At 63.3% G+C, this 57,671-nt stretch carries 48 protein-coding genes and 2 pseudogenes (2 of these 50 running past the window's edge); 17 read left to right on the top strand and 33 right to left on the bottom strand.

From position 1 onward, the window contains the following. The 3 genes from KJQ96_RS01885 to KJQ96_RS01895 all read right to left on the bottom strand — a co-directional run. On the bottom strand, nt 1-1,004 hold the 5' portion of the coding sequence (locus KJQ96_RS01885; RefSeq protein WP_213284995.1) for a S1C family serine protease. 22 nt of this gene lie to the left of the window's left edge; the window shows 1,004 of its 1,026 coding nt (coding positions 1-1,004); the start codon lies at nt 1,002-1,004; its stop codon lies beyond the left edge, outside the window. Between the two features lie 83 nt (nt 1,005-1,087). Next, on the bottom strand, nt 1,088-1,537 hold the full coding sequence (locus tag KJQ96_RS01890) for a hypothetical protein (RefSeq protein WP_213284996.1): 450 nt from the start codon (nt 1,535-1,537) through the stop codon (nt 1,088-1,090). Nucleotides 1,538-1,544: 7 nt separating this feature from the next. Then, the gene (locus KJQ96_RS01895; protein WP_213284997.1) at nt 1,545-3,143 is read right to left on the bottom strand and encodes a GMC family oxidoreductase; all 1,599 of its coding nucleotides are present in this window, start codon (nt 3,141-3,143) and stop codon (nt 1,545-1,547) included. 146 nt (nt 3,144-3,289) lie between these two features. Here KJQ96_RS01895 and KJQ96_RS40055 point away from each other — a divergent pair, with 146 nt between their 5' ends. Both KJQ96_RS40055 and KJQ96_RS40060 read left to right on the top strand, forming a co-directional pair. Next, nucleotides 3,290-4,144, top strand: a complete 855-nt coding sequence (locus KJQ96_RS40055) for an NAD(P)/FAD-dependent oxidoreductase (RefSeq protein ID WP_249733599.1) — start codon at nt 3,290-3,292, stop codon at nt 4,142-4,144. A 114-nt stretch (nt 4,145-4,258) separates the two neighbouring features. Continuing rightward, the gene (locus KJQ96_RS40060) at nt 4,259-4,942 is read left to right on the top strand and encodes a hypothetical protein (protein WP_249733600.1); all 684 of its coding nucleotides are present in this window, start codon (nt 4,259-4,261) and stop codon (nt 4,940-4,942) included. A gap of 265 nt (nt 4,943-5,207) precedes the next feature. Here KJQ96_RS40060 and KJQ96_RS01905 read toward each other — a convergent pair whose 3' ends face one another. The 5 genes and pseudogenes from KJQ96_RS01905 to KJQ96_RS01925 form a co-directional block, all read right to left on the bottom strand. After that, a complete protein-coding gene (locus tag KJQ96_RS01905; protein WP_213284998.1) occupies nt 5,208-8,528 on the bottom strand; it encodes a carboxyl transferase domain-containing protein in 3,321 nt (1,106 codons plus the stop codon). A 207-nt stretch (nt 8,529-8,735) separates the two neighbouring features. Then, nucleotides 8,736-10,172, bottom strand: coding sequence for an amidohydrolase family protein (locus KJQ96_RS01910; protein ID WP_249733601.1), 1,437 nt, complete (start codon nt 10,170-10,172; stop codon nt 8,736-8,738). Between the two features lie 70 nt (nt 10,173-10,242). After that, a pseudogene (locus KJQ96_RS01915) lies at nt 10,243-11,267 on the bottom strand (ABC transporter substrate-binding protein). A 44-nt stretch (nt 11,268-11,311) separates the two neighbouring features. Then, nucleotides 11,312-12,088 (bottom strand): ABC transporter permease, encoded by a 777-nt coding sequence (locus KJQ96_RS01920; protein WP_213285000.1) that lies wholly within the window; start codon nt 12,086-12,088, stop codon nt 11,312-11,314. A 1-nt stretch (nt 12,089) separates the two neighbouring features. Then, nucleotides 12,090-12,953 carry an ABC transporter ATP-binding protein gene (locus tag KJQ96_RS01925; RefSeq protein ID WP_213285122.1) on the bottom strand — a complete coding sequence of 288 codons (864 nt, stop codon included), beginning with the start codon at nt 12,951-12,953 and terminating at the stop codon, nt 12,090-12,092. A gap of 192 nt (nt 12,954-13,145) precedes the next feature. Between KJQ96_RS01925 and KJQ96_RS01930 the strand changes: the two genes are divergently transcribed. Then, nucleotides 13,146-13,904 carry a GntR family transcriptional regulator gene (locus KJQ96_RS01930; RefSeq protein WP_213285001.1) on the top strand — a complete coding sequence of 253 codons (759 nt, stop codon included), beginning with the start codon at nt 13,146-13,148 and terminating at the stop codon, nt 13,902-13,904. Between the two features lie 137 nt (nt 13,905-14,041). Here the strand turns inward: KJQ96_RS01930 and KJQ96_RS01935 are convergent, their stop codons facing one another. Continuing rightward, nucleotides 14,042-14,461, bottom strand: a complete 420-nt coding sequence (locus tag KJQ96_RS01935) for a nuclear transport factor 2 family protein (RefSeq protein ID WP_213285002.1) — start codon at nt 14,459-14,461, stop codon at nt 14,042-14,044. Between the two features lie 152 nt (nt 14,462-14,613). On the opposite strand from KJQ96_RS01935, the gene KJQ96_RS01940 reads away from it, so the two are divergent. Beyond that, on the top strand, nt 14,614-15,855 hold the full coding sequence (locus KJQ96_RS01940) for an amidohydrolase family protein (protein ID WP_213285003.1): 1,242 nt from the start codon (nt 14,614-14,616) through the stop codon (nt 15,853-15,855). 129 nt (nt 15,856-15,984) lie between these two features. After that, nucleotides 15,985-17,199, top strand: coding sequence for a mandelate racemase/muconate lactonizing enzyme family protein (locus KJQ96_RS01945; RefSeq protein ID WP_213285004.1), 1,215 nt, complete (start codon nt 15,985-15,987; stop codon nt 17,197-17,199). A 105-nt stretch (nt 17,200-17,304) separates the two neighbouring features. On the opposite strand, the gene KJQ96_RS01950 is transcribed toward KJQ96_RS01945, so the two are convergent. The 5 genes from KJQ96_RS01950 to KJQ96_RS01970 form a co-directional block, all read right to left on the bottom strand. Continuing rightward, on the bottom strand, nt 17,305-18,534 hold the full coding sequence (locus KJQ96_RS01950) for an ABC transporter substrate-binding protein (protein ID WP_213285005.1): 1,230 nt from the start codon (nt 18,532-18,534) through the stop codon (nt 17,305-17,307). A gap of 716 nt (nt 18,535-19,250) precedes the next feature. Continuing rightward, a complete protein-coding gene (locus KJQ96_RS01955; protein WP_249733603.1) occupies nt 19,251-21,296 on the bottom strand; it encodes a hydantoinase/oxoprolinase family protein in 2,046 nt (681 codons plus the stop codon). Beyond that, nucleotides 21,293-22,960, bottom strand: a complete 1,668-nt coding sequence (locus KJQ96_RS01960; protein WP_213285006.1) for a hydantoinase B/oxoprolinase family protein — start codon at nt 22,958-22,960, stop codon at nt 21,293-21,295. The genes KJQ96_RS01955 and KJQ96_RS01960 overlap by 4 nt, the downstream gene beginning before the upstream one ends. 114 nt (nt 22,961-23,074) lie before the next feature. After that, nucleotides 23,075-24,310, bottom strand: coding sequence for an MFS transporter (locus KJQ96_RS01965; protein WP_213285007.1), 1,236 nt, complete (start codon nt 24,308-24,310; stop codon nt 23,075-23,077). 79 nt (nt 24,311-24,389) lie between these two features. Then, complete coding sequence (locus KJQ96_RS01970; protein ID WP_213285008.1) at nt 24,390-25,235, bottom strand: CmcJ/NvfI family oxidoreductase; 846 nt, start codon at nt 25,233-25,235, stop codon at nt 24,390-24,392. A gap of 116 nt (nt 25,236-25,351) precedes the next feature. On the opposite strand from KJQ96_RS01970, the gene KJQ96_RS40065 reads away from it, so the two are divergent. Continuing rightward, complete coding sequence (locus KJQ96_RS40065; RefSeq protein ID WP_213285124.1) at nt 25,352-25,672, top strand: SDR family oxidoreductase; 321 nt, start codon at nt 25,352-25,354, stop codon at nt 25,670-25,672. Between the two features lie 98 nt (nt 25,673-25,770). Here the strand turns inward: KJQ96_RS40065 and KJQ96_RS01980 are convergent, their stop codons facing one another. Next, nucleotides 25,771-26,070: an HU family DNA-binding protein gene (locus KJQ96_RS01980; protein ID WP_028347431.1), complete on the bottom strand. Its 300-nt coding sequence runs from the start codon at nt 26,068-26,070 to the stop codon at nt 25,771-25,773. A gap of 428 nt (nt 26,071-26,498) precedes the next feature. Between KJQ96_RS01980 and KJQ96_RS01985 the strand changes: the two genes are divergently transcribed. From KJQ96_RS01985 to KJQ96_RS02000, 4 genes are read left to right on the top strand one after another with little or no spacing between them, the layout of a single operon-like run. Continuing rightward, on the top strand, nt 26,499-28,115 hold the full coding sequence (locus KJQ96_RS01985; RefSeq protein WP_213285009.1) for an ABC transporter substrate-binding protein: 1,617 nt from the start codon (nt 26,499-26,501) through the stop codon (nt 28,113-28,115). Between the two features lie 24 nt (nt 28,116-28,139). After that, nucleotides 28,140-29,117 carry an ABC transporter permease gene (locus tag KJQ96_RS01990; RefSeq protein ID WP_213285010.1) on the top strand — a complete coding sequence of 326 codons (978 nt, stop codon included), beginning with the start codon at nt 28,140-28,142 and terminating at the stop codon, nt 29,115-29,117. 4 nt (nt 29,118-29,121) lie between these two features. Then, nucleotides 29,122-29,952 (top strand): ABC transporter permease, encoded by an 831-nt coding sequence (locus KJQ96_RS01995; protein ID WP_057843250.1) that lies wholly within the window; start codon nt 29,122-29,124, stop codon nt 29,950-29,952. Further along, nucleotides 29,949-31,580, top strand: coding sequence for an ABC transporter ATP-binding protein (locus KJQ96_RS02000; protein WP_213285011.1), 1,632 nt, complete (start codon nt 29,949-29,951; stop codon nt 31,578-31,580). The genes KJQ96_RS01995 and KJQ96_RS02000 overlap by 4 nt, the downstream gene beginning before the upstream one ends. Nucleotides 31,581-31,745: 165 nt before the next feature. On the opposite strand, the gene KJQ96_RS02005 is transcribed toward KJQ96_RS02000, so the two are convergent. Beyond that, on the bottom strand, nt 31,746-33,050 hold the full coding sequence (locus KJQ96_RS02005) for an FAD-binding oxidoreductase (protein WP_213285125.1): 1,305 nt from the start codon (nt 33,048-33,050) through the stop codon (nt 31,746-31,748). A gap of 73 nt (nt 33,051-33,123) precedes the next feature. Between KJQ96_RS02005 and KJQ96_RS02010 the strand changes: the two genes are divergently transcribed. Together KJQ96_RS02010 and KJQ96_RS02015 are read left to right on the top strand one after the other, a co-directional pair. Continuing rightward, nucleotides 33,124-33,978, top strand: coding sequence for a VOC family protein (locus KJQ96_RS02010; RefSeq protein ID WP_213285012.1), 855 nt, complete (start codon nt 33,124-33,126; stop codon nt 33,976-33,978). 38 nt (nt 33,979-34,016) lie between these two features. Next, a complete protein-coding gene (locus KJQ96_RS02015) occupies nt 34,017-34,628 on the top strand; it encodes a TetR/AcrR family transcriptional regulator (protein WP_213285013.1) in 612 nt (203 codons plus the stop codon). On the opposite strand, the gene KJQ96_RS02020 is transcribed toward KJQ96_RS02015, so the two are convergent. The 13 genes from KJQ96_RS02020 to KJQ96_RS02080 form a co-directional block, all read right to left on the bottom strand. Continuing rightward, a complete protein-coding gene (locus KJQ96_RS02020; protein ID WP_213285014.1) occupies nt 34,615-35,574 on the bottom strand; it encodes a fatty acid desaturase in 960 nt (319 codons plus the stop codon). The genes KJQ96_RS02015 and KJQ96_RS02020 overlap by 14 nt on opposite strands. 25 nt (nt 35,575-35,599) lie before the next feature. After that, the gene (locus tag KJQ96_RS02025; RefSeq protein ID WP_213285015.1) at nt 35,600-36,619 is read right to left on the bottom strand and encodes an alpha/beta fold hydrolase; all 1,020 of its coding nucleotides are present in this window, start codon (nt 36,617-36,619) and stop codon (nt 35,600-35,602) included. 180 nt (nt 36,620-36,799) lie between these two features. Continuing rightward, nucleotides 36,800-38,452: a regulator gene (locus tag KJQ96_RS02030; protein ID WP_213285016.1), complete on the bottom strand. Its 1,653-nt coding sequence runs from the start codon at nt 38,450-38,452 to the stop codon at nt 36,800-36,802. Next, nucleotides 38,449-39,159 (bottom strand): cysteine hydrolase family protein, encoded by a 711-nt coding sequence (locus KJQ96_RS02035; RefSeq protein WP_213285017.1) that lies wholly within the window; start codon nt 39,157-39,159, stop codon nt 38,449-38,451. Before KJQ96_RS02035 ends, KJQ96_RS02030 begins: the two co-directional genes overlap by 4 nt. 260 nt (nt 39,160-39,419) lie before the next feature. Further along, nucleotides 39,420-40,814, bottom strand: a complete 1,395-nt coding sequence (locus KJQ96_RS02040; protein WP_213285018.1) for a hypothetical protein — start codon at nt 40,812-40,814, stop codon at nt 39,420-39,422. Nucleotides 40,815-41,009: 195 nt separating this feature from the next. Beyond that, nucleotides 41,010-42,233, bottom strand: coding sequence for an allantoate amidohydrolase (locus KJQ96_RS02045; protein ID WP_249733604.1), 1,224 nt, complete (start codon nt 42,231-42,233; stop codon nt 41,010-41,012). A gap of 4 nt (nt 42,234-42,237) precedes the next feature. Beyond that, nucleotides 42,238-43,176: an allantoinase PuuE gene (puuE, locus tag KJQ96_RS02050; protein WP_213285020.1), complete on the bottom strand. Its 939-nt coding sequence runs from the start codon at nt 43,174-43,176 to the stop codon at nt 42,238-42,240. 2 nt (nt 43,177-43,178) lie between these two features. Next, nucleotides 43,179-43,592 (bottom strand): DUF3830 family protein, encoded by a 414-nt coding sequence (locus KJQ96_RS02055; protein WP_213285021.1) that lies wholly within the window; start codon nt 43,590-43,592, stop codon nt 43,179-43,181. A gap of 131 nt (nt 43,593-43,723) precedes the next feature. Next, on the bottom strand, nt 43,724-44,866 hold the full coding sequence (locus KJQ96_RS02060; RefSeq protein WP_213285022.1) for a mechanosensitive ion channel family protein: 1,143 nt from the start codon (nt 44,864-44,866) through the stop codon (nt 43,724-43,726). 162 nt (nt 44,867-45,028) lie between these two features. Then, entirely contained in the window at nt 45,029-45,820 is a 792-nt protein-coding gene (locus KJQ96_RS02065; RefSeq protein ID WP_213285023.1) for a shikimate dehydrogenase, read from the bottom strand. Between the two features lie 5 nt (nt 45,821-45,825). Further along, a complete protein-coding gene (locus KJQ96_RS02070; RefSeq protein ID WP_213285024.1) occupies nt 45,826-46,653 on the bottom strand; it encodes a carbohydrate ABC transporter permease in 828 nt (275 codons plus the stop codon). A gap of 8 nt (nt 46,654-46,661) precedes the next feature. After that, the gene (locus KJQ96_RS02075; protein WP_213285025.1) at nt 46,662-47,561 is read right to left on the bottom strand and encodes a carbohydrate ABC transporter permease; all 900 of its coding nucleotides are present in this window, start codon (nt 47,559-47,561) and stop codon (nt 46,662-46,664) included. Continuing rightward, nucleotides 47,558-48,922 (bottom strand): ABC transporter substrate-binding protein, encoded by a 1,365-nt coding sequence (locus KJQ96_RS02080; protein ID WP_213285026.1) that lies wholly within the window; start codon nt 48,920-48,922, stop codon nt 47,558-47,560. Before KJQ96_RS02080 ends, KJQ96_RS02075 begins: the two co-directional genes overlap by 4 nt. A gap of 154 nt (nt 48,923-49,076) precedes the next feature. On the opposite strand from KJQ96_RS02080, the gene KJQ96_RS02085 reads away from it, so the two are divergent. From KJQ96_RS02085 to KJQ96_RS02100, 4 genes are all read left to right on the top strand, one after another. Continuing rightward, nucleotides 49,077-49,835 carry a FadR/GntR family transcriptional regulator gene (locus tag KJQ96_RS02085; protein WP_213285027.1) on the top strand — a complete coding sequence of 253 codons (759 nt, stop codon included), beginning with the start codon at nt 49,077-49,079 and terminating at the stop codon, nt 49,833-49,835. A gap of 80 nt (nt 49,836-49,915) precedes the next feature. After that, the gene (locus tag KJQ96_RS02090) at nt 49,916-50,989 is read left to right on the top strand and encodes an LLM class flavin-dependent oxidoreductase (protein WP_213285028.1); all 1,074 of its coding nucleotides are present in this window, start codon (nt 49,916-49,918) and stop codon (nt 50,987-50,989) included. A gap of 84 nt (nt 50,990-51,073) precedes the next feature. Then, entirely contained in the window at nt 51,074-52,051 is a 978-nt protein-coding gene (locus KJQ96_RS02095; RefSeq protein ID WP_213285029.1) for an NADPH:quinone oxidoreductase family protein, read from the top strand. A gap of 29 nt (nt 52,052-52,080) precedes the next feature. Next, entirely contained in the window at nt 52,081-52,662 is a 582-nt protein-coding gene (locus KJQ96_RS02100) for a DUF2889 domain-containing protein (RefSeq protein ID WP_213285030.1), read from the top strand. A gap of 17 nt (nt 52,663-52,679) precedes the next feature. Here KJQ96_RS02100 and KJQ96_RS02105 read toward each other — a convergent pair. Then, nucleotides 52,680-53,914, bottom strand: a pseudogene (locus KJQ96_RS02105) (SulP family inorganic anion transporter); the annotation flags it as partial. Nucleotides 53,915-54,275: 361 nt separating this feature from the next. Between KJQ96_RS02105 and KJQ96_RS02110 the strand changes: the two are divergent. Then, nucleotides 54,276-54,530 (top strand): hypothetical protein, encoded by a 255-nt coding sequence (locus tag KJQ96_RS02110; RefSeq protein ID WP_213285032.1) that lies wholly within the window; start codon nt 54,276-54,278, stop codon nt 54,528-54,530. Between the two features lie 145 nt (nt 54,531-54,675). Here the strand turns inward: KJQ96_RS02110 and uxuA are convergent, their stop codons facing one another. The 3 genes in view from uxuA to KJQ96_RS02125 are tightly spaced (at most 31 nt apart) and all read right to left on the bottom strand, a layout consistent with a single transcriptional unit that may run on beyond the window. Further along, entirely contained in the window at nt 54,676-55,866 is a 1,191-nt protein-coding gene (uxuA, locus tag KJQ96_RS02115) for a mannonate dehydratase (protein ID WP_213285126.1), read from the bottom strand. A 31-nt stretch (nt 55,867-55,897) separates the two neighbouring features. Beyond that, nucleotides 55,898-56,944: an L-idonate 5-dehydrogenase gene (locus KJQ96_RS02120; protein ID WP_213285033.1), complete on the bottom strand. Its 1,047-nt coding sequence runs from the start codon at nt 56,942-56,944 to the stop codon at nt 55,898-55,900. Next, nucleotides 56,941-57,671: the 3' portion of a TRAP transporter large permease gene (locus KJQ96_RS02125; protein WP_213285034.1), read on the bottom strand. It continues 676 nt past the right edge of the window; only the last 731 of its 1,407 coding nucleotides appear in the window; the start codon falls outside the window, past its right edge; its stop codon occupies nt 56,941-56,943. The genes KJQ96_RS02120 and KJQ96_RS02125 overlap by 4 nt, the downstream gene beginning before the upstream one ends.

A 57,671-nucleotide genomic window follows, 5' to 3' on the forward strand; every position in this document is an offset into this window, starting at 1 on the left:
CGCTCTACCGGATGGATGTCGATCGCCCGCAACCTTCCCATCCGCAATACATGCATCGCGAGCGTCCGCCCGATGCGGTCGCGATCGAGGGCGCGGATCAGATCGTCGACGCCGTTGATCTCGACGCCGTCGAGCTTGATCACGACATCGCCCGGCAACAGTCCCGCCTTCGCGGCCGGGCTGTCCGGCTCGATCTGCGCCAGCAGCGCGCCCATCTTGTTGTCGACGCCGGCGGTCACCGCATGCCGCCGCGGGATCGGCGCGGTCTGGCCGGCGACGCCGATATAGGCGCGGCGGACATAGCCGTGGCGGATGATCTCGGACAGCACGAACTGCGCCGTGTTGCTGGCGACCGCAAAGCAGATGCCCTGCGCGCCGTTGATGATCGCGGTGTTGATGCCGATCACTTCTGCCGCCGACGACACCAGCGGCCCGCCGGAATTGCCGGGATTCAGTGCAGCATCGGTCTGGATCACGTCTTCGATGGTCCGGCCGCTCACCGAGCGGATCGAGCGGCCGAGCGCCGACACCACGCCGGCGGTCACCGTCGATTCGAAGCCGAGCGGATTGCCGATCGCGACCACGAGTTGGCCGCGACGCAGGCTCTTGGAATTGCCCAGCGAGGCATAACGCAGATCGCGCGCGCCGTCGGCCCGCAGCAAGGCAAGGTCAGTGTCTGGATCGACGCCGAGCACGTGAGCGTCGGTGACGAATCCTTCGGTGTCGCGCAGCCTGATCTCCTTCGATGATCCGACAACATGGCTGTTGGTTAGCACGAGACCGTCGGGCGAGATGACGATACCGGACCCAAGTCCGCCGCGCTCACGCGCGCTGCGCACCTTCGGCCCGGTTTCGACGCGCACGACTGCGGGACCGACCCGCTCGGTCACATCGATCACGGCATTGGAATAGGCGTCGAGCAAAACCCGGTCATTGTCCCGGGCAGGCTCGGCGGTTCGCGACGACAGTCGGTCATCGGCGATATCTGAGGTAAAATCCAACATGGCAAGATTCCTTCGGCCTCACCAGATGGTGGTCGGGAACCGCCTGCGCAAGGTGCCCGGGCATCCAGCGCAGGGCAGGCCTGCTACGGCGCCCTTCTGAGCTTCGCCGGCCGCGCCTTGACGGGGTCGAGCAGCGACCAGTCCCCCTCTTCCAGCACGTGGCCCTTCGGGAATGGCGCGCGAAGCTCCAGCCCGAGCGAGCGCAGCACGCGGTCATCGCGATAGTAGCATTGCAGCACGACGCGAACGAGTGTCGCGGCCGGGCCGCCGCCGGTGGCGCGGAATTCTCTTGCGACCTCGTCGCGCCGCGCCGCGTCAAGCTCAGCCACCGGCTTGCCGGCCAGACACGCCAGATGGTCGAGCGCCTGCATGACCTGCGCAGTATCGCGGCCGAGCGTCGCCAGCATGTCGGCCTGGATGACGGGATCGTCGGCGCCGGGCACCTTGTACTCGTCGCTGGCGGGAATGATCATTGCAGCGACGGTGCGGAGATCGTCGCGTTGGGCTGCGGTCAGTTCATTGGCTGCGGACATCGCGGTCTCAATCGAAGAGGTTGGCAAGGCGTTGCTTCATCTGGTCGGCGACGTAGAGCGCGATCGCCTGGATGGTCGAGGTCGGGTTCACGCCGCCTGACGTGACGAACACGCTGCCGTCGACGATGAAGAGGTTTTTCACGTCGTGCGATCGCCCCCATTCGTTGACCACCGAGCGCGCTGGATCGGTGCCCATCCGCGCGGTACCGAGCAGATGCCAGCCGCCCCAGGGAATCGGGTTGTTGATGCAGATGTCGGTGGCGCCGGCGGTTTCGAGAATTTCCCGGCCGCGCGCCAATCCATGCTCCATCACCTTCCGGCTGTTCTCGCTGATCGTGTAGTCGATCTTCGGCGCAGGGATTCCGTGGCTGTCCTTCAGCACGGGATCGAGCGTGACGCGATTGTGCTCCTCGGGCAGATCCTCGCAGATCGCAGATACCGCGAGCCGATGGCCGTTGAGCTTGCGGAACACGCGGTGATGGTCCGCGCCCCATGGCAAAATGCCCTTCTGTTCGCTCGCGACGGCTTCGAACACCGGCCCCGCGCCGCGGCCGAACTGGATGCCGTAGCCGCGCACGAAGCCGCGCGAGAGATCGGTGTCGTAAAACTCCTTGCTCCAGAGGCAGGTCGGCGGCGCGCGGTTAGAGTCGGTCGGCTCCTTCACAAAACCGTAGATCTGCGCATAGGGATGGAACATCAGGTTCTTGCCGACCAGGCCGGATGAATTGGCCAGGCCATTTGGGAAGCGGCCGGAGACCGAATTCAGCAACAGCCGCGGCGTGCCGACGCCGTTGCAGGCGATGATGACGACTTCAACCGGCTGGAACTGCTCGACTCCATCCCTGTCGTAATAGACGACGCCCGAGGCCATGCCATGCTCATTGGTCAGGATCTCGCGGACGCGGCAGTGAGTCTTGAGCTCGACGCCGGCGCGGATCGCCTGCGGCCAATAGGTGATGTCGGTCGAGGCTTTGGCGCCTTGCGCGCAGGCCGGCGTGCAATGGCCGAGATTGATACAGCGCGCCCGGCCCTCGTAATCCATCGTCGCGACCGTGGTGTCCGACGGCCACCAATGCCACCCGAGCTTGTTCATGGCCTTGCCGATCAGCGGGCCGGAAAGTCCGAGCGGCTGCGGCGGCATCGGCGGATGCGTCAGCGGCGACAGCGGATCGCCTGAGAGACCCGAGACGCCCATCATGCGGTCGTTCTCTTCGAAGAACGGCACCAGCGTGTCGTAGTCGATCGGCCAGTCGTCGGCGACGCCGTCGAGCGTCTTCACCTTGAAATCGGAGGGATGCAGCCGCGGCCAGTGCGCGGTGTACATCACCGTCGAGCCGCCGACGCCGTTGAAGTTCACGACCTTGATCGGCGAGTTGTCGTCGTTGATCGGATAGTCCTCGGGCCGGCCGCGGATGTTCGGGCTGGTCGACCAGTCGCCATAAAACTTCGCCTCCCAGTCGCGCCCCGTGCTCGGATATTCCGAGGGCTTCATCCAGCCGCCCTGGTCGAGGCAAAGGATATGCATCTTGGTTTCAGCCAGGCTCCACGCCACCGCCGCGCCGGACGCGCCGGCGCCGATGATCAGGACGTCAACGGGATCGTTCATTGCGGTCGCTTCGCTCCCTGAATTAGCGTCGCCTTGAAGGCGATCTGGGCTCCACGATAGGGGCAGATGCGGCCGGCAGTAAAGCCGAGCGAGGCCGACTTGGCGGGACAAACGCGCAACCCTGCCACGCCATGATACAGGTTTGTTTGCGGACGCGAGACGGGATAGCTTTTGAGCAAACCACACGCACGGAGGCGACGCCGATTCCGGACTACGACGCCATCATTATCGGCGCGGGCATGTCGGGGCTGTACCAGCTCTACCGGCTGCGCGAGCAGGGTTTTCGCGTGCGCGTGTTCGAGGCTGCGACCGATGTCGGCGGCACCTGGTACTGGAACCGTTATCCCGGCGCGCGCTTCGATTCCGAAAGCTATTCCCATGGCTACTCGTTCTCGAAGGAGTTGCTTGAGGAATGGGAATGGTCGGAGCATTTTGCCGGCCAGCCGGAGACGTTGCGCTATCTCAAATACGTCGCCGACAAGTTCGACCTGCGCCGGGATATCCAATTCAGGAGCCGGGTGACGGCGGCTACTTACGAGGAAGATACGCGGAGCTGGACCATTACGCTGGAGGACGGCAGCCGGTTCGACGCGCGCTTCCTGATCACCGCGATCGGGCCGTTGTCGACGCCTACCCTGCCGCGGATCGAGGGTCGCGAGGATTTCAAGGGCGCCTCCTTTCATACCGCGCGATGGCCGAAGGAGCCGGTGGATTTTACCGGCAAGCGCGTCGCCGTGATCGGCACCGGCGCCACCGGCGTGCAGACCATCCAGACCATTGCGGGACAAGTCGGCCATCTCACCGTATTCCAGCGCACGCCGAACTGGTGCGCGCCGCTGCACAACGGCAAGATCGACGCCGAAACCCAGAAGAAGATCAAGGCCGGCTATCCCGAGATCTTCGCCCGTTGCCAGGAAACCTTCGCCTGCTTCCTGCACACGCCGGACCCGCGCGGCGCGTTCGAGGTGTCGGACGAGGAGCGCGAGGCGTTTTATGAATAGCTCTATGGCGAGCGCGGCTTCGGCATCTGGCAGGGCAATTTTCGCGACATACTGATCGACCGCAAGGCAAACGCCACGACCTCCGATTTCGTCGCGCGCAAGATCCGGCAGCGCGTGAAGAATTCGGCGGTCGCGGAAAAGCTGATTCCGAAAAATCACGGCTTCGGTACGCGACGCTTGCCGCTCGAGACCTTCTATTACGAGGTCTACAACCAGGATAATGTCGAGCTGGTCGACATCAACGAGACGCCGATCGAGCGGATCACGCTTGCCGGCATCAGGACAAGCGAACGGGATTACGAGTTCGACATCATCATCTATGCGACCGGTTTCGATGCCATCACCGGCAGTTTCGACAAGATCGATTTTCGCGGGATTGGCGGCGCGCGGTTGAAAGACAAGTGGCGACAAGGCCCGGAGACCTATCTCGGCATTATGGTGCATGAATTTCCGAACATGCTGATGCTGATGGGGCCGCACACCGCGCTCGGCAACATCCCGCGCAGCATCGAATACAGCGTCGACTGGGTCACCGGGCTGCTCCTGTTCGCGATGAAAGAGGGGCTGACGCGGCTGGAGGCAACGCTGGAGGGCGTGAAATCCTGGACCGATCACGTCAAGGCGCTCGGCGAGGGATTGCTGTCCAACGAGGTCAACTCCTGGATGACCGGCATCAATTCCAACGTCGAAGGCAAACAGAGGCGCATCGTCGCCCGCTACAGCGGCAGCGCGCCGGCCTATCGCGCGAGGTGCGATGCGGTAGCGGCGAAGCGATATGATGAGTTGAGGCTGGGGTAAATCGTAGCACATGAGCCTTCCGTACTCCGTGACTGTCATCCCCCGCGCATGCGGGGGATCCAGTACGCTGCGGCTTCTCCGTTGAATCACTGACGTCTCTGGAATACTGGATCCCCGCCTTCGCGGGGATGACGACTGAATGTCGGGCGCCACAGATGCCGTAGGGTGGGCAAAGCGCAAGCGTGCCCACTGTCAAGCAGCGCGATCGTTGATGGAATGGTGGGCACAGCGCTATCGCGCCTTTGCCCACCCTATGGATCTCCCGCTACCACGCATCGATGCACGGCCGCTTCTTTGTCGTGCGCGCTTCCGGCTTTGGCACCGAACGCAGGCCGGACATGATCCAGTGCCGCGTGTCGGCGGGATCGATCACTTCGTCGATCTCGAGCACCGAGGCGATCGAGACCGCTTTGCCGTTGGCGTAGAGCTCGGCGACCTTGGACCTGTAATAGTCCTCGCGCTCGACCGGGTCTTCGATTGCTTCCATCTCCTTGCGGAAACCGAGCCGGACATAGCCTTCCAGCCCCATGCCGCCGAACTCGCCAGTCGGCCAGGCCACGGTGAAGAACGAGGCGTGGAAGCCGCCGCCGATCATCGATTGCGCGCCCAGCCCATAGCCCTTGCGCAGGACGATGCCGAACAGCGGCACGGTGAGGCTCGCGCCGGTCACGAACATGCGCGCGACATGGCGTACGATCGCGGTTTTCTCCGCTTCGGGGCCGACCATGAAGCCCGGCGTATCGCAGAGCGATATAATCGGAAGGTCGAAGGCGTCGCAGAGCTGCATGAAGCGCGCGGCCTTGTCGCCGGCCGGCGCGTCGATCGCGCCGCCGAGATGCTTTGGGTTATTGGCGATCAGGCCGAACGGTTTCCCTTCGATGCGAATGAAGGCGGTGATCATGCCGACGCCGAAATCCCGGCGGATCTCCAGCACCGAGCCTTCGTCGGCCAAGAGATCGATGACGCTGCGGATGTCGTAGACCCGCAGCCGGTTCTCCGGAATGGACCGCCGCAGCAGGCGCTGGTCCGGCGCTTTCCAGTCGGCGACCGCGCCCTGGAAGTAGGACAGATATTTCTGCGCCGCGGATGTCGCCTCCGCTTCATCCTGGACCAGAATGTCGATGACGCCGTTCGGCGACTGGAACGACACCGGACCTACTTCAGCAGGGTGATAGACGCCGAGCCCGCCGCCCTCGATCATCGCCGGTCCGCCCATGCCGATCGAGGCGTTCTTCGTCGCGATGATGACGTCGCAACAGCCGAGCATCGCGGCGTTACCGGCAAAGCAATAGCCGGAGACGACGCCAATCACCGGCACCAGCCCCGAGAGCTTTGCGAACTGCACGAAGGACGGCCCGTCGAGGCCGGTCATGCCGAGCCTGTCCGTATCGCCGGGGCGACCGCCGCCGCCTTCGGCATAAAACACCAGCGGCAGCCGCCATTGCTCGGCCAAGCTCAGCATGCGGTCGATCTTCTTGTGGTTCATGTGACCTTGCGTGCCCGCGAGCACGGTGTAATCGTAGGCGATCACCATGCAGCGGGCGGCGTCCGCGCCGAATTTTTTCGCGTTCACGGTGGCGATGCCGGAGATCAGGCCGTCGGCCGGCGTGTTGCGGATCAGGTCGTCGACCGTGCGCCGCCTTCGCTGGGCGGCGATGGCGAGCGAACCATATTCGACGAAGGAGCCTTCATCGACGAGGTGGGCGATGTTCTCGCGCGCCGTGCGCTGGTTGGTCTTGCGCCGCCGTTCGACCGAGGCCGGCCGATTTTCATCCAGCGTGATGGCGTGGCGTTCGATCAGCTCGGCGAGGTCGGGGCGGATGTGGTCGAGATCGATATCGTCCTCCTCGGTGACATCATGGGCGTCGATCTCCGCAGGCTCCAGATAGAGGATCGGCTCGTCCTGCATCAGCGTCACGCCGGAGCCTGCTGCGATCTGTGTCACCCGGCCGCCCTGCGGCGCCGTGACCAGATGCTCCATCTTCATGGATTCGAGCACCGCAATCTGCTGGCCGGCACGGACGAGGTCTTCCTCCTCGACGTCTATCGCGACGATCGTGCCTTGCAGCGGCGCTGGCACCGCGACCGAACCTGCCGGGCCGGTCGCCGATGCCGCGACCGCGATCGCGAGCGTCTCGTCGTCGGAGGCGCTGCCGGATTCGACCAGTTCCGTCTCCGCCGTCGTTTTGGTTTCGCCAACCAGATCGGCAACATGCTTGTCGATAAAGCCGGTGCTGAGACGGTTCTCGACGAAATCCGGATGCGCCAAAATCGCCGCGAGGAAGGGAACATTGGTGGCGACACCGCCGATGCGAAATTCACGCAGCGTCCGCGTGGCCTTATGCACCACGTCGGTCCAGTTGCCGCCTGGCGAATGCACGATGACCTTTGCGAGCAGCGAGTCGAAGGCGGCGCTGGTCCGGTAGCCCGAATAGCCGAACGTATCGACGCGCACGCCGGGGCCGGACGGCAGGTCGAACACGGCAAGCGTCCCGCCGGTCGGCCTGGTGGCGCCGGTCTCGTCCATCACCTCCATGTTGACGCGGAGCTGGATCGCGAAGCCTCGGGGCCTCGGGATGTAGCCCTGCGCTAGCCCAAGCGAGCCCAGCGTCGCGCCGGCCGCGACCGCAAGCTGCGACTGCACGAGATCGAGGCCGAGCACCTCCTCGGTAACGGTATGCTCGACCTGAAGCCGCGGATTGGCCTCGATAAAAGCGAACGCCTTGTCGCTGGTCCTGGCGTCATTATCGACGAGGAATTCGAAAGTGCCGAGATTGTCGTAGTTCGCGGCGGCCGCAAGTTCCTTGGCGGCGTCGATGATACGCGTCCGCAAGGCGTCGTTCAGCGACGGGCTTGGTGCGACCTCGATGAGCTTCTGGTTGCGGCGCTGGATCGTGCATTCACGCTCCCACAGATGGCTGATCGCGCCGTGGTGGTCGCAGATGACCTGCACCTCGATGTGGCGGGCATTGCGAATCAGGCGCTCGACATAGACGCCATCGCTGCCGAAGGCCGCCATCGCCTCTGATTGGCAGCGCGCATAGGCCTCCTCCAGCCTGCCCGCGTCGTCGACGATGCGCATGCCGCGGCCGCCGCCGCCGGCGATGGCCTTGATCATGATGGCGCCGCCTGCGCCGAGCGATTCCAGGAAGGCCTTGGCCTCATCGAGGCTGGTCGGCCCGCTGGTGCCCTCGATAATGGGCACGCCGCATTTTTTTGCCAGCGCCCTGGCCTGCGCCTTGTCGCCGAACAGATCGAGCGCTTCCGGCGACGGGCCGACGAAGACGATGCTTTCCTCGATGCAGCGGCGGGCGAACCCGGCATTCTCGCTGAGGAAGCCATAGCCGGGATGCACGGCGTCGCATTCGGTCGCCTTGGCGGCTGCGATCACCGCCTCGATATCGAGATAGGCCCGCGCGCCGCGCCCGGGGATTTCAAGGGCGGCGTCGGCGGCGCGGACATGCAGCGATTGCGCGTCGTCGGCGGAGTAGATTGCGACCGTCGCAAGGCCGGCGTCGCCCGCAGCGCGCGCGATGCGGATGGCAATCTCGCCGCGGTTGGCAATCAGCAATTTATGGAAGGACATGAACGGTTTCCGTCTGGACAGCAGAGCGAAAATGATGCGGCGATCGGCTCACCTCGCCTCGCTTGCTTCCCATACCCCAATCAGCAGCGCGAGGCGGCTACCGGCAGTTTCTTGTTTACTCGACATGAACCGTTGCCGAGATTCTGCGCAAGTGGAATTTCGTTCCACATGACGGAATTCACACAGCAACTGAGGCGCTTAAGCGATCTACCGGCAATCGAGCTGGGCTTCGAACCAGCCCTGCAGCGACGCTGCGAGCGGCGGCCAGGCCCGCTGAAATGGTGAGAGTTGTCTTGCATTGGCGCGATAGATTCCGCGTAGCTCCCGCTCGATCGCGGGGAGATCGACACCGGTGCAACGGCCTTCGCTGATGATCAGCCGTCCGTCCACCACGACGTCGCGCAAGAAAGACGCATTGCCGCGGGCGAACAGGAGATCGATGGGATCGACCGGGATGATCCGGTCGCGGTCGAGCCGATCGAGATCGATGGTGACGAAATCGGCTGGCGCGCCTGATATGAGGGCGCCCGTTCCGGGCGCGCCGGTCGCCTTGCGGCCATTGGCGATCGCGAGCGCGAGGAATTCGGAAGCTGTCCAGGTTCGCTCAAAGCCAAGGCCGCCGTGCATCATCTGCACCAGCCTCATCTCGCGCAGCACGTCGTCGTCTTCGTCGAGCGCGAGACCGTCGACGCCGACCGCGATGGCGCAGCCACATCGGTGCGCCGCGGCGATCGGCGCGAGGCCCGAGCGCAGGTGCAAATTGGAGGAGAAGTTGGTGACGATACGCGCGCCGGACGCGGCGATCATCTCGATCTCGTCGGGGCGGGCGTGGATGCAATGCGCCAGCGTCAGCCGCTCCGACAGGAAGCCGATGTCGCGGAGATAGCGGACGACGCCATCCGGAAAATGCTGGTCAGCCCAGGCGCGCTGATGGACTGTCTCCAGCAGATGCATGTGGATGCGTCGCCCGCTGTGCGCCGAATTCTCGGCTACCGCCTCGAGCAACGGTTTTGAGCACCATTGCACGCCCGCGGGGCCAAGCTGCACATCGAGCTTGGGACCTGCGATAGCCGAGGCAATGGCATCCGTGAGTTCGATATAGGCCTTTGGCGACATCGGCGCGCGGACGAACAGTTCCTCAACGGCCTTGCGATCGTCGCTTGAGAGCTGCGACAGCACCGGTTCGCTGTCGCCATAGACCACCGGGTTCTGGTCGCGCACGGCAAGCGCAAACGCGATGCGGATGCCGACGTCGGACGCCGCGCGCGCAATCGCTTTTGCCTCCTCGACCAGCGGCATGGCGCCGCTTGGCCGGGTGTAGTGCACCATCATCGCCGCGCAGCCCGCCCGCGCCGATCGCGCCAATGCTGACGCTGCGGTCAGATAGGGATCGACCGGCGTGCCGAGCGCGGAGCGCAGGATCCAGCTTTCCAAGGGCATGCCGAGCGCGCCGAACGAGGATGCGGTCGGCCGCGCGTGATCGTGGGCGTTGACGAAGGCGGGAAGAATGAGGGAGCGCGGGCCGGTTGCGGACGGCGTCGCTGGCGAGATGGACGTGATGCGGCCTTTGTCGTGGCGAAGTACGACGTTGTCGAGCAGGCCATGGTCGGGGCCGGAGAAGAGGCTGTGTGCCGGAACATCCATCGTCATCATCGCACGCCGTCATTGCGAGCCAACGGGTCGCGCCTCGCAATGACGGCCTGAACCACCTGACTCAATTCGCCGTATACACTAGCTCCCGCTCGGCGCGCGGCGGCAGGAATTCGCGGGAGAAAATTTCCGCAGGCGCCGGCGCGCGGGCGAGCTGGTAGCCTTCCACGATGATACCGATCGCGCGAGCCATGCGGTCGTCCTTGATGTCGCCGACGCCGATCTCCTTCATCTCGGGCGAGACGATCAGCTTATCGAAGGAAAACTGCAGGCGGCGCTTCTCGACGTCGGCATTGATCAGATTGTCGTAATTCAGCGCGGCCTTCATCCCGGCATTCTGGTCCTTGGCGATCGCGATAACGGCCTTGTTGACGGCGCGCACGAGGCCGGCGACGGCCTTCGGATTGGACGCCAGCAGCTTGCGCGACACATCATGCCGTTGGAATAGAGATCGAGGCCGTAGTCACCGAAAGAAAACCACTTGTAGTCCTTGTCGGGATCCTGGCGGTTCAATACCAAGTTGAAGTAGCTCGTGATGTTGAACACGAGAGCTGCGTCGATATCGCCCTTGATCAGCATCGGCTCCTGCAGGTTCGGCGCCATGTTGGAGATCTTGATCTTCTCGCCCTCCAGCTTGTTCTTGTTGGCAAACACCGGCAGCAACCGCGTCGTCGGCGTGCCCTGCGCGCCGCCGAGCGTGCGGCCCTCAAAGTCCTTGATGGTGTTGATGCCGCTGGTCTTCTTGGTGACGATCGCGAACGGCGGCTGGTTCCAGATCATGTAGACCATCACAGGCGCGTCCTACGGTTTGGTCGAGGCGTTCTGGATGATGGCGTTGACGTCGCCGAAGCCGGCGTCGTAGGCGCCCGACATGATGCGCGTCACTGTCGCGCCGGAGCCCTCGCCCTGGTCGATCACGACGTTGAGGCCTTCCTCTTTGAAGAAGCCGTTGTCCTTGGCATAGAAGAACGCGGCGTCGGACCCTTGTGTCTTCCAACCCAGCGTGAACTTGATCGTGGTTTCCTGGGCGCTGGCAGCACCGGCGAACAAGGCAACTCCCAACAGCGCGGCGCTTACTCTGGCTAACATCGTATTCTCCTCGATAAAGGTTGGATGGCGGTTGGCGAAAACCTTCATGTCGCGATCATGTCGTTCTTGCGGGTGGCCCAGCCGGTGACGCGCCCCTCGATGACCGAAAAGATCACGTAGAGCACGACGCCGAGGCCGGCGAGCACGAACAGGCCGGCGAACACCAGCGGCACGTTGAAATTCGAGGACGCGGTCATCATCACGTTGCCGATGCCGCGGTTCGAGGCGACGGTCTCCGACAGTACCGCGCCGACGAAGGCGTAGGAGATCGCGACCTTCAGCGAGGCAAAGAAGAATGGCATGGTGCGGGGCAAGCCGACGTTCCAGAGGATGTCGAACTTGCTGGCGCCGAGTGCTTTCAGCACGTCTTCGAGTTCGGGTTCGGTCGTCGCCAGCCCCGTCGCGATGTTGACCACGATCGGGAAGAAGCAGATCGAGAGCGCGGTCAGCACCGCCGGCACCGAGCCGGAGCCGAACCACAGCACGAAGATCGGTACCACGGCGACCTTCGGGATCGAGGAAAATCCAACGAGCAGCGGATAGGCCGTATCATACGCGGTTTTTGAGACGCCGATCACTGCGCCTAATACGACGCCGAGCCCGACGCCAAGAACAAACCCGATCATCGTCGTCGCCAGCGTCTGCAGGACGTGCGGCCACAGGATCGGGAATTTCTCGACCAGCGTGACGAATACCTGCGAGGGACGCGGCAGCACCAGGTCGGACGTGCCTGATATCAGGCAGAACAATTCCCAGGCGACGAAGAACAGCACGATCAGTGCCGCCGACCAGGCTTTTTGGCGATAATCGAGATCTGGCATGTCAGGCTGCTCCCTGCGCTGAAGCCGTTCTGGCATCGACGATGAAGGCGCGCAGTTTCTGGTTCAGCGCGACGAAATCCGGCTCGAAGGTCATGGCCACAGTGCGCGGGCGGGCGATGTCGACCCGGCTGTCGTCGAGGATGCGGCCGGGCCGCGCGCTCATCACGCAGATGCGGCTGCCGAGAAAGGCGGCCTCGCGCAGATCATGCGTCACCAAGAGCACGGTCGGCTTATGCGCGATCCAGAGATCCTGCAGGATCGACCACAGCTCTTCCCGCGTGAACTGGTCGAGCGCGCCGAAGGGCTCGTCGAGCAGCAGCATGCGCGGCTCGTGGATCAGCGCGCGGCAGAGATTGGCGCGCTGAAGCATGCCGCCGGAGAGTTGCCAGGGGTAGCGGTTGCCGAACCCCTTGAGGCCGACCTGCTCCAAAAGCGCATTGGCCTTGTCGCGGAATTCGGTCTTGCGCAGCCTTCGGAATTGCGAGCGAAACGGCTCGACGATCTTGAGCGGCAGCATGATGTTCCGCTCAATCGACATCCACGGCAGCATGGTCGGATTCTGGAACGCCATTCCGACGCGTAAAGCGCGGGCGGCGACTTCGCGGCCACCGACGATGACCACGCCCGATGTCGGCTGCACCAGGCCGCTCACCAGCCGCAGGATGGTCGACTTGCCGCAGCCGGACGGTCCGACCAGCGCGACGAACTCACCATCGGCGATCCGCAAGCTTGTCGTGGATAGGGCCGGCACCGCCCGGGGGCCGCGGCCGAAGGTGACGGAGGCTTCCGACAGTTCGATCGCGATCGGAGCGGCGGAGCCCGGAACCGGCGTGCCCTGAAATTCAGATTGTGGTTGCATGCGCATCATGGCTGGAAGTGCATGCAAGCCGAATGCCAGCCAAAGTCGCCTTTGGAATCAAGGGGCCGGCGGTTTGCCGCCCGATCCGGCGGATTCCTTTTGTGCAGTTCGACACTCAAAGTGCATGCAATTGAGGCGCACAATCAGTCGGCAATTGTGATAAGAGGACCCATTCGAAGCACCCGTCAGGATTCGCCGATGGCGCCGCGCCCCGCCAGCAAAACCGCCGTCCCGTCCGACAAGGCCGGCGTGATCTGCCGCGCGCTGCGCCGCGCCATTATAGAGCAGGCGCTGGCGCCCGGCGCGAAATTGCCGGAGGATTCGCTCGGCGAGCGGTTCGGCGTCAGCCGCACCATCGCGCGGCATGCGCTGGGCCAATTGGCCGCGGAAGGTCTCGTCGAACTGCGCCGCAATCGGATCGCCGTGGTGGCGACGCCGAGCTGGCAGGAAGCGCGCGACGCCTTTGATATCCGGATCGAACTCGAGCGCCTGGTGGTGCGCCAGCTCGCCGGCAAGCTGACCAAGGCCCAGATTGCCGAACTGAACGCCCATGTCGACGCCGAGGACCGCGCCCGCGACGGCTCGGATGCGGTGTCGATCCGCCTCGCGACGGAATTCCACATCCTGCTCGCCAACATGACGAACAGCCCGATCCTGGTGCGTTATGTCAGCGAGGTCGCCTATCGCTGCTGCCTGACGCTATCGCTGTACAGCCGCCCGCATTCGTCCGAATGCGCGATCAACGAGCACCGCGCGATCATTGCCGCTTTGGTCAAAGGCGACGAGGCCAAGGTGATGAGCCTGATGCACAGCCATCTGGATTCGGTGGCCAGCCGCGCGCTGGTAGCCCCCGCCCCGCCGCGCGGCCGCGATTTGCTGGATATTCTGGCGCCCTATGCCGAGGAAGGCGAAAGCGAGCGGGTGGTGAAGCTGCCGAAGATGGTAAGAGCGAGGTAGTTACCCCCTCGCCCCGCACTTGCGGGGAGAGGGTTGGGGTGAGGGGCTCTATCCAAGCACTCGGACTCGTGGAGAGTCCTCCTCACCCGAAGCCTTCGGCTTCGACCCCTCCCCGCAAGCGGGGAGAGGTAAGACCGCTACGCCTCAATCCCCATCTGCACCAGAATCCGCTCGGCGCTGTCGTTCCAGACGTCCATCTTCACGATCTGCCCGCCCCTGACCACGAACCGGTCGACATAGCGATTGCCCTTGAACGGCGTGCCGTCGAGCCATTCGCCGTAGAGCGTGCCGATGCTGTAGACGACGGTCTCCTCGGCGCCCGGGCAGACGTCGAAACGGTCCATCTTCTTCTTGACCCAGCGATAGCGCCTCGCGTTGAAGCCGGTCGGGCCGCGGGGATGGTCGAACTCGCGGCCGCCGGTGAAGGTGATGATCGTGCCCGGCCTCATGTAGGCCGCGGCCGCATCGGGATCCGGGATCATCGATGCCGTGAGATAGGCTTTGACCACCTCGGCATCGGACATTCCCTTCACTTCGGCTTTCGCGGCGACGGACATGGCGGCTTCTCCTGATGCCGGGGATACTACAGTCTGGGTGGTAAACTGCATGCACATATTTTGAACAGGTCAGCCTTCCAATTGCACACAATCTGGAGCTGCCCGCTGCCCCCGCTTTCGATAGGTTGAGATCTTCTCCAGCCCGACGCCTGATGAACATGAAAACCGCCTTTGACCTGATCTTCCGCAACGCCAGGACGCGAACCTTGGCGACGCCTGTCGATATCGGCATCGCCGGAGGGCGTATCGTGGCCATCGAACCCCAGCTTGCCTGCGAAGCAGCCGAGATCGAGGTCGGCGGCAGATTGGCCCTGCCCGGCTTCGTCGACACCCACATCCATCTCGACAAGGCCTGCCTGCTCGGCCGCTGCGCGCACAACCACGGCAGCGTCAGCGAAGCTATCGCCGCGGTCGCCGCGATGAAGCGCGATTTCACGGTGGAAGACGTCTACGCCCGCGGCGCGCGCGTGATCGAGCGCGCCATCGTGCATGGCACGACGCGGATGCGTACCCATGTCGAAATCGATCCGCGGATCGGCTTGCGCGGCTTTGAGGCGGTGAAAGCGCTGAAGCGCGATTATGCCTGGGCACTCGATCTTTCGATTTGCGTGTTTCCGCAGGAGGGCCTCACCAACGATGCCGGCACCGAGGAGCTGCTTATTGCGGCCTTGCGCGACGGCGGTGAGGTGATCGAAGGCTGCCCCTATATGGACACCAACCCAAACGCACATCTCGAAAGGATTTTCGACTTCGCGCAGCAATTTGATGTCGATATCGATCTGCACCTCGACTTCGATCTCGATCCGTCCTGGTGGCATCTCGAAGAGGTCTGCCGGCAGGCCGAGCGGCGTAACTATCAGGGCCGCGTCGCGATCGGTCACGTCACCAAATTATCGGCGCTGCCGCCGGACCGGCTGAAGGCGGCAACGGCGCGGCTGGCCAAATCGGGCGTCGCCGTCACCGTGCTGCCCGCGACCGATCTCTATCTGATGGGCCGCGATGCTACGCATAACGCACCGCGCGGGCTGACGGTGGCGCACAAGATGGTTGAAGACGGCGTTCTCTGTTCGGTCGCGACCAACAATGTGCTTAATCCCTTCACGCCGTTCGGTGACGCCTCGCTGCTGCGGATGGCGAATTTCTACGCCAATGTCGCGCAAGCAGGGATCAGCGAGTTCGACGCCTGCCTCGATCTCGTTACCGAGCTGCCGGCGCGGCTGATGAACTTGCGGGATTACGGGATCGCGCCTGGCAAGCCGGCCGATCTGGTTATTCTCGATACCGATAGCGGCACCAATGCAATCGCCGAACTGCCTGATGTGCTGATGGGGTTCAAGAATGGCCGCCAGGTGTTCGAGCGGCAGAAGCCGATGCTGTTTCGTCCGCAGGCGTAGCCTATTCCGAAATCGCTATGCTTCGGCAAGACACGGCCATGACAAACAGCGAACCCTCCCGCGATTGACCTCCCTATCATCCCTTGTTGTTATCGACCAACGACAACAACAACTCGCGGGGCAGGAATCATGAAAAAGGCCACCACCGTAAGAAGCGTCGAAACGCTCGCCTGCGACGCAGGATGGCGGAACTACCACTTCGTCAAGATCATGACCGAGGACGGCATCGTCGGCTGGAGCGAGTACGACGAAGGTTTTGGCGCGCCCGGCGTGACGGCGGCGATCGAGCGGCTTGGCGCGCGCGTCGTCGGCAAGAACGCGTTCCAGCACGAGCGGATTTACGCCGAACTGTTCGCCGCGACGCGGCCAGCCGCGGGCGGCGTGGTAGCGCTGGCGCTTGGGGCTCTCGAGAACGCGTTGCTGGACGTCAAGGCCAAGGCGCTCGGCGTGCCCTGCTACGAACTGCTCGGCGGCAAGATCCGCGACCGCATCCGGGTTTACTGGTCGCACTGCGCGACCTGGCGCATCAACCATCCCGACTGGTTCAAGCCCGCGATTACCGATCTCGACGGCGTCAAATCGATTGGCCGCGAGGTGCGCGAAAAAGGCTTTACGGCGATGAAGACCAACATCTTCGTCTACACCGACGGCAAGCCGCAAGGCTGGCGGCCGGGCTTTGGTGCGCCGTTCGAACCCGAGATCAACGTCGATCGCAAGGTGCTGCGCAATCTTTGCATGCATCTCGAAGCGATCCGCGACGGCGCCGGCCCCGATGTCGATCTGCTGCTCGACCTCAACTTCAACGCCAAGACCGAAGGTTACTTAAAGATACTCCGCGCCATCAAGGACATGGATCTGTTCTGGGTGGAGATCGACACCTTCAACCCGCAGGCGCTGGGCTACATCCGCCGCCAGAGCCCGCACCCGGTCTCGTCCTGCGAGACGCTGTTGGGCCTGCGCGAGTTCCTGCCCTATTTCAACGAACAGGCGATGGACGTCGCGATCGTCGATACGCCCTGGAACGGGGTGTGGCAATCGATGAAGATCGCCGCGGCCGCCGAGCATTTCGAGGTCAACGTCGCCCCGCATAATTTCTACGGCCACCTCTGCACCATGCAGAACGCGCATTTCTCCGCCGCGGTGCCGAACTTGCGCATCATGGAAACCGACATCGATCGCCTGGCGTGGGACCATGAACTGTTTACCCACGTGCCCGAGATCGTCGACGGCCACCTCGTGATGCCGGACCGTCCCGGCTGGGGCACCGAGCCCAACGAGGAAGGCCTGCGCGCCCATCCGCCGAAGAGCAAGGGCGGGCTGTTGAACTACGGGCAGAAGAAGTAGTGGCCGATGCCGCGTAGGATGGGTGGAGCGAAGCGATACCCATCGACCACTGCGCAAGACACTGATGGGTATCGCTTCGCTCCACCTATCCTACATGGTTGTCGCTCACTTATCGCCCGGTGCGCCCAGAAACGCGCTCTCGATGACATCGCCGATTGGCTGCCATGAGTTGCCGTCGAACTGCACCAGGCGCATCTGCTCGATCGGATGGAAGTCGGTCGGGCTGGTATTGATCGTTATTCCCGGGAATGCGACCGTGCTCTGATAGTTCTTCAGCGACGCCGCCTGCCGCATGATGTTCTCGTGCGACAGGTCGTCGCCGCACTGGGTCAATACCTGCACCAGCGTCTCGGCCGCTGCGTAGCCGAAGATGGCATTGCTGTCGTCCTTGTCGCCGTCAGGATAGTACTTGTCCATGAAGGCGAGCCACTCCTTGATGGCGGGGTCATTTTTCCAGGTGGCGTCGCCGGCATCCTTCAGGTACGAGGTGGAGATCACGCCGACGGAGTTCTGCAGTCCCGCCGGCCGCAGCGCATTGGCGATCGAGGCCGCCGCATTGACCAGCACCAGCACCGGATACCAGCCCTGCTCAGCGGCTTTACGGATGGCGCGCGCCGAGATCGGCGGTGCGCAGTTGAGCACGAGCACTTCGGCGCCGGAGTTCTTGAGAATGTCGACCTGGGTATCGATCGACATATCAGCATCGATGGCAATATCCGCAACGATCATGTTGGCGGTGATGCCGAGCCCCTCCTGCAGTCCCCGGAACAGATCGCGGCCGAACTGATCGTTCTGCCAGAGCACGGCGATCTTCCGGCTCGGATAGGCGGCCTGGATGTAATTGGCGTAGATCCGGCCTTCGGAGCGGAATGTCGGCTGCCAACCCATCGTCCAGGGAAACCGCTTCGGCTGCGCCCACTCTTCGTCGCCGGAGGCGACGAAGAGCTGCGGGATATTCCGCTCGTTGAGATAGTTTCGCGTCGCCAGATTGCCCGGCGTGCCGAACGACCCGAACATCAGGTGCACGCGCTCCTGTTCGACCAGCTCTCGGGTCTGCTCGACCGCCGTTCTCGGATTTGAGTTGTCGTCGCGGGAGATGAACCTGATCTTGCGTCCGTTGATGCCGCCGCGCTCGTTGATCATGTCGAAATAGGCGGCCTCCGCCCTGCCGATCGACGCGAACGCGGCCAACGGGCCGGTGTAAGGCATGATGTTGCCGATGCGGATTTCGGTGTCGGTCACGCCGGCAGCTTGGGCCGGCTGGAGGGCGGCCAGTATCGATGCCAAGAACAATGCGAAGAAGGCTGGTGACAGCCATTTTATTCTTGTTTTCATCAACGCGGCCCTCGAACGCGAGCTGTTCAGAGCTCATGACGCCACCCAGCGATGACGATGATAGCGCGGGAGTTCAGGTTGTTAAAATGAAATGTTGGCGGCGCGGCATTGCCACGCGAAATGGGTCGCCAGTCTTCATGAAATGAGACGTTGCGGTTCAAGCGTGTTTGATGTCCGATATCCCCTCAGCAGCGGCACGAATTCGAACATCGCGGGATATCCGAGTTGCGTCTAAACAGTGTGTGGCAAGGAGGTCGAGGCATGAGGATAACGATCGTAGCTTTGGGAACGGCCATGGTCCTGGGTAACCTGGCCGCGTTTGGTACCGCAGCGCATGCGCAGACGGCCCAAGTCGTTCGTGAACCACGGGAAAGGCCCATCATCAGGGTGCCCGTCGTAAGGCCAACTCCCTATTGGGACTACAATATCGTTCCACGATATCGTTACCGTCCTGAGGACGACCGGGTCGATCCATGCGGCGGGCCCGTAGTGCCGGTGATACGCGAGGGGCCTCAAGAGGCAACGGTTCCGTTGTGGCTGGCGAACGAGTTGGGTCTTGGCCGTATACATGGTCGAGATTGGCCGTGTAGGGGCCGCAACCGGTAAATGCACCGATTGAGTCTGTTGGATAGGTGGAGCGAAAGCGATACCCATCAATTGCGCTGCACAAAAGATGATGGGTATCGCTTCGCTCCACCCATCCTACAGTCACGGTGTCAGCGTAGCGCGATATCCAGCCAGCCCAGCGGATTGACCGTGACGTGGTCCCCCGTGTCGACCAGCACCGTCGTGGTTTCGGCTTCGATGATCGCAGGTTCCGTCAGCGTGTGGCCGGGGCGCAGCTCGTCGAGCGCGTAGACCGGGACTTCGCGCCAGCCGCCGAAGAAGGCCTGCCGTTTGCTGCGCGGCGAGCAAGCGCTGGATGATGCGGCCTCGCGTGCGCTTTCGTCTTGTCGTTGGACTTCGCCGATCGCCGCGACGCGGGCGTTGACGAAGACGACCTCCTGGCCGCGCGAGGCATAAGTGTACAGCTCCTCGTGCCTGATGTGGAAGCGGTCTTCGATCCGGTCCACTAGGTCAGGCGCGTTCCAGTCGAGTCCGTCAAGCGAGACGTCGATCTCGAAGATCTGCTCTCCGTAGCGCATTTCGGCGGAACGCTCGATCGCTATCTTGCCGTTGAACCACGCGCGCAGCCGGCCGGCAGCCTGCTGCTCCAACCCGGCAAACAGCGCGCGCACTTCATCGGCGGAGATGCGCGCGCCCGCACCATAATGCGTGCGGCTGACTTCGTAGCGGAGATCGCTGGTCAGCATGCCCCAGGCCGACAACACCGACGCCACCGTCGGCACGATGATGCGCTTGATCTCGAGTTCGCGCGCGACCTCCGCCGCGTGCAGGCCCGCCGCGCCGCCGAAGCTCAACAGCGCGAATTTCCGGGGATCGACGCCGCGGCGCAGCGTCATCAGGCGGATGCCATCGGCCATGTTCAGATTGATCATCCGGTAGATGCCGGCGGCGGCCTCGACGCGCGACAGCTCCATCGCGCTGGCGATACGATCAATCGCGGCTTCCGAGGCCGTGCGGTCGAGCGGGCGCTTGCCGCCCATGAAGGCTGTGGCATCGAGATAGCCGAGCACGACATTGGCGTCGGTGACGGTCGCGGCCTCGCCGCCATTGCCGTAACAGGCCGGGCCAGGTACCGAGCCCGCGCTTTCGGGCCCGACCCGCAGGGTGCGGCTGGCGTCGACGCTCGCGATCGAGCCGCCGCCGGCGGCGATGCTGGCGATATCGAGGCTGCGAAGCGCGATGCGCTGGCCGGCCAGCATGCCATCGGCGGAGAGCGAGACCTGCCCCCCAGAAATCAGCGAGATATCGGTGGAGGTGCCGCCCATGTCGAACGGCACCAGATCGGGAATGCCGATCAAGTCAGAACAGCGCCGCCCGCCCGACATGCCGCCCGCGGGGCCTGACAGCACCGTGCCCGCGGCAAGGCGCGAAGCTTCCTCGACCGGCGCCATGCCGCCATGCGACAGCACCACGAAGAGACCGCCCTTGAAGCCGGCTTCGCCGAGACGCGCTTCGAGGTTGGTCAGATAGCGCCGCACGATCGGCTCGACATAGGCGTTCACGATCGTGGTCGAGACCCGTTCATATTCCTTGATCTGCGGCAGCACGTCGCTGGAGCGCGAGATGCTGATGTCCGGCAGCGCCTGCCTCAAGCGCTCGACAGCGGCGAGTTCGTGAACCGGATTGAGATAGGAGTGCAGAAAGCACACCGCGACCGAGCTCGCGCCCGACTGCCGGATACCGGCAATGGCATCATCGAGCGACTTGGGGTCGAGCGGAACAAGGACACTGCCGTCGGCCTTGAGCCGCTCCTTGACACCGAAACGCAAATCGCGCGGTACCAGCGGCGCCGGTGGCGGTGAGCGCAGATCGTAGCGATCCGGTTTCAGCCCCTCGCGCATCTCGATGACGTCGCGATGACCTTCGGTGGTGATCAGCGCGACTTTTGCGCCCTTGCGCTCCAGCAGCGCATTGGTCGCGACCGTCGTGCCATGCACGAGGCGATCGGTCGCCGCGAGCATGTCCGCGCGCGTGACGTTCAGCCGCCGCGCCAATTCTTCCAGCCCTGCCATCACGCCGATCGACTGATCCGCCGGCGTAGATGGCGATTTTGCAAACACGGCGCGGCCGGTCTCGTCAGTCGCCACGAGATCGGTGTATGTCCCGCCGACGTCAACGCCTATCCTGAACATCATGAGGACGCCTGCTCCGCCGCGACTTCGGTCAGGCCCTGCTCGCGGTCGCGCCGCCGTGCCTCCGCCGTTCGCTTCGCAGGCGGCCCCCACCCGCCGCCGCCGGAAGAGCGGATTTCCAGACAATCGCCGGGACGAAGCTCGATACCGACCTCCTTGGTACGCAACACGCGCGGCTCGCGGCCCTCGGAGAGTAGACGATAGTGATGCGGCTTGCCGTCCTCACCGCCGAGCATGCCGCACGGACCGTGTCGCGCGCCATCGCCAGCGGTATTGCCCTTCGCAGGCTTCTCCGTCTCCAGCACCAGATCGAGCGATACGCCGAGGCCCCCACGATGTTGCCCGTCGCCGCCGGAGCCGGGGCGGAATTCATGGTTACGGAAATGCAGGGGAAAGCGCACTTCGGCCACCTCCAGGCTGCCGAACTTCAGCCCGCCGACCGAGTGCCATTCGCCGATCGACGACCAGCCGTCGCCGCCGGACGACGCGCCGCCGCCGGGCCGCGCCTGGAACAGGTGCCAGATGAAATTCTTTCCGCTGCGCGGGTCCTCGCCCTGGATCGCGATGCGAAAGCGCCGGCTCCAGCCGGCCATCGCGCGCTCGGGGCAGGATGCCGACAGGGCTTTCACGATGGCCTCGACGATTTCATTGGACGGGTGACTGGTGCACAGCGTCACCGGCCGGCCCGGATCGGCCCACACCACCGTGCCCTGTTTGGCGATCACCTTCAGCGGCCGCAGCGCGCCGGTGTTTTTGGGAATCTCGGCATCGATCAGATAGGCAAATGCCATCGCCACCGCTGCCTGCATGTTGGCGTGCGAGGAGTTCACAAAACTGGTCGACTGCGGATCGGAATCGGAGAGATCGACTTCGACGTCGCTGCCCTTCTTGGTGACCTTGGCGGCGATGCGGATATCGGTGCGGCCGTGGCCGTCGTCGTCGAGAAACGCCTCGCCGTGAAACATGCCGTCCTTCCAGGTCGAGACCACCGCGCGGGTCTGCTGCTCGGTGGCGTCGAGAATCGCCTCGACGGCGGCCTCGACCACCGGCGCGCCGAACTCGGCGAACAGTCGCGACAACCGCCGCTCGCCAAGGTGCGCCGCGCCGAGCATGGCCGCGAGATCGCCGCGGAATTCTCTGGGATTGCGAATGTTCAGCGCCAGCAGGTCAAGCAGATCGTCGCGGAGTTTGCCCGCTTCGTAGAGCTTGATCGGCGGGACGCGCAGCCCCTCCTGATAGATCTCGGTGGCGGCAGGGTTATAGGCGCCATGGGTGGCGCCGCCGATGTCGCTCTGGTGTGCGCGCACGATAGTCCAGAGCAGCCGCCGCTCGCCATCAAACACCGGCACGAAGGCGGTCAGATCAGGCAGATGGCTGCCGCCGTAATAGGGATCGTTGAGCAGGATCACGTCGCCTGGCTTAACGTCCTTGAACCGTTCCTCGACGGCGAGCGTCGCCCACGGCAGCGCGCCGACATGAACCGGCAGGTGATCGGCCTGCGCGATCAGCCGTGCCGACGTGTCGCAGATCGCCAGCGAGAAATCGCGGCTCGAATTAAGTATCTGCGAATACGAGGTGCGAAGCATCGCCTCGCCCATCTCCTTCACGATTGAGCTGAGGCGGTGCTGGACGACGGAGCGCGTGATGGGATCGATCCTGGCGGACATTGTTACCCGTTGTCAGTTGTTCAGCATCAGAGTGTAGGATGGGTTGAGCCCTTGCGAAACCCATCACAACACGGGACGCTGGCATTGATGGGTATCCCTTCCGCTCCACCCATCCTACGTGTACAGCAAAAACACCACCGTCCCCACGATCAAGGCGGCCGCCATGAACAGCAGCACCGCGGGCAGGCCCAGCACCGCCGCGACCACGCCGGTTGCCGATTGCATCAGCGCGGCGCCCAGGAAGAACGCGAGGTTGACGGCGGAGAGCGCCTTGCCGGCGTTCTGAGCGCCGGCCAGTTGCCGCGTCATGCCGAAGAGCAGCGGCTGTGCCGATATCGCGATGCCGATCATGACCAGCAGCACGGTGTCAAGTCGCGGCGGCATCGCCGTCATCCCGAACAGCTCCGAAAGCGGATAATGCGGCGCGCCCGCCGCCATCAGCGCGAGCAGCAGGGCTACGAAGCAATGGGCGGCGGCCAGCACCTCGCGGCGGTGGCCGATATTGCGGTCGAGGATACCGATCAGGAGGGGACCAACGATCAACGCCAGCGTGAACAGGCCAAGCGCGTTGCCGGCCTCGATGCGGCCAAGCCCCTTGACCTCCATCAGCCACGGTCCGCCCCACAATCCGCGCAACACCAGCGAGGCCGCCAGCGAGACCAGCGACAGCGCGATCAGGCCGCGCAGTGGTCGCGACAGGCCGATGCGCAACACCTCGGCCATTTGCGATAATGGCGAGGAGTCGTCGGCATGTGCGGCCGGTTGCTTCGGCACCAGCGCGAATACAGCCACCGCCACCACAGCTCCGAAGCCGGCGGAGATCCAGAATCCGGCCCGCCATCCCCATTGCTCGACGACCAAGGCCAGCGGGCTCGACGACAGCAGCATGCCGATATTGCCGATCGAGAGAATGATGCCGGACCACAGGCCGAAACGCGCCGCCGACATCTGTTTCGCCGCCAGCGTCATCGGGCACATCAGCATACCCGAGGTGGCGACCCCGAGCAGGAATTGGCCGAACAGAAAGCTCTCCGGCCCGGTGGCCAGACCCGACGCCAGCGCGCCGACGATGGTTCCCGCCAGCAGACCGAGCGACACCGGCCGCACGCCAAAGCGATCCATCGCTGCGCCGACCGGAATCTGCGAGGCGGCAAAGGCAAAATGATAGATCGAGGTCAGGCCCGCCAGCGTCTGCGAGGGCGTTTTGAAATCGGCCGCCATCACGTCGAGGCTGATGGCCGGAATGGTTCGCAGCAGCGTCGACAGCATGTGACCGCAGGCCAGCGCCAGCAGCGCAAAAATCAGGGCGCGGAAATTGACATCCGCACCGTCGGCCTTGCCGTCGTCCATGAGCCGTCTCGCCCAAAAACTGTTTCGGGGCGAGGTACCACCAATATGTTGAGAACGCGAATCCGCCCGCTCGCAGCGATCAGTTCCTGTGGAACACCAGTGTTCGCAGTTCGATGCTCTCGCGCGGCGGGGCATCGGCCGGCGTGGTCGGATCGATGAAGGCGGTATGCGGCCCGAACCGCGTGCGGCCGTCGGTTGCGGAATCGTAGCACTTCAACAGCAATGCCTCGTCGGTCCGCATTTCCGGAATGTAGTACCAGCGATGGTTCGGATTGTATTTTACCGAATAGGTTTCACCGCTGCGGTTCGGATAGATCAGGTCGGAAGCGACGAGATCGCTCGCCTCGACCGTCCGGCCGTCGCACATCGCCAGCGGCGCATCCAGCACGGGCCCCCGGATCGGCCGCCAGACATTGATGACCTGCACGCGTCCCTTCAGAAGCTCGTCGGCCTCATCGGGCAGATGTTCGCGCACGCGGTTGGCGCCTGACTTATCGGTCTGGTCGACATGGACGCGTGTGGCCGGTTGGCGTGGGCCAGCGCCCCTGATATCGGCGGCGCCCTCCACGCGCTTGCGCACGGTGTGGTCGAAGATGAAGACGCGGTCGGCTTTGAGCGTCGCCTTCAGGAAGGCCTCCACGGCCGGATAATAGACGTTCTTCACTTCCTTATCGTCGTAGAAATTCCTGACGATGGTGGGATGGCGAACCAGCGCAAAGCCCTCGCGGTCGAGCGAAAGGTTTGCCGCGATCAGGCGCGCATCGAAGATCGGGACGTTGTGCGGTTCGGGCAGCGCGGTGGATTTGGGTTCGCCTGGCGGCGGATCGAAAGCGTAGGTGCGGGGCTTTCCCGGTGTGGGCGCGAGATAGTTCAGCTCGGCGGTGACGAAGGGAAGCGATTCGAGTTTTGCTTGCTGCAGGCCCATGGTGGTCTCCTGGACTCCATTGTTTGTTCCGTTTGATGTCGGAGTGAACGCCGGGCCTCACAAGACGATTCTGAAAATAGCAACGATGCCGTTCCCAGCGGCGCAGGAGGGAGAAAATCCTTGTCCAAAGTGGTTCCGGTAACGGATGGTATTTCCGGCCTTCACGGGCGCGTCATCGGCCGCGAGCGGCGCGTGACCCTACCGCGCAGCGGACCTGGAACGGCACGCCGCTGGGGCGCATCGGCACGGCGGAGGAATTTGCCAACCTCGCCTGCTTCCTTGCTTCCGATCAGGGATCGTTCATCACAGGGCACGGCGATCAAGTCGGCGGTGGGCGCTCGCCGGCGGTGCAACGCATTACGTGCAGCACACTCAGGTCACCTCGCCCCGGCTTACGGGGAGAGGTCGAAATTCAAGCGCAGCTTGATTTCGGGTGAGGGGGGACTCTCCGCGAGCTCCTCTACTAGAGAGGTCGCGGAGGCAGCCCCTCACCCCAACCCTCTCCCCGCGAAAGCGGGGCGAGGGAGATTCAAGATTAAACCGCGTCCTTGGCGGCCTTGACCGGGCGCGCCCGGACGATCTTGCGGGCCGGCTTGGCCTTGAACATCATTTCCTCGCCCGTGAAGGGGTTGGTGCCCTTCCGAGCCTTGGTCGCCGGCTTCTTGACCACGACGAACTTCGCGAAGCCAGGAACGAGGAATAGCCCGTTCTTCTTGAGCTCCTTGTGACCGACGTCAACGAGCGTGTCCATCACGTTCTTGACCTCTTTCTTCGAAAGTTCGGTGGTGGTCGCGATCTTCTCGATGAGCTGCGACTTAGACATTTGGGTGGCCATGGTTGCTCCATTGATTCTGGCACAGGCGACGATATGTCGGAAACCGCCTAAAAAACAGGGTTTCCGACATTCTGCACAACTATCTCGCTAGTCGAGTTGCAGTGATTCGTCCAATTTTTCCGGGGTTTTTTGGCATTGGAAGCCGTCTAGGGCCTATTTTTATGGGGAATCAGCGCATCCGGAGGCCCCCTTTCCGGACAATCTGAGACTGCCCTCGGGTCTTTGTCTCTATCGGGGCGAGCCGTGATTTGCCTTCTGACAGGACAAAATGCGCAGATTGATCGGCCAGTAAGCACGTTGTTTTCTGGAAGGATTTTCCGCTCTGCGCGTTGATTTGAAAATGACTCGCGTTGGCCTTCCATCGTAACATCACCCTTAAGGCGGACGCGTGAACGGTCGGCCATCAATATCGTGTTCGGAGACTTCGCATGGATTTGACGCGCCTTGAGATCAATCGTCGCACCGCGCTGCTGACGTCGGCAGCCATCGCGGCCAACGTGATCAATCCGATGCGGGCCTTTGCGCAGGAGACGCCACGCAAGGGCGGCGTGTTCAACGTCCATTACGGCGCCGAGCAGCGCCAGCTCAATCCGAGCATCCAGGCTTCCACCGGCGTCTATATCATCAGCGGCAAGATCCAGGAAAACCTCGTCGATCTCGACGCCAACGGCCAGCCGGTCGGCGTGCTCGCCGAAAGCTGGGAAGCCTCGCCCGACGGCAAGATGGTGACGTTCAAGCTGCGCAAGGGCATCACCTGGCACGACGGCAAGCCGTTCACCTCGGCCGACGTCGAATTCACCGCCATGAACATGTGGAAGAAGATCCTCAATTACGGATCGACGCTGCAGCTCTTCCTCACCGCCGTCGAAACGCCTGATGCGCAGACCGCGATCTTCAAATACGAGCGGCCGATGCCGCTGAACCTGCTGCTCCGCGCCCTGCCCGACCTCGGTTACGTCTCGGCCAAGCACCTCTATGAGAGCGGTGACATCAGGCAGAATCCGACCAACCTCGCGCCGGTCGGCACCGGGCCGTTCAAGTTCGTCAAATATGAGCGCGGGCAATATGTCATCGCCGACCGCAACGAGAATTACTGGCGTCCGAACGCGCCCTATCTCGATCGCATCGTCTGGCGCGTGATCACCGACCGCTCGGCGGCGGCCGCGCAGATGGAGGCCGGCGAGTTGCACTACTCGCCGTTCTCGGGACTAACGCTCTCGGACCTGGCGCGGCTTTCCAAGGACAAGCGCTTCATCGTCTCCACCAAGGGCAATGAAGGCAACGCGCGCACCAATACGCTCGAGTTCAACTTCCGCCGCAAGGAATTGTCCGACATCCGCGTCCGCCGTGCGATTGCCCATGCCATCAACGTGCCGTTCTTCATCGAGAACTTTCTCGGCGATTTCGCCAAGCTCGGCACGGGGCCGATCCCCTCGACCTCGACGGACTTCTATCCCGGGCCGAACACGCCGCAATATCCTTACGATAAGGCCAAGGCCGCAGCGCTGCTCGACGAAGCCGGTTTTAAGGCGGCACGTGGAGGCACGCGCTTCTCGCTAAGACTGTTGCCTGCGCCGTGGGGCGAGGACATCTCGCTGTGGTCGACCTTCATCCAGCAATCGCTGGGCGAGATCGGCATCCCCGTCGAGATCGTGCGTAACGACGGCGGCGGCTTCCTCAAGCAGGTCTATGACGAGCACGCCTTCGATCTCGCCACCGGCTGGCACCAATACCGCAACGATCCCGCGGTCTCGACCACGGTCTGGTATCGCTCCGGCCAGCCGAAGGGCGCGCCCTGGACCAACCAGTGGGGCTGGGAAGACAAGAATGTCGACAAGACGATCGACGATGCCGCAACCGAAGTCGATCCGGCCAAGCGCAAGGCGCTCTATGCCCAATTCGTCAAGGAAGTGAACACGGAGCTGCCGGTCTGGATGCCGATCGAGCAGATTTTCGTCACCACGATTACGGCGAAGGCACGCAACCATTCCAATACCCCGCGCTGGGGATCGACGAGCTGGCACGATCTTTGGCTTTCGGCTTGAGCCGATATCCGCCAAGATAGGTCTATGCGTATTCTGAGCCTTGCGGGGCGGCGGCTCGCCGCCTCGATCCCGACCCTCATTCTGATCCTGATCGGCGTGTTCCTGCTGCTGCAGTTCGCACCGGGCGACACCGTCGACGCCATGATGGCGCAGATGGGCGGCGGCGATGCCGCGACCGCCAAGGAACTGCGCAAATTCTATGGACTCGACCTCTCGATCCCGGCCCAGCTCGGCAATTACCTCTGGCGGCTGGTGCGGCTCGATCTCGGCTTCTCCTCAATCTACGGCAAGCCCGTGGCCTCGGTCATTCTGGAACGGCTGCCGCCGACGATTCTTTTGATGACCGCGTCGCTGTCGTTTGCGTTCTTCTTCGGGCTCGTGTTCGGCGTGATCGCCGCGCGCGTTGTCAACCGCTGGCCGGATACGCTGATCTCGACGCTCGGCCTGATCTTCTACGCCACGCCCTCGTTCTGGTTCGGGCTGATGGCCATTGTTGTGTTCTCGGTCTATCTGCAATGGTTGCCGCCCGGTGGTTTTGAGGACATCGGAACAGTCCGGACCGGCATCTGGCGAGCCCTGGATATCGCAAGCCACCTGGTGCTGCCGACGCTCACCCTCGGGCTGATCTTTCTCGCCATTTACCTTCGCATCATGCGCGCCTCGATGCTGGAAGTGCTGAACCTCGACTATGTCCGCACCGCGCGCGCAAAGGGCCTCGACGAGACGCGCGTGGTGACGCGGCACGTGCTGCGCAATGCGCTGTTGCCGATGGTGACGCTGATCGGGCTGCAGGCCGGCACCATGCTCGGCGGATCGGTGGTGGTCGAAAGCGTGTTCTCGCTGCCGGGGCTCGGGCGGCTTGCCTATGAATCGGTGGTGCAGCGCGACCTCAATACCTTGCTTGGCATCGTCTTCGTCTCAGCGCTGCTCGTCATCACCGTGAACTTTATCGTTGACCTCATCTATGCGCGGCTCGATCCGCGCATCACGGCAGAGGGCTGACGCCATGGATGCGGTCAAACGCTACTTCCGAAGTCCCGCCGCGGTCGCGGGCCTGATCCTGCTCCTGATCGTGATCGCGATGGCGATCTCGGCCGGCTGGTTCTACCCGCGCGATCCGCTGGCGCTCGCCGGCCGGCCGCTGGTCTGGCCGTTCTCCAACCCGCGCTTCCTGCTCGGCACCGACAATTCGGGACGCGATATCGCCGCGCAGATCTTCTACGGCGCGCGGATATCGCTTCTGATCGGGGGTGTCGCAACCGCAATCGCGATCCTGATCGGCATCCTGGTCGGTGCCTTCGCCGGTTACTACGGCGGCTGGGTCGACAATGTCCTGATGCGGATCACCGAAGCGTTCCAGACGCTGCCGAATTTCGTGCTGCTGCTGGTGCTGGTCGCGGTGTTCGGCTCGACCTTGACGACGGTCACCATCGCCGTGGGCGTGGTGTCGTGGCCGGCTCCGGCGCGGCTGACCCGCGCGGAATTTTTGTCGCTGCGCAACCGCGAATTCGTCCAGGCCGGGCGCACACTCGGCATGAAGAATATCCAGCTCATTTTCGGCGAGATCCTGCCCAACGCGCTGCCGCCCGTCATTGTCTACGCCAGCGTGGTGATGGCGGTCGCGATCCTGCTCGAAAGCGCGCTCGCTTTCCTGCGGCTGTCGGACCCGAACGTGGCGTCCTGGGGCAATTTGATCGGCCTCGGCCGCGACGTGCTCCGGGTGCAGTGGTACGTCTCGGCAATCCCCGGCATCGCCATCCTCGTTACCGTGCTCGCAGTGTCGCTGGTCGGCCAGGGCCTCAATGATGCGCTCAATCCGAGGCTGAAAGGCCGATGAGCGCGAAAGATACCATCCTCTCGCTCGATCGCTTGAGCGTCCGCCTCCCCGGCGGCGCGGATCGAGCGCATGCGCTATCGGGCGTCTCGCTGGAGATTGCTTCCAACGAGATCCTCTGCGTGGTCGGCGAATCCGGCTCCGGCAAGTCGATGATGGCGAATGCGATCATGCGGCTGTTGCCCAATGAGGTGACGATCGACGGCGGCCGGGTGATGTTCGAGCGTCGTGATCTCTGCAAAGCGTCGATCGCGGAGATGCGCGAGGTCCGCGGCGCCGGCATTGCGATGATTTTCCAGGAGCCGATGACGGCGCTCAATCCGCTGCGCACCATTGGCGACCAGATCGCCGAGATGTTCTCGATCCATACCGGACTGTCGAAGGCGGAGATCGGCGCGAAAGTGTTGGCGCTGCTCGCCGACGTCCGCATTCCCGATCCGAAGCTGGCGGCAAAGGCCTATCCGCATGAGCTATCCGGTGGGCAGCGCCAGCGGGCCATGATCGCGATGGCGCTGGCGCTCGATCCAAAACTCCTGATTGCCGACGAGCCGACGACGGCGCTCGACGTCACGACGCAAGCGCAGATATTGAAACTGATCCGCGACCTGCAGCAGCGCCGCAGGACGGCGGTCATGTTCATCACCCATGATTTCGGCGTGGTCGCCGAGATCGCCGACCGCGTGGTGGTGATGCAGCACGGCGTCATCGTCGAACACGGCACAGCTTCTGACGTGCTGCACCATCCACAGCACGCCTACACCAAACAGCTCATTGCCGCGGTGCCACCGCTGAACGCGCCTCCCCCGCGGGCACTTGCCTCTGACAACATCCTGACGATCACCGATGTCTCGAAGACCTATCGTACCGGCGGTTTTCTCGGGCGCGGCGCGCGGGTGACGGCAGCCGTGAAGAATGTCTCGCTCAACCTGCCGCGCGGGGCGACGCTCGGCATTGTCGGCGAATCCGGATCGGGCAAATCGACGCTGGCGCGCTGCATCGTGCGGCTGATTGATCCCGATACCGGATCGATCGTGCTCGACGGCAGCGACTGGGCGAAAATGCCGCGTGAAGAGGTCCGCCGCGAGACGCGGCATATCCAGATGGTGTTTCAGGACCCGTTCGCCTCGCTCAATCCGCGCCGCAAGGCGGCTGAACTGGTGGCGCAGGGGCCAATCGTGCACGGCACGTCGCGCGCCAAGGCGATTGCGGATGCGAGGGAGCTGTTCGCACTGGTCGGGCTGGATCCTTCGGCCGGCGACCGCTATCCGCACGAATTCTCCGGCGGCCAGCGCCAGCGCATCGGTCTTGCCCGTGCCTTGGCGCTGAATCCGGACGTGCTGGTGGCGGACGAGCCGGTGTCAGCTCTGGACGTTTCCGTGCAGGCGCAGGTGTTAAAGCTGCTCGCCGAATTGCGGACGCGGCTCGGGCTTTCGATCGTCTTCATCACCCATGATCTGCGCGTGGCGGCGCAAATCTGCGACCTCGTCGCCGTAATGAAGGATGGCGAGGTGGTGGAGCACGGACGCGCGGCGGAGGTGTTCGGCAATCCGCAGCATCCGTATACGCGCGCGCTGCTCGATTCCATCCCGGGCGGGGAATTCGCGAGGGAGCACGACACGACAGCGGTGTAGCGGCATCTGCTCCCTCTCCCCGCCCTTTCGCGGGGAGAGGGTTGGGGTGAGGGGCTGCCCCAGCGCACTCCAACTCTCATTCGGATTCGCGGAGAGAGCCCCTCGCCCCGACCCTCTCCCCGTGAAGAACGGGGAGAGGGAGAAGCGGCAGCCTCGCTAGTAAGATCACGCCATTTCCCTGGCATCTCGCCGGCGGTAGACCAGCAGCATCAGCGGCGCCAGCTTGCGCAAAATGCCGTGGGCGACGATCGGCACAGGCTCGGTGAACGGCAGCGCCAGTTCGTTCTCCGGCACGCCGCGGACCGCCTTTGCCAGTTCGTTGCCGAGAGGCATCGTCAGCGCCACCGCGCGGCCGTTGCAACCGGTCCAGCCGAACGCATTGGGCCCGAGCTTGTGAATGTGCGGCAGGAAATCCGTGGTCATGCCGACATAACCGTTCCAGACATAATCGAACGAGACCTCGCCGATCTGCGGCCACAGCCGCTGCAGGCGTTCGGTGACGCGCGCCTTGATCCGCTCCACCTTGTTGCCGGGGCCGATGACCGCGCCGCCGGTGACCAGGCGATTTCGCGCGTCGTAGCGCGCGAAATAGAGTTCGCCATGGGTATCCGACATCGCCTGCCGGCCGGGAATAATGGTCTTTCGGACGTTGTCCGACAACGGCTGCGTCGCCATTTGCCACGACAGCACCGGCATCACCTCGCGCGCAATCTCTGGCACCAGCGATTTGGAGAATTCGCCGCTATAGGCATTGCTCGCCACGACCAGCGCGCGGCCGGAGATTTCGCCCTTCGCGGTTTTGACGACCCAGCGGTCGCCCCGTCGCTCGAAACTTTCCGCCGGCGAACGTGCGTAAATGCGCGCGCCGAGCCCGAGCACGGTGCGCGCGAGGCCACGGGCCAGCGCCAGCGGATTGATGTGGCCGCCGGTTTTGTTCCAGAAGCCGCCGAACCATGCGTCGGAACCGAGCATGTCGCGCGTCTGCTCGCGCGACAGCAACTCAACGGGCGCGCCGAACTTCGACCACTGCCGCACCCGCCGTTCCGCGATCTTGATGCGGCCGGGCGAATGCACGGGCTGAACCCAGCCGGCCTGTTCCCCCTCGGCGTCGATCTTGTAGCGCCTTGTCACGTCGAAGAGATAAGAAGCGCTGTCGCGCAACATGCCGACGAAACGTTCGCCGGCCGCGCCGTGCTTGGCGATGATATCTTCCGGATCGGGCCGCGACAGCGTCGGGATCACCTGGCCATTGTTGCGGCCCGATGCACCCCAGCCAGGCTCCGCGGCTTCGACAATCGCGACATCGACGCCCGCTTCGCGCAGATGCAGCGCGGTGGAAAGTCCGGTGAAGCCTCCGCCGATCACGATCACATCGGCCTGCCGCGAGCCGATCAGTTCCGGTAAATCAGGCCCCGATGGCGTCACGGCCGCCCAGAGTGAATCAGGCCAGCGGACGTTGCTCGTGTTCATCATGATCCTTTCTTGCAGGCAACTGATCGTTCTGATTAGCTTAGACGGCTAACGAGCCTCAGGGAACAAAAGAGTGGCACTCAAAAACATCATCGGAATCGATCACGCCGTGGTCATGGTGAAAGATCTCGGCAAAGCCGCCGAAAACTACAAGCGGCTCGGCTTCACCGTGTCGCCGCGCGGCACCCACAGCGCACATATGGGATCGGGCAATTACACCATCATGTTCGACCCCGACTATATGGAATTGCTCGGCGTGCTGACGCCGACAGAACACAATGCTCCGGCGCGGACGTATCTGGAAAGAAATGGCGAAGGCATCGAGCGCATCGCGTTCACGGCGGTGGATTCCGCCGAGGGCGCGGAAGAAATTCGTGCGCGCGGCTATCCGCCGATTGGACCGACCGATTTCGAACGTCCCGTGACGATGCCCGATGGCACGGTATCGGCGGCCAAGTTTCGTACCTTCCAATGGCCGACGGCGGAAGCGCCGGGCGGCGTGCGCATGTTTGCCTGCCAGCACAAGACGCGCGAGACGGTTTGGATTCCCGAATTGATGAAGCACGCCAATGGCGCCAAGCGCCTGAAGGAGGTGCTGATCGTCACCCCGGAGCCGGCGGATGATGCCGCGCAGCTCGCGAGCATGATCGATCGTGAGGCAAGGGTCGAACCAGACGGCGTCATTGCGGTCCCCTCAGGCGGCGACCGCGCCGACTTCATATTCCTGACAAAGACCCAGCTCGGCACACGCTACCCTGACGTCCCGCTGGCGGGGCTGCCCGAGCGCGGCGGCGCGGGACTGGTGATTGCGGCCGATCTCGCGGCGGCGGAAAAGGCGCTCGGCGCTGTCGGCGTGAAGAGTGCTGATGGCGTTGTAGTGCCGCCGGCTGAAGGCAACGGCACGATGCTCGCGTTTGTTAAGGCATAGTCGGCAGCGCCGGCCGCGCTGATCGGGAAAGCCCAAACATGACGAGGGGCAGGATCGAAGCGGATGGCGATATGGCGGCAAGCCGCCGTGGTCGCCCCCGTTCCGCCGAAACAACCAACGCCATTCTGCAAAGCGCCTACACGCTGATGGCGACCACGGGTCTGGCCGCTACCAGCATCGATGCGGTGGCACGGCACTCCAACGTCTCGAAAATGACCATCTACAAATGGTGGCCGTCGCGAGAGGCCCTGCTGATCGACGCGTTCCTGCATCATGCTTCGCTGATGCTGCCGCTGCCGACGTCAGGAACGCCGGCGGACCGCCTGAGAAGTCATGCCGCGGCTTATGCGAAAGCGCTGCAGGGCGAATTCGGCAAGGTGCAGCTCGCGGTGATCTCCGAATGCATCTCGAACACCGGATCCGCCGAAATCTTCTACGAGCGCTATCTCAGGTATCGCAGAGCCGCTTTGGTCCAATTGATCGCCGATGGCCAGCAGGATGGCAGCATCGGCGCGGCCGGGGCGCCGGAGGATCTGTACGACGCGATTTATGGCAGCCTGTTCTACCGCTACATCTTCGAAATCAAGCCTATCTCGCCGGCGCAAGCCCGCAATCTCGTCGATACCCTGTTGATGATCAGGCGCCGCTGACGCGCCGAACCAGGTGACCTCGCTCGCGGCGGAACCAGGCCCAGGTCTCCCGCGTCACCGCCACATAACCCTGGCCCCGGAACACGATCCGCCCGTCGACGATCTCGTTCAGCCTCGGCAGCGCATGAAACGGAATCGAAGGATAGGCGTGGTGCTCGACATGATAGGGCATGTTCCATGCAAACCACTTCATAAGCGCGCCGGTATAGGTCGTGCGGGTGTTCTGGAAAGCGCTGCGCGTCCGCTCACAGCCGGTGTGTTCGGCATAGAGGTAAGGACGCAGGAACAACTGGCCGACGATTAGAGGAACGATCCAGACCCAGAGCAGCAGCGTCGTATGAAGCGCGAATGAGGCGAGGAGCAGCACGACATAACCGGCGACATAGAGGCGCGCCTCCCTCACCACGATATGGCGCTTGCCTTCGGGTATCCATGGAGCCGATGCATTGCCAGTGAAGGCATGGCGAAGCATCAGCCCCACCCGGAAGGCGACCTGCCGAAGACCGCTATAGGCGAACGCGAGCTCCGTATCCGAGGCAGGAATCGGGCCAACCAGCAGTTCCGGGTCCCTCCTCGGATCCTGCGTGTAGCGATGGTGGTCCCAGTGGAACAGGCAATAATATTCGTAGGGCAGCCCGATCGCAAATGAAGAGAGATGGCCAACTACGAGATTGAGCGCGCGGCTGCGAAACGCCGTCTTGTGCGCGGTCTCGTGCACGACCATGAACAGGAAGGCGACGAAATACCCCTGCACGACGATCAGCGGCACTGCCCAAAGCAAACCATAGGTCGAAGCGACCTGCCAGATCAGCGTGCCGAAAACGCCGATGGCGCCGTAGTGGCTGGCCGCGCGAATGATGCCGGGCATGTTCGATCGCACCGATAGCTCGCGCAGCTCCGCCGAAGTCAGCGGCTTCTCTCCCGTTGCGGTAATTGCCGTGCTCATGGTCGCTATCGCCTTCCGGATGATTTCAGCGCTGCAGCAGCGCCGAGATTTCGGCATTGATGAAGTCGCGGTCTGCGGGATTGTTGATGGGGTTTCCAGCGCGGTGTCCGTGGATCGAGGGAATCGGATGGAGTTGTGCCGATCTTGCGTTGACGAGGCGGCCAAGCTCCGCCTCGTTGTCGCGCATGTCGAAATAACGATCCGTCCGCCCCGGCATCAGCAGCACCCTCGCCTTGATCGCGGCGAGCGCGTGGTCGATGTCGCCGCCGAATTCGGGACTTTGGCTGATATCGCCACGTTGCCAGATACCGATCTGCACCAGGAGATCATTGGCGTCGCGCCTGGCGAAGGCAATGTCCCATGACCGTGCGAGGTAGTCTTCGAGGCTTGTGAAGCCGGCCCCGCGCCAGACCTCGTCCCGGTAATAGGCGTGCGACATCGCCCACCCCGCATAAACCCGTCCCATGGCGCGAAGACCGGCGACGGGCCTTGCAACGAAACGGCCGTCCTGCCAGGCCGGGTCCGCAGTCAGCGCCGCCTTCACGCCCTCGAGAAATACGTGATTATAGGGCGAACATCTGGCGCTGCCGCAGACGACGGCCGCGCGTTCCACCATGTCGGGATGACAGGCCGCCCAATGATAGGCCTGCATGCCGCCCATCGACCAGCCATAGACCAGCGCGATCTTTGCAACGCCGAACTGCTCCTCGAGAAGGCGGCGCTGGACCGCGACGGCATCGTGATAGCTGACGGCCGGAAACGGCGTGAGGTCGGAATTGGACGGCGATGAAGACAGGCCGTTGCCTAAGAGGTTCGGAATGATGATGAAATAGCGATCGGGGTCCAGAGCGCCGCCACGCTGGATCAGCCATTCGATATCGCTGTGCTGCGCACTGAAGGACGTTGGATAGACAATCACATTGTCTTTCCGCGCATTCAGCGTGCCGTAGGTCTTGTAGGCGAGCTGCATCGCAGGAAATACGACGCCTGTCTGGAGCTCGACGTCTCCGGCTTGGAATATCTGATAGTCGGCACGCGGCGTCATGGCCAGCTCCGTATTTACTGTACTCATTGTACATTATTTACATTGGATTGCAACGAAATTCGCCGCCGGGAACGACGCCCCTGCTCGCGCTCGTGAAGCCGCAAATGAAAGTTGCGCCGCAGCGGCTTCTGCGGCGCAATTTCACAGGAGATCAAACGATTGCGGGCTTGTCGCCAGCGATCACTCCGCTGGTGCAGCGACCGGTACTTCCGCATGCGAGCTGTAAGCGACGCTGCCGCTGGTCTTCGCCAGCGCAAACAACCCCGCCGCCATCACGACATAGGCCAGCGCCACGCCCGGCGTGACACCGAGACCACCGCCGATGCCGACGGCTTCGCCGTGCATGAAACCGAAATAGGTCATGATCGCGCCGGCCAGCGCAAAGGCTGACGCCTTCATGAAGTCGCGTTCGATCACGAACACGCCAATTGCGCCCAGCACGAGGCCGGTGAGGATCGAGCCGCCGCCCATCACTTCCAGCCCGTGATAGAGCACGCCCTGTTGGGGCAGCGCTGATATGGCGGCCGTCTTAACCGCATCGACCTTGTCGGCCGCAAGACCGCCGACGGCTTGCGCCGCAGCCATGCTCGCACCGAGCATGGTGTCGACCTGCAGCTTCGCCCACGCCGCGAGATGTGGTGTCAGCGTCAGCACGATCGCGGGAGCGTGCTTGAGCGGCGTGGTCTGGAACGCCTGCGCGCCGATCAGCATGCCGATATAGAGCAGGATCGGCGAGATCGCGACCACAGGCACCAGCGCCAGCAATACCGAGATTATGCCGAACCACGACAGCAGCACCACCATGATGCCAGTCGCGGCCGAATAACCGATCCGCCCGCCCATCGCTTTCCAGCCGGGATGGCCGATATAAACCGCGTTGATGAAGGGATTACCCATCAGGCAGCCGATCAGGCTGACGGCGCCGTCGGCGGTCAGCACGCGCGCGGTCGGATATTCGTCACCCGCGGCTTCCGCGCTTTCGACATTGTCCATGGCTTCGACGAGGTCGTAGATGCCGAACGGGATCGCAGTCACCAGGATGATGCCGAGGAATTCGAAGCCGGAGAACACGTGGCCGAAGGCAGGCAACGGCACCGAGAAGCCGAAATTGGCAAAGGCATCACTGAGGCCCCTCAGGCTCAAGCCGCCGAGCCCGAGGCCGAACAGGTTGGAGCCCCAGGCGATCAGCATGCCGACGGCAATGGCGACGAGGCCCGCCGGAATCCCCTTCGGGTATTTCACGCCACCGAACCAGCTCACCAGGATGATGGCGAAGCAGATCAGGCCGATCTGCGGCGTCATGTACATCTCCAGCGCCGGGCGCATCGAGATGAAGGTGACGGAGACACCGGCGAGCGTGCCGAGCAGCGCCGCGCGCGGGGTGATCTTCCGGATGTAGGGCGCGATGAAACCGCCGATCATCAGAATAAAACTCTGGAAGAACACCCAGACCAGGCCGGCCGACCAGCCCTTCACGGGGTCGCCGGTCTTGAGCGTGATCGGCAACATGATCACGAAGGTAACGATGAACATGTGCGGCACGCTGACGCCGGACGGCAGCGCGCAGACGTCGTTGCGGCCGGTCTTCTGCGCCAGTTTGTAGGCGAGATACGCGTAATAGAACGTCGAGAGGCACATCATCAGGCCGAGCGCCGGCAGGATGCGGCCGAACACGATACTGTCCGGCATCTTCAGCACGAAGCGCAACAGCCCCGTCAGCACCAGCATGTTGACGAGGATGTTGGTGCCGAAGCCGAACAAGGCGTTCCAGTCGCCCGGCGTCCACAGTGCCGGCTTGAAAGTGGATGTACCTGATGTGCCCGTTGCGCTCATCGTGATGCCCCCGCTACTGCCGCTATTGGAATCTCGGGTGAAAGTGCGTCCAGCACCGCGGCTGAATCCGAAACCCAGCCGAAGATGCCGCCCTGCGCCTTGATCATCTTCAGGCCCATTTCGTGGAATTCGGGGAAGTAGGACGCGCAGCCGTCGGCCAGCACCACGCAGCGATAGCCGCGGTCGTTGGCTTCGCGCACCGTGGTGTTGACGCAGACCTCAGTGGTGACGCCGCACACCAAAAGGTTCTCGATGCCGTAGCGCTGCAAGACGTCGCCGAGCTCGGTAGCGTAGAAGGCGCCCTTGCCCGGCTTGTCGATCACGATCTCGCTGTCGAGCGGATAGAGTTCGGGAATGATGTCGTGGCCGGGTTCGCCGCGAACGAGAATGCGGCCCATCGGGCCGGGATCGCCGATGCGCAAGGACGGCGCACCGCGCTCGACCTTGGCCGGCGGCGCGTCGGAAAGATCCGGCAGATGGCCCTCGCGGGTGTGAATGACCAGCATGCCGGCCTCGCGCGCCGCGTCCAGCACGGCAGCGATCGGCTTCACCGCGCGTGCGAGCTGGCTGACATCGTTGCCGAGCGTCTCGCCGAAGCCGCCGGGCTCCATGAAATCGCGCTGCATGTCGATGATGAGAAGCGCGGTCGCCGCCCAATCAAGCTCGATCGGCTCCGGCTCCGCTGCGAGCTTTGCTGAGTTCGCCATGACGTACGCGCCCCGAACGAGAGAACCCCTCCGGAGAAATCAAGCAAGGCGCGTGCCATTGTGTACAATGGCGGCTGGCGGCCGACGGCGGCAAAATTGATTGTTGTTTCAATTTGTTGATTGTCGATGCTGAGGCGGTACGCTTTCCGTCCAACGCATTCTGGACGGGCACCTGCTCATTATCTAAGCAAACCGCAATTGCGCGTGCCTGCCGCGGGCTGAACGACAACTTGTCTGTCCTGGCGCCGGTCATCACCTCGCTATGCGAAGGCCGCCTGAAGAGATTGCGAATTCCAGCTCAGCAGCGGAGCCCCGTATGCCCTCCTCCAGACCGTCAGGAAACGAGGAAACCAGGAGTGCGCGACGGCTCCCTGATAGGCCCACGTGCGGTATTTGAGGCCGTTTTCCGACAGCAGTTCCTGATATCCGCCGTGCGTCTCGGTCGCGCGACGGACGTCCCACAGTATGTCGCGGGCGCAGGATCGGTACTTGTCACTGCCGGAAAATTCATCGTACTCCAGCATGCGGTCGGCGAACTCGACGTTAAACGTCGGCCAGCAGGATCGCCCCTGGTAGGCCGGAGCCGCAATCTTGTGGATCATCTTGTTCTGCGGGTTATCCGTGGACACCAGGAAATGTGATGTGTCCGGGATTCGAAACCGCGGCTCGCCAAGGATCAGATCCGTCGTGGCGGCAAACAGCGCGCGTTCGCTCGCCTCGCTCAGATCCCAAAATCCCTGGTGCACATTGACGAAGTCCAGCGCAACGGAAGACGCCCCCAGTTCGCTCCGGGAATCCAGGGAATGCCTGATATAGCCATGCTTGCCGAACAGCTCGAGCAATTGCTTTTTATATTGTGAAAGCGCGCGTCCGAGCAGCCCTTCCAACTCGGTCTGGTCGATCACCCCCAACCGTATTCCGCGCACAAAGGTCGCGTAGACGCATGCATTGGTGACGAACCGCCGGCGCTCGGCGCGGGTATCCGTTGCCGCGGAACGAGGTGCCGTTACGTCGCACAGCAGCGCTGTGAGGCCGTTGTCCTCGAACGGCTGCAACGAGCCGGCAAGTTGAAACATCGCCCTCTTCAGGTCGTCGCGATACGCAGCAAGCAACAAGCGGCCGGCATGCGCGCCTTGCGCCATCGCCAAATACGAAGATGTCCTTTGGTCCGCGCGTATAATCTGTTCCAGACCCGCGAGGATGCCCAACAGCGTATCCGACGGCAGCGAGAAGTAATTGACGCCGATGTACCGATCGCGGCCTGCGGGAACAATGGTCGTCGTGACGACATTGGAACGAACGGCCTCCAGCATCAGCCGGACGCTTTTTTCGAGCAAGCGAACCCTGCGGACGGCATCCTCGGAATCCACGATGGTCTCGGGATCGAGTACGTCGGGATAAAACCAGGCAAAGTCGCGGGGATAATAGGCGGATGCGTGCGGCGCCCCCGTGACCAGGAAGTCTTCCGTCGGAGAAAAGGCACTGTTGACCGAGTGCCTGTACAGCTCTTCGATCCCGGCCGATGGGCGGTACCTTCTCAGGAAGCGATCACCGAGAAAATTGACGGCCTGAATACAGTTGGCGACACAGGAGGCAAACGGACCCTGGTAAAATCGGTATTCGCGATGTAATGAAAATGAAATATGACGGTGCATAGGCTTGGATCAACGAGGTCCCGTGGTGTCGATTATCACGTGTTGGTACTACTGACATCGTCGATTCGTCTTTCTGTCAGATGAATTGTGATGTCACAGCATTGTCATAAAGCGGCATCGCAGCAGCGCTCAGGTCAGCTCTTGCAGGTGAGCAAATTTGATCCAGACGAACGCTGAACCTTAGGCCTGCCGCCTTTACCTCGGCCGGAAATTCTCGATCAGCCGCAGCAATACGCGCGCGCCGGCATCGGCGTCGGCAAGTTCGACATGCTCGGCCGGGTTATGGCTGATGCCGCCGCGGCAGCGGACGAACAGCATGGCGACATCAGCGATATCGATCATCGCCATGCCGTCATGCCCCGCCCCGCTCGGCAGCTCGAACACGCCGTAGCCTTCGGCCGCAACCGCCTCCGCGACCTGTGCTTTCAGCCAGGGCGCGCAGGGCACGGTGCGGTTCTCATGGGTGACGTCGATCTGCAGCGACAGTTCACGGCGCGCCGCGATCGCCTCGATCTGCTGCACGATCTCGGCGACGGCCCGCTTGCGGTGCGGATCGGCCGGCGCGCGGATGTCGAGCGTGAAGGAGACCCGCCCCGGAATGACATTGGTGGCGCCCGGCAGCGCCGTGATGACGCCGACGGTGCCGACCAGACCGGCGCCATCGGCCTTGCAAAATTGCTCGACCGCGACGATGCATTCGGCTGCGCCCGCCAGCGCGTCGCGCCGCAGCGCCATTGGCACCGTCCCGGCATGGCCGGCCATGCCGGAGAGATTTGCGGCGAGCCGCGTGGCGCCCGCGATCGCCGTCACCACGCCGACAGGAATGTCTTGCTGTTCCAGCACCGGCCCCTGCTCGATGTGCAGCTCGACATAGGCATGCAGCTCGCGCCGGGTGCGCGCCGCCGCACCGATCTGGTCGGGGTCGAGGCCGAATTGCACCATGGCCTCGCGCATCAACATGCCGTCACGGTCGCGCTCGTCGAGCACGCTTGCGTCGAAGCTTCCCGCGACTGCCCGGCTACCGAGCAGCGTGGAGGCAAACCGCACGCCCTCCTCGTCGGCGAAACCGACGATCTCGATCGCGAACGGCAGCCGCACGCCGCGCCGGTTCAGATCGGCGACGCAGGCGATCGCGGTGATGACCCCGAGCGGCCCATCCCATTTGCCGGCATCGCGCACGGTGTCGTAGTGCGAGCCCAGCATCAGGCAGGGCAATCCCGGCCGGTCGCCCTCGTAACGGCCGCAGACATTGCCGATGGCGTCGAGATGCGCTTCCATGCCGGCATCCCGCATCCAGGTCAGAATGAGATCAGCGGCGGTGCGATGCTCAGGCGACAGGAATATCCGCGCCAGATGATCGGGCGTCTCGGAAATCATTCCGAGCTGATTGATACGGCTTACGATTTCATCGCCGAGCATTGCTTCATCCGATATCGAAAGCATCGTCGGCGAGATTCGCCAGGTTGGCGTGCCAGTGCTGCGCGATCTGCAGCCGCGTCGGAACCCAGACGCGCTCGTGGTTTCCGACGTAGTCGAGAAACCGCATCAGCGCCGCCGCGCGGCCGGGGCGGCCGACGACGCGGCAATGCAGGCCGACCGACATCATCTTTGGCGCGCTCTCACCTTCCGCATAAAGAACGTCAAAACTGTCCTTGAGGTAGGTGAAGAATTCATCGCCGCCGCCAAAGCCCTGCGCGTTGACAAAGCGCATGTCGTTGGCGTCGAGCGTATAGGGGATGACCAGATGCGGCTTTGAGCCCCGCGACTTGATCCAGTACGGCAGGTCGTCGGCATAGGAGTCGCTGAGATAAAGCAGCCCGCCGGCTTCCATCAGAAGCCTTAAAGTGTTGATCGAGGAGCGCCCGGTGTACCAGCCGAGCGGCCGCTGCCCCGTCGCCTCGGTGTGGACGCGGATCGCCGCCGCGATCTCGGTGCGTTCCTCGGCTTCAGACATGTCCTTGTGCTCGATCCATCTCAGGCTGTGGCTGGCGATGTCCCAGCCGACCTCCTTCATGGCAGCAACCACGTCGGGATTTCGCTGCAATGCCTTCGCGACGCCGAACACGGTGACCGGCAAATTGCGCTCGGCGAAGATCCGCCACAGCCGCCAGAAGCCGGCGCGCGAGCCATACTCGAACATCGACTCGATGTTGGCATGGCGCTGTCCGGGCCAGGGCTGCGCACCCAGCACGTCGGACAAAAAAGCCTCGGAGGCGCGATCGCCGTCGAGAACATTGTTCTCGCCGCCTTCCTCGAAATTGACAACGAACTGCACCGCGGCCCGCGCGTTGCCGGGCCACTTCGGATCGGGCGGGTTGCGCCCGTAGCCGCGAAAGTCGCGCGGGTAAGCCGGCGCCGCCATGATCAGACTTCCTCGAAGCGGATGTTCTGCGCGCCCTTCCACAGCACGGTCTTGCCGAACGCGGTCAGGTTCTCCAGCCCCGAAGTCAGGGTGATGAAGTGGTTGCCGGCGAGCTGGCCCATCTTGCTCGCAAAGTGCACGCCGCCATAGGCCAGCAGGATTTCGGTCTCGCTGATGCCGCCGGGATAAAGAATGATCTGACCGGGCGCGGGATAGCTGGTGTGGTTCTCGTAGGAGACTCCGAAATCGAGCTCGCCGAGCGGCATCCAGACACCCTCGCCGCTCCAGCGGACATGAATCGCCTGGCTCTCGAACGGCATCGCCTTACGAAAGGCGGCGACCGTCTTCGGCGCAAGTTGCTCCTCGAAGCGGGCCTGGAAAGCAAATTCGCCGGCACGGACAATCAGTTGGCTCATCGATCTCTTCTTCTGGATGTAGGTAAAGGACGTGGTTCAGCCTATCCATTACAGCCCGAACAAGTGGACGCAAGGCCCCATTCGGTAGTTTCGGCGAGGACATCGGGCCCGGAATTCGTCCTGTGCAGGAGCTAGCTGTGGGCCCTTGCCGCCACCGGACTGGACCCCTTATCGCCGTGCTCGAAAGTGTCGCTGAAGTCGGCGAGCCGGGGCGATATCATGGCACGTTCGCGCGGGAAGGCTTCCGGCATCTCCTCGCGAATGAAGGTGAGCAGCTTTTCCCTGATCTCGCAGCGCAGATCCCAGGATTGCGGCGCGGATCTGGCGCTGACCAGCGCCCGAAGCTCGATCGACCGCGGGCTGGCCTCGATCACCTGGAGATTGACCACGGCGCCATCCCACAATTTGGACTCGCGCACGGCCTCCTCTAGCCGCTGCCTGATCCGCGAGACATCGGTGCAATAATCGACATGAAGGGTGATGGCCCCGATCAGCGACTGGGTGTCGCGGGTCCAGTTCTGGAAGGGGCGCTCGATGAAGTAGGACAGCGGCACCACCATCCTGCGCCAGTCCCACAACCGGACCACGACATAGGTCGAGGCGATGTCCTCGATCCACCCCCATTCGTTCTCGATGATGACGGCGTCCTCGATCCGGATCGGTTGCGTGATCGCGATCTGGACGCCGGCGATGAGGTTGCTGAGCAAAGGCCTTGCGGCAAGGCCGACGATCAGGCCGGCCGCGCCGGCGGAGGCGAACAGGCTGACGCCGTACTGCTTGACGGATTCGAAGGTCATCAGAGCCGTGGAAACGGCAATGATGACGATCAAGGTATCGATCACGCGCTTGAACACACGCACCTGGGTGACGTGCTTGCGGGCGAGAAAATTCTCGTCGGTATCGAGGCGGAAGCGCTGAAGATAGCGCGCCGCCCCCATGTCCACGGCGCGAACCGTGATCCATCCGATCAGCGCGATCACGGCAACGATGAAGAAGTGCCTGAGCTGTTCACGCAGCACGTCGTTCAAGGGCGCCAGCGGCAGCACCAGCGCCACGGCGACGAGACAAAGCGCCAACCGCGCCGGGCCGGAGACCCTTTGCAGAAGCAACCTCACGGCCGGCCAGCGCATCCCCAGCGCGCGCTTGATGATCCTTGCGGCAATACCATACACGAACAGTGCCGCGACAATGGCGCCGGCGACGAGGCCAAGCCCGACCAGCCATTGTGGCACCCAAGCAAACGCCTGTTCGGCCTTTGACAGAAGATCTTCCATGCCGGATTCCCCACTGCGCAGCGTCTTCGGTCGCTAACGCCCTGATCCGTGCATTGGTCCCGCATTTGGCGCAGCGCAGCAATTCACCTTGCGCATCGCGGAGATCGATGGGCGAAACGGGGAACCTTGGCATGATGGCGCGCCGTTGCGATGCGCGATCGCTCAGGATTCGCCGCGCCAGAATGCGGTCTGCAGCGGCAACTGGTGTTTGATCATCGCGACGCCATCGACCACCTTCAGGCCGCGCGCGGCGCAGGCTTGCATGAACTCGGTCCGGCGGGCGGCAATGATATCGAATACGGCGCAATCATCCGGCAGCCTCGCGGGATTCATCGGCAGGGCGTCCGTCTCCCGAAGCCCAAACGAGGTGGCGTTGACGAGCAGGCCAGCGTCATCGAATCTTTCGTCGAGGCAGATCTCGAGATCGGCGAAGCGGCTGCGAAGCTTTCGGGCGAGGATTTCGACCGGCCCTGGCGTTTCGTTCAGGATTCGCAGCCGCCTCACGCCTGCGGCAGCCAGCGCGTGACAGATCGCGCGGCCGGCTCCCCCCGCCCCGATCACGACGCAGCGGCGGTCGGGATCGAATATTCTCTCCTCACGCGCCGCATTCAGGAAACCGCCGCCATCAAAGGATTCGCCGACCAGTCGTCCACCGGACTCGATCCGGATCGTGTTGACGACGCCTTCGAACTCGGCGGCCGGCCCGACCGCATCGCACAGCTCGAACGCCGCCGGCTTGTGCGGCATTGTGAGATTGAAGCCGGCGACGCTCGGCGATTTCGCGAGCGTGCGGATCGTCTCAGAAAGTTGTTCCGGCGCGATGTCGAGCGGCACCATGTGCCAGTCCAGCCCTGCGCCTTGAAAGTAAGGCGTGTAGTGACGGGGCGCGCCGACATGTCCGGCCGGATGGGCAAAGATAAATACAAATCGTGAAGCACCGGTCGGAAGCCGCATCGCTCTTACCCTTTCACGGCGCCCGCCGTCAGCCCGCTCACCAGATAGCGGCGCACGGCGAGCGAGAAAATCAGGACCGGCGCCATCACCAGCGAGCCACCCGCGGCGATCTTGCCCCACTCCCATCCCTCGTAGTTCATGAAGTTGACCACGGCGACCGGCGCGGTGCGCGCGTGGGTCCGCGTCAGGATCAGCGCAAAGAAGAAGTCGTTCCAGGCGTAGAGGAAGCACAGGATCGCGGTGGCGGCGATGCCGGGCGCGACCATCGGCAGCACGATCTGCAGAAAGACCACCCGTGTCGACGCACCGTCGACCAGCGCCGCCTCTTCCAGCGACGACGGCACGGTTTCAAAAAAAGGCTGCATCATCCAGATCACCAGCGGCAGGTTGAAACTGGTGTAGACCAGCACCAGTCCGGTGACGGTGTCGAGCAGCCCGATCCAGCGATAGAACAGGAAGAACGGTATCGTGAACGCGATCGGCGGCGCCATCCGCGTCACCAGGATCGCAAAGCTCAGCGCGTGCTTTCCCCGCCCCGCCCAGCGCGACAACGCGTAGGCCGCAGGCACCCCCAGAATGAGCGCCAGCGCCGTGGAGAATGACGCACTCATCAGGCTGTTGACAAAGGAGGCCGCGAACGCGCCTTGCCAGAGCGACGCATAATTTTGCAGCGTTGGCGTGAAGATCAAGGGCGGCGGAAACTGCAGGATCAGGTCGTTGGACTTGAAGCTCATCTGCAAGAGCCAGAGGAACGGCGACAGCAGCATGATGAGCGTCACGCCGATCGCAACGAGCCGGCGCGGGCTGGCCGAACGGCGGACCGGGCCTGTCATGCCCCCACTCATGCCATGGCCTCGCGGCGGCGGCCCATCCACACCACACCGAGGCTGACCGCGACGACGAGCAGCAGCATCACGATCGTGACCGAACTGGAATAGCCGATTTCGTTGAAGTCGAATGCGAGCAGATAGGCATAATAGTTGGTCACCTCGGTGACGCTGCCCGGCCCGCCGCCGGTCAAGAGGAACACCAGCGGAAATGCCTTGACGCTATCGATCAGGCGAAACATGCCCGAGATGACCAGGATCGGCGTGATGAAGGGCAGCGTGATGTAGAAGAAGATCTGCAGCCGGTTGGCGCCGTCGACCAGGGCGGCCTCGGAAAATTCCTCCGGAATGGTCTGCAGCGCGGCCAATACCATCAGGAAGGTGAAGGGCATCCATTCCCAGGTGTCGGCGATGATGATCGCGGTCAGCGCGAAATCGACGCTCGAAGTCAGCGACGGCATGGTCACGTTGAGCAGGCTTGCGGCGTAATAGAGCGGGCTGATGTCGGGCGTGTAGATCAGCTTCCAGATGATCGCCACGACGATCGGCGGCAGCACCATCGGAATCAGGAACAGCGTGCGGGCGAATTCCACGACGCGCGACTGCGTGTGCAGCAATAGCGCCAGCAGCATGCCGAACAGGACCTGCAACAGCACGCCCCAGAACGACAGCTTGGCCTGCACCCATAGCGAATTGACGAAGCGCGGGTCGCCCGGGAGCAGGCGATAATTCCGCAACGGCGAAGAGAAATCGGTCGACGATCCCGGATTGACAAGTTGGAACGGCGTCAGGCTGATCACGACAAGATAGATCGCAGGCAAGCCTGCGATCACGAACAACACGATCAGGCTCGGCGCCAGCGCGATGCGATTGAAGCGGCGGCGCTCGGCGTCGACCAGTCCTTCTCCGCTCAAAGTGCGGTCCCGGCGCGGCGGAGATTGGCGACCGCCTGCTCCTGCGCTGCGTTCATCGCAGCCTGGGCTGCGAGCTGCCCGGTCGCCACCTGCTCGAACGCCTTGTTGAGGACATCGCCAACGATCGGGAACTCCTTCACCGTGCGATAGGCCATGTAGTTCTCGCCCTTGGCCGGCAGTCCCAGCACTTCGAGATAGAGCGCGCCAAGGTCCTGGCCGTTGACGGTGTTCAGCTTGCGGTATTCCTCACTCTCGATCACGGATCTGCGGCAGACCGAGGAATGGCCGTGCTCCTTGACCAGCCGCATCGAGATTTCGGGGCTGAGCGCCCATTTGATGAATTCCCACGCCGCTTTCTTGTTCTTGGCGTTCTTGGGAATGCCGAGGCCCTGGCTGTTGGCGGCTGGGTAGTCGTGCACAGGCCCGGCGGGCATCCTGACGACGCGTGAGGTGTCTTTCACCTTGCTGTCGTTCGAGAGCAGGATCGGCGTAATCCAGGCGCTCGAATGAATGAAGATGTTGGAGCGGCCGGTCATGTGGGATTGCCGCGCCTGATCCTCGGTATAGGTGAGCACGCCCTTCGGCGCGTAGTTCTTCAGAAGGTTCGCGTAATAATCAACGGCCTGAATCGCCTCCGGCGAGTTCAGCGTCGGCATGATGTCGGCAGGCGGCTTGCGGAAGATGTTGCCGCCAAAGCCCTGGATGTAGGGCGGCAGGCACCAGTGATGGAGCTGGAAGCTGACGATGCCGTTGACGTTGTCGGTGCCGTTGATCTCGGCGCAGACCTGCTGCAATTCAGCAAAGGTCTTCGGAATCTTGAGGCCTTTTTTCTCCATCAGATCCATGCGCGACAGGCCCATCACCATGGCCCCGCCTTCCCAGGAATAGCCGTAGGTGGCGCCCTTGGCGTCGCGGTATGGTACCTGCGCGCCCTCGACGAAATCCTTCGGATTCCATCCCGCCGGCGTCAGGTTGGGATCGCCGGTGAACTCGTCGAGATTAGCGAGTAGCCCTGCCGCCACCCAGCGCGCGGCCAGGATGAAGGTGACGTTGACGAAATCGAACGCCGAGCCGCCCGACGACAATTCGAGATTGGCCTGCTGATTGTAGACCGGAAACGCCGAGAGCTGCAGATCAACCTTCATGCCGGTCTGCGCCTCGAACTCCGGGATGTAGTTCTGCAGCAGCGTGAAAAAGCGGTGCTGAAAGGACGCGCCGCGCAGCGTGACGCCGGCAAACGGTTTTGTTTGTGCAATGGCCGGCAGCGGAAATGCGGCCGCGCCGAGAGCGGCGGCGCCGGTCTGAAGCAGCGCTCGGCGGCTAAAGCCCACGGATTTATGGCTCGAATTCTTCTTGGTCATGGCACCCTCCCTGACGGTCTTTTTGGACAATATGACCGACATAAAATATGCTGTCAAAAGGATGCTTCTCCCGCGTACACTGTTTTTCCGGTATGAATTGACATCGCATCGCAATAAAGCAGACAATATTATTTCAAGGCTTGAGGTCCACGATTTGCCCAGGGACGTCGAACTCCGTCAGTCCAACACCCACGTCGCGCGGGAAATCGCCAAGCTCATCGTCTCCGGCACGTGGCAGGAGGGAAGCACGCTGCCGCGGGAGATCGAGCTCGCCTCGCAATTCGACGTCAGCCGCACCTCGATCCGGGAGTCTCTGTCCATTCTCAAGGCCAAGGGATTGATCGCGGCCCGCCAGAAGGCCGGCACACACGTGCGCGAGCGGATCAACTGGAACATGCTGGACGCCGAGCTCCTGGAATGGACCTGGGCAGAACGGCCGAGCGAAGAGTTCGCCCGGCAGCTCACGCAGGTGCGCCGGATCGTGGAACCGGAGGCCTGCGCGATCTGCGCCGAGCGCGGCTCGGATGTCGACCTCGCCCGTATCGAACGGGCCTATCGCGAGATGGACGCCGCCGGCATGGATAGCCGCGCCTACTCCGAGCCCGACCTTCGCTTTCACCGCGGCATCCTGACCGCGACGGGCAATGATTTCCTGGTCGCGTTCGGCGCCACCGTCGAGGCGGCGCTGCGCATGTCGTTCGAACTATCGACCTTGAATCCCGGCGCGCCGCGCAAAAGCCTGCCCTATCACCGCGCGATCCTCGACGAGATCTGGGCACGCAATCCCGACGGCGCGCGCCGCGCGATGCTCCGCCTGATGGACCTGACCGAACGCAATATCACTTCTGCCCTGTCACGCCGCAAAACTGGCGAGACGGTCGCAGCGGAAACCGGACGTCAAGACGGCGCGTAAACGCAAGTCGCTAAGCGCTTGCATTCCCTAAACGATGCGCGTTTCATTCGGATCAAGCATCAACGTCCGGGGAAACACAAATGCCCGCAAGAATCATCGGAATGATCGGGACCCAGCAGGAGGGCGCCGCGGTTCACCTGATCAAGGGACAGATTTCCCGCCAATGGGTGATCGACTTCACTCGCCTGCATGAGCAGTGGAACTATGATTCCGTTCTTGTTGGTTATTACGCCTCCGCCGCCGAAGGCTTTGCGATTGCGCTCTATGCAGCCGATCACACCGAGAGGATCAAGTTCCTGATCGCACACCGGCCGGGCTCGGTGGCCCCCGCACTGGCCGCGCGGCAGGTCGCGACTTTCGACCAGCTCACGCAGGGCCGGATGGCACTGCATATCATCGCCGGCACCAGCGACGCGGACCAGGCGAGTGAAGGCGACTTCCTGCCCAAGAATGACCGCTATCGCCGCGCCGGCGAATATCTGGAGGTGATGCAAAAACTCTGGACCAGCGACAGCCCGATCGATCACAGGGGCGAGTTCTACCGCGTCGAGGGCGGTTTCTCCGATATCAAGCCATACCAGCAGCCCTTCCCTCCGCTCTTTTTCGGCGGCTCGTCGGAGGGCGCGCTGGAGATGGGCGCCAAACATTGCGACGTGTTCGCGATTTTCGGCGAGCCGCTGAAGGAAACGCGGGAACGGCTGCAGGATTTCCGCCGCCGAGCAGCCGCCTTTGGGCGCAGCGTCGGCTTCAACATGTCGCTGCGGCCGATCATGGCGGACAGCGAAGGCGCGGCGTGGGACAAGGCGAACGCGCTGCTGGCGGATGTCGAACGCAAGACCGGTGCCGCGCCGCAGCCGACCAATCATTCCGCCGAACGCCTGCTCGGCTACGCCGCGCGCGGCGACGTCCATGACGAGCGGCTATGGATGGGGATTGCGCGTGCCACCGGCGCGCCCGGCAACACGTCATGCCTGGTCGGAACGCCCGAGCAGATCGCGGCGGCGGTGCTGGAATATTACCGGCTCGGCATTCATTCCTTCTTGCTGCGCGGTTTCGAGAATCCGCACGACACGATGGCGATCGGCCGCGACTTGATTCCACTCATCAAGCAAGGGGCGCTGGCGATCGATCGGCAGGCCGAAGCAGCCGAATAGAGTTCACCTCAAGTATCCGCAGCCACCTCAGGATACCGGCGCAAGATCTTGGGACATGAAGAGAAAACGTATGAAAGAATTTGCATGAAGGCGGTCGTTGTCGAGAACTACAATTCGATCGACGGTATTTCGATCAAGGAGATCGATACGCCCGGCCTCGCCGCGGGTGAAGTCCGCGTCAGGATCGGCGCCGCGGCAGTCGGCTTCGTCGATGGCTTGAAGGTGCAGGGGCTCTATCAGACCAAGGACCCGCTGCCATTCGTGCCGGGAACGGAGTTTGCCGGAACGGTCGAGGCCGTCGCCGACAATACCGGCGCGTTCAAGCCGGGCATGCCGGTGATCGGCATGGCCCGTTCCGGCGCGCTGGCGGAATATATCTCGGTGCCGTCTGCGGCTCTCCAGCACCTGCCGCCGCAAGTTCCGTTCGAGGCCGGCGCGTCGTTTCAAGCCAACTATCTGACCGGGCTTTACGCGCTGGACGCCCGCGCGGCGCTGCGCGAAGGCGAGATATTGCTGGTGCTGGGCGCCGCCGGCGGCGTCGGCATCGCAGCCGTCCAGATCGGCAGACTGATGGGCGCGCGGGTGATCGCCGCGGCCTCAACGCCGGAAAAGCGCGACTTCGCGGTTCATCACGGCGCCGATCAGACCATCGACTACACCCAGGCGCATTGGCGGGAGACGCTGAAAGAACTGACCGGCGGGCATGGCCCGGATGTCATTTTCGATCCCGTCGGCGGCGAAGTATCGCTGCAGGCGTTTCGCTCGATCGCCTGGCGCGGGCGGCACCTCGTCGTCGGATTCGCCTCCGGCACTATTCCAGCGCTGGCGTTCAACCTGCCGCTGCTCAAGGGCGGCGCGCTGCTCGGCGTCGACCTCGCCCAGATCCAGAAGCGCGAGCCGGAGACGCACACCCGCCTGATGGCGCAATTGTTCGACTGGCTGGCATCGGGCAAATTGCAGCCCGTGGTCGGTAAGATCGTGCCGTTCGAGAATTTCCGCGAGGCGTTCAAGACCATGCAGTCGCGGTCGGCGCTCGGCAAGATGATCGTGAAATTCGGCTGAAGCGACGCATCGAAGCAGGATACGAACTGATGTCTCTGGAAAACAGCAAGCCAGCGCGTCGCCTGATGCATACGAGATCGGTCGAATGCGAAGGCTTTCTGCGGGACGACGGGCTCTGGGAAGTCGAGGCGTGGCTGCGGGACACCAAACCTTTCACCCAGCGTGCCGATCGTTTCCGCAGCGAACTGAAGCCGGGCGATCCCGTGCACGATATCGGCCTGCGGCTGGCGATCGACGACGGTATGACCATCCGCGAGGCGGAGGCGATGATGCGCGCCACGCCCTACCCGACCTGCATCGAGGTCGAGCCGATCTTGCAGCGCCTGGTCGGCGAGCGGATAGGCCCGGGCTGGCGCGAGACGGTGCGACGCAAGATCGGCCAGATCGAGACCTGCACGCATCTCGCCGAATTGCTCGGCCCCGCCGTGACCACGCTGTACCAGACCATGTCCTATGGCAGAAATCCGGAAGGCCGCGATACGCTGGAGAACCAGCAGAACTCCGGCCAGCGTCCGTTCTTCATCGGCGGCTGCCATTCCTGGCGCACCGACGGCCCAATCGTCGCGGCGATGTTTCCGCAATTCGCGACCAAGCCAGCGGCAAAGGATTAGGCGCGGACGCGATCGTAGATCGCAAACGCCGCGGCCAAGGCGCAGCCGGCGATGATGCCAACCGTCAGGTCTTCGATCAGCGTCAGGCCGAAGGTTGCGATCAGCACCGCCGCGCTGCGCCAGTTGCGAAGCAGGCGAAGAAACTCCTCCTTCTCTGCCATATTCCAGCAGACGACGACCAGCACGCCCGCCAGCGCCGACAACGGGACAAAACTTGCGAGCGGAGCTGCGGCCACCATGAACACCAGTACGAAGAGCGCATGGGTCATGCCGGAGACCGGGCTGCAGGCCCCCGCACGGATATTGGTCGCGGTGCGGGCGATCGTGCCGGTGACGCTGATGCCGCCGAACAAAGCGGACGCGACGTTGGCGATGCCTTGCGCCACGACCTCCATGTTGTAGCGGTGCTTGCGCCCGGTCATGCCGTCGGCGACCTTTGCGGATAGCAGGCTTTCGACCGCCCCGAGCAGCGTGAACGACAGCGCCGCCGGCAATACCTCGAGCACGGTCGCATAAGAGATCGCCGGCAGACGCGGTCCCGGCAATCCATCCGGAAGCTCGCCGAAACGGCTGCCGATCGTCTCCACCGGCAAATGGAACAGCCAGGCGGCGACTGCCGCGATCAGCATTCCTGGCGCATTCGGCGAAAGCCGCCGCAGCAGGAAGATCAGGGCCGCCGAGCCGCTGCCGATCGCGACCGCAGCCGGCGAGATGGTCGGCAAGGACTGGCCGAGCATTGCAAGCTTGGGCAGCAGCAGCCCCGGTTCGGCAGCCGGAAGCTTCAGGCCGCCGAGATCCCGAAGCTGGCTGGCAAAGATCGTGATCGCGATGCCGCAGGTGAAGCCGACGGTCACCGCATGAGGGATATAACGGATCAGCGCGCCGAGCCGCAAAAGGCCGATCAGCGTCAGCATGAAGCCGGAGATGAAAACCGTCAGCAGCAGCCCTTCCAGACCGAACCGCGTCACCGTGGCCGATACCAGGACGATGAATGCGCCGGCGGGGCCGCCGATCTGGTAGCGGCTGCCGCCGAGCGCCGATACTAAAAAGCCGCCGATGACGGCGGCGTATAATCCCCGCTCGGGCGATACGCCCGAGGCGACGGCAATCGCCATCGAGAGCGGCAGAGCGACAATCGCAACCGTGAGCGCCGCCAGCATGTCCTTCCGAAAGCTGGCAAGACCGTAGCCCTCCACAGAACGGTGACGAGCTTGGGTCGGTAATGATGGGCGGTGGCGGTACCGTCGGGCATTTATGGGCGGAGCCAGGGTGGATTCGAGAACTATATATAATGGAACACACACCGGGCGGCCACCGGCTCGAATAGGGGCCCATTTCGCCCGGACGAGACCGAGCATGACGCCGGTCCATTGCGTAGCCCCGGCTGGCTGCCGACCGTGGGACGAGTTTACTGGCACTCGGCGCAAGCGCCGTCGCCGCCTCGATCCTCCCGGCAGCTTTTTGGCGCCTCACACAGCTACAGGGTGCATGGCCGGCATCTCGAACAGCGCGTTAGATTAAATCGACTTCGTGGGCTGCCAACCGGCTGGCCGACGTCGGCGCCTGAGAGTATAAGCTAGCACCTAGATGCCGGATCGACGGGGAGTGCCAAGATGAGCAATTACCGCGTCTCCTTCTACAAAGATCTCTTGAATTCCGACGGTCACAGCTTCAAGTGCCTCCAGCGCTGGGTCGATGTGCAGTCCGACGATCCCTCTCAGGCGAAGGTGCTTGCGGGGCGGCTGGTCGACAACGACCGCCTGAACGCCGATTGCATCGAGGTGATGCACCTGATGGATGTCCCTCACGAGTTCGAACGTTCATCGGTCCGTGCGTCCGGCAAGCACACCGGGAACGTCGCGCCGTAAATCGCGGGGTGAATCGAATCCTTGCGCGCGTAACTGCCGGTTCATTCACAACCGTACGCATTCACTGATTTCGCTCATCGTCGAGATGAGCGCGATGCTGAGCTGGTTGGCGGCGAAGCAGGGGCTGAAGCGGACAGAAGTGCAATTACCCGGCGTGTTCAATGGCGCGGATAGCACCGCGCAACTCGGCTAGCCCGCGCAGCCGGCCGATCGCGGTGTAGCCGGGATTGGTGCGCTTGGTCGCGGCGAGATCGTCGAGCATGCGGTGGCCATGGTCCGGCCGGAACACGATCTGATTGTCCGGCGAACGCGTTCGGTTCTCCGCCAGCAAAGCCTTCAACACCGCGATCATATCGACGTCACCATCGAGATGATCGGATTCGAAGAACGACAGGCCGTCGGCTTCCCGCTTGGTCGCCCGCAGATGGGCAAAGCCGATCCGCGGCGCGAAGCGTTTGGCCATCGCGGGCAGATCGTTCTCCGCGCGCGCGCCGAGCGAGCCGGTGCAGAAGCAGATGCCATTGGCCTTGGATGGCACCGCGTCGAACAGCGCCTGATAGTCCTCTGCCGACGAAGCGATGCGCGGCAGGCCAAACAGCGGGCGCGGCGGATCGTCGGGATGCAGGGTCAACGTTACCCCGAGCTGCTCCGCCACCGGTGCGACGCGCGCGAGAAATTCGCTTAAGTGCTGACGCAGCACCTTGGAATCAATGCCGCGATACTGCTGCAGGCGGTCGCGGAATTGCGGAATGGTCAGGGGATCGGTGGTGGATCCCGGCAGCGCGCTGGCAATGTTGGTGATGAGGACGTCGATAGCGGCCTGCGTCATCGCTTCATAGACCTGCCTGGCGCGGCGCTGCGCAGCCTCGGAATATTCCGCAGGCGCTTCCGGCCGCTGCAGGATGTGCAGGTCGAACGCTGCGAACCGGTCCTGGTCGAAGCGCATCGCCTTGGCGCCGTTCGGCAGCTCCCATTCGAGATCGGTGCGGCACCAGTCCACCACCGGCATGAAATTGTAGCAGATGATCTTGATACCGGCGGCGGCGACCGCCTCCAAGCTCGCGATCCAGGCCTCGATCGAGCGCGTCGCCTTGCCCCCTAACCGCTTCACGTCATCAGGAATCGGGATCGATTCCACCACCGACCAGGTCAGCGGCGAGCGGCCCGGTTGCGAGTTCTCGATCAGGTTCTTCCGCTCCTCGACGGCTGAGCGCGTCCAGGCCTCGCCGATCGGCACCTGATGCAGCGCCGTTACCACGTCGGTCGCGCCGGCCTGACGGATATCGTCGAGCGATACGGGATCGTTGGGTCCGTACCACCGCCATCCCTGCAGCATCATCCGGAAGCTCCTGAAATGAAAACGGCCATCAAGCGGTCAGCACGACCTTGACGCTTTGCGAACGGTCGAGCGCCAGCCGCACCGCATCAGGCGCGACCGCGAGCGGACGTTGCGCCGTCACCAGCGAGAGCACGTCTACGCTGCCGTCGGCGATCAGTTCGACCGCCGTGAAGAATTCCGTCCCGAAGCGGAACGAGCCGCGAAGGTCGATCTCCTTGGCCATCACCGCATTCGCCGGTACCGGAATCTGTCCGCCCGGCAGGTTGCCGACCTGAACCACGACACCGCCGCGCCTGACGGCACCGATCGCGCTGGCCAGGCCCGCCGCGGTGCCCGAGACTTCGAACGCTACATCAAAGGGCTGCGCTGCAGCCTGCGCCTTCAGGGCCTCTTCGCCGCCGGAGATATCGACGACATGATTGGCGCCTAATCTCGTCGCGAACGCCAGCGGCGCCGCCGCAATGTCAACGACGGTTGTCTCCGCAATCCCTGCGCGCTGCGCCGCCAGCATGGTCAACAGACCGATCGGGCCAGCGCCGAACAGCACTGCGCGCTTGCCGGTCACGTCCCCGGCGCGAGCGACCGCATGCAGGCAGACTGCGAGCGGCTCGGCGAGCGCCGCCGCCTGATAGATCACGTGGTCCGGAATCTTCACGCACTGCGCCGGGATGGCATCGAAGTAAGACGCAAAGCCGCCCTGCATATGCGGGGTCTTCGAGGCCGATCCCATGAAGAAGATGTTTTCGCAGAGATTGGGCCGGCCTTCGCGGCACGGCTTGCAATGGCCGCACCAGCGCGACGGGTTGACGGCGACGCGATCGCCGACTTTTACGCCCGGCGCAGAACCTGCGATCTCGACCACCTCACCCGCAATCTCATGGCCGAGTACCAGCGGCGAGGTCACGATAAAGTCGCCGGTGCGGGCATGGCGGTAATAATGCATGTCCGAGCCGCAAATGCCGCCGGCGCCGAAACGAATGCGCACCATGCCGGAGGGAAGCGGATCGAGCGGGCGCTCGACCATGCGCAGATCTTCCGGGCCGAACAGCGTTGCAGCGAAAGCCATCGATGTCATTTTGAGAGTCCCATGTATTTAGGCAGCCAGAGCGTCAGTTCCGGGATGTAGGTGATGGCGACGAGCGCCAACAGGAGCGGCACGAGCCACGGCAGGATCGCCATGGTGGTGCGCTCGACGGACAATTTCGCCACGCGGGCCAGCACGAACAGCACCATGCCGAGCGGCGGGTGCAACAAACCGATCATAAGGTTCAGCGTCATGATCAGGCCGAAATGAATGGGGTCGATGCCGAGCTTGAGCACGATCGGGAGCAGGATCGGCACCAGAATGGTGATGGCGGCGATGGTGTCGATGAAGCAACCGACCAACAGGATCAGGATGTTCGCCAGCAGCAGGAACACCCATTTGTTCTGGGTGATACCGAGCATCGCATCCGTCAGCATCTGCGCCGCCTGCGACACCGTGAGCAGCCATGCAAAGATCGACGCCGCGGTCACGATGAACAGCACGGATGCCGTGGTCTCAATGGTGTCGAACGTCGCCTTGGCGACGGTCTGCAGCGTCATCGAGCGGTAACGCACCAGTCCGAGGAACAGCGACCAGATCACGGCGGCGACTGCGGCTTCGGTCGGCGTAAACCAGCCGAGCGTCATGCCGCCGATCAGGATGACAGGAGCCATCAGCGCCATCACAGCGGAGAAATCGAAATACCAGTCGAGCGCCAGCAGCGCCACGAGACCGATCCCGACCGCCATGTTCACCGAGAGCCCGGCGACGACCATCA

Source organism: Bradyrhizobium sp. sGM-13 (genome assembly GCF_018398875.1).
GTDB lineage: Bacteria > Pseudomonadota > Alphaproteobacteria > Rhizobiales > Xanthobacteraceae > Bradyrhizobium.

Bases quoted from the DNA above. Each gene is read 5' to 3' on its own strand.
- KJQ96_RS01945 (WP_213285004.1), top strand. From the start codon at position 15,985: ATGAAAAAGGCCACCACCGTAAGAAGCGTCGAAACGCTCGCCTGCGAC.
- KJQ96_RS02110 (WP_213285032.1), top strand. From the start codon at position 54,276: ATGAGCAATTACCGCGTCTCCTTCTACAAAGATCTCTTGAATTCCGAC.
- KJQ96_RS01965 (WP_213285007.1), bottom strand. From the start codon at position 24,310: ATGGACGACGGCAAGGCCGACGGTGCGGATGTCAATTTCCGCGCCCTG.
- KJQ96_RS01980 (WP_028347431.1), bottom strand. From the start codon at position 26,070: ATGGCCACCCAAATGTCTAAGTCGCAGCTCATCGAGAAGATCGCGACC.
- KJQ96_RS02000 (WP_213285011.1), top strand. From the start codon at position 29,949: ATGAGCGCGAAAGATACCATCCTCTCGCTCGATCGCTTGAGCGTCCGC.
- KJQ96_RS02005 (WP_213285125.1), bottom strand. From the start codon at position 33,050: ATGAACACGAGCAACGTCCGCTGGCCTGATTCACTCTGGGCGGCCGTG.
- KJQ96_RS02035 (WP_213285017.1), bottom strand. From the start codon at position 39,159: ATGGCGAACTCAGCAAAGCTCGCAGCGGAGCCGGAGCCGATCGAGCTT.
- KJQ96_RS01995 (WP_057843250.1), top strand. From the start codon at position 29,122: ATGGATGCGGTCAAACGCTACTTCCGAAGTCCCGCCGCGGTCGCGGGC.
- puuE (WP_213285020.1), bottom strand. From the start codon at position 43,176: ATGGCGGCGCCGGCTTACCCGCGCGACTTTCGCGGCTACGGGCGCAAC.
- uxuA (WP_213285126.1), bottom strand. From the start codon at position 55,866: ATGCTGCAGGGATGGCGGTGGTACGGACCCAACGATCCCGTATCGCTC.
- KJQ96_RS02040 (WP_213285018.1), bottom strand. From the start codon at position 40,814: ATGCACCGTCATATTTCATTTTCATTACATCGCGAATACCGATTTTAC.
- KJQ96_RS01990 (WP_213285010.1), top strand. From the start codon at position 28,140: ATGCGTATTCTGAGCCTTGCGGGGCGGCGGCTCGCCGCCTCGATCCCG.
- KJQ96_RS02030 (WP_213285016.1), bottom strand. From the start codon at position 38,452: ATGAGCGCAACGGGCACATCAGGTACATCCACTTTCAAGCCGGCACTG.
- KJQ96_RS01960 (WP_213285006.1), bottom strand. From the start codon at position 22,960: ATGTCCGCCAGGATCGATCCCATCACGCGCTCCGTCGTCCAGCACCGC.
- KJQ96_RS01890 (WP_213284996.1), bottom strand. From the start codon at position 1,537: ATGTCCGCAGCCAATGAACTGACCGCAGCCCAACGCGACGATCTCCGC.
- KJQ96_RS01950 (WP_213285005.1), bottom strand. From the start codon at position 18,534: ATGAAAACAAGAATAAAATGGCTGTCACCAGCCTTCTTCGCATTGTTC.
- KJQ96_RS01905 (WP_213284998.1), bottom strand. From the start codon at position 8,528: ATGTCCTTCCATAAATTGCTGATTGCCAACCGCGGCGAGATTGCCATC.
- KJQ96_RS02060 (WP_213285022.1), bottom strand. From the start codon at position 44,866: ATGGAAGATCTTCTGTCAAAGGCCGAACAGGCGTTTGCTTGGGTGCCA.
- KJQ96_RS01910 (WP_249733601.1), bottom strand. From the start codon at position 10,172: ATGGATGTTCCGGCACACAGCCTCTTCTCCGGCCCCGACCATGGCCTG.
- KJQ96_RS01930 (WP_213285001.1), top strand. From the start codon at position 13,146: ATGGCGCCGCGCCCCGCCAGCAAAACCGCCGTCCCGTCCGACAAGGCC.
- KJQ96_RS01920 (WP_213285000.1), bottom strand. From the start codon at position 12,088: ATGCCAGATCTCGATTATCGCCAAAAAGCCTGGTCGGCGGCACTGATC.
- KJQ96_RS01985 (WP_213285009.1), top strand. From the start codon at position 26,499: ATGGATTTGACGCGCCTTGAGATCAATCGTCGCACCGCGCTGCTGACG.
- KJQ96_RS02090 (WP_213285028.1), top strand. From the start codon at position 49,916: ATGCCCGCAAGAATCATCGGAATGATCGGGACCCAGCAGGAGGGCGCC.
- KJQ96_RS02070 (WP_213285024.1), bottom strand. From the start codon at position 46,653: ATGACAGGCCCGGTCCGCCGTTCGGCCAGCCCGCGCCGGCTCGTTGCG.
- KJQ96_RS02025 (WP_213285015.1), bottom strand. From the start codon at position 36,619: ATGACGCCGCGTGCCGACTATCAGATATTCCAAGCCGGAGACGTCGAG.
- KJQ96_RS01925 (WP_213285122.1), bottom strand. From the start codon at position 12,953: ATGCGCATGCAACCACAATCTGAATTTCAGGGCACGCCGGTTCCGGGC.
- KJQ96_RS01940 (WP_213285003.1), top strand. From the start codon at position 14,614: ATGAACATGAAAACCGCCTTTGACCTGATCTTCCGCAACGCCAGGACG.
- KJQ96_RS02095 (WP_213285029.1), top strand. From the start codon at position 51,074: ATGAAGGCGGTCGTTGTCGAGAACTACAATTCGATCGACGGTATTTCG.
- KJQ96_RS02015 (WP_213285013.1), top strand. From the start codon at position 34,017: ATGACGAGGGGCAGGATCGAAGCGGATGGCGATATGGCGGCAAGCCGC.
- KJQ96_RS02045 (WP_249733604.1), bottom strand. From the start codon at position 42,233: ATGCTCGGCGATGAAATCGTAAGCCGTATCAATCAGCTCGGAATGATT.
- KJQ96_RS02065 (WP_213285023.1), bottom strand. From the start codon at position 45,820: ATGCGGCTTCCGACCGGTGCTTCACGATTTGTATTTATCTTTGCCCAT.
- KJQ96_RS02080 (WP_213285026.1), bottom strand. From the start codon at position 48,922: ATGACCAAGAAGAATTCGAGCCATAAATCCGTGGGCTTTAGCCGCCGA.
- KJQ96_RS01895 (WP_213284997.1), bottom strand. From the start codon at position 3,143: ATGAACGATCCCGTTGACGTCCTGATCATCGGCGCCGGCGCGTCCGGC.
- KJQ96_RS01970 (WP_213285008.1), bottom strand. From the start codon at position 25,235: ATGGGCCTGCAGCAAGCAAAACTCGAATCGCTTCCCTTCGTCACCGCC.
- KJQ96_RS02100 (WP_213285030.1), top strand. From the start codon at position 52,081: ATGTCTCTGGAAAACAGCAAGCCAGCGCGTCGCCTGATGCATACGAGA.
- KJQ96_RS02055 (WP_213285021.1), bottom strand. From the start codon at position 43,592: ATGAGCCAACTGATTGTCCGTGCCGGCGAATTTGCTTTCCAGGCCCGC.
- KJQ96_RS01955 (WP_249733603.1), bottom strand. From the start codon at position 21,296: ATGATGTTCAGGATAGGCGTTGACGTCGGCGGGACATACACCGATCTC.
- KJQ96_RS02020 (WP_213285014.1), bottom strand. From the start codon at position 35,574: ATGAGCACGGCAATTACCGCAACGGGAGAGAAGCCGCTGACTTCGGCG.
- KJQ96_RS02120 (WP_213285033.1), bottom strand. From the start codon at position 56,944: ATGACATCGATGGCTTTCGCTGCAACGCTGTTCGGCCCGGAAGATCTG.
- KJQ96_RS01935 (WP_213285002.1), bottom strand. From the start codon at position 14,461: ATGTCCGTCGCCGCGAAAGCCGAAGTGAAGGGAATGTCCGATGCCGAG.